Genomic DNA, 57,671 nt, shown 5'->3' with positions numbered 1-57,671 from the left:
ACTTTCGCGTCCGTGGTCAACACCGACAGCATGGTTGCCAACGATGGCGCAAGCATGCCTGCGCCCTTGGCCATGCCGCCGACATTCCAGCCGTCGGCGTGATGGAACGCAGATTGCTTCGGCACGGTGTCGGTGGTCATGATCGCGTGCGCGGCATCGGTCCCACCGGAGATGCCACCGCCCATCTCGTGTACCACCTCGGTCACGCCTGCCAGCACCTTGTCCATGGGCAACCGGTCACCGATCAGACCGGTCGAGCAGACGGCGACCTCGATGGCGCCGGTCTCGGTACCCCAGCCACTGATGGCTTCTGCCACGGCTTCCGCAGTGGTGTGCGCGTCTTGGAACCCCCCTGGCCCCGTGCAGGCGTTCGCACCGCCGGAGTTGAGGATCACGGCCCGCAGCCTGCCCGTGGACAAGACCTGCCGGCTCCACAACACCGGCGCGGCCTTGACCTTGTTCTCCGTGAACACACCAGCGGCGTCGTACTCGGGGCCCTCGTTGAACACCAACGCCAGATCTTCTTTGCCGCTGGCCTTGATACCGGCAGCGATGCCCGCAGCCCGGAAACCTGAGGATGCCGTGACGCCCTGCAGTCGAGTCATCCGGTGCCCACCGGCCACCTCGCGCCAATTCTCCGGCGCGGCAACCGAATCCGACTCAAGGCCGTTGACAGTCGTATCACCGTTGCTCATGGCGCCACACCCACAGTGCTCAGACCCTCTGTTTCGTCCCAGCCCAGAGCCAGGTTCATGGATTGGACCGCACCGCCGCCGGTGCCTTTGGTGAGATTGTCGATCGCAGCGACTGCGACCAGCGTGCCCGCCCGCTCGTCGACGGCGACGCTGAGTTGCACGGCGTTCGACCCCATCACCGACCCCGTGGCCGGCAGCCGGCCTTCGGGCAACAACGCAACGAAAGGCTCATCCGCATATGCCTTCTCGTACACCGCACGCGCCTCGGCGGTGGTTGCGGTCGACGGAGCTGTGCACGTCGCAAGAATGCCTCGGGTCATCGGCACCAGTATCGGGGTGAAGGAGACACTGACCGGTGAGTTCCCCACGGCCGACAGGTTCTGGATGATCTCGGGGGTGTGCCTGTGTGACCCGCCGACCCCGTAGGCACGAGCGGAACCGATCACCTCCGAACCCAGCAGGTCCACCCGTGGCGAACGGCCGGCGCCCGAGGCACCGGTCACCGCAACGATCGTCAGTTGCGGACCGACGATTCCCGCCGCGACAGCGGGTAGCAACGCAAGTGTGCTCACTGTCGGATAGCAACCCGGCACGGAGATTCGCGAGGCACCGGACAAGATCTCGCGGTTCCCGGGAAGCTCAGGCAGGCCGTAGGGCCAACTGCCGGCATGGTTTCCGCCGTAGTACTTGTCCCATTCCGCCGAGTCCTGCAAGCGGAAGTCGGCACCGCAGTCGATGACCAGGGTGCTGGGCGGCAAAGCGTCGGCGACCGGCCCCGACGTGCCATGTGGAAGCGCCAGGAACACCACGTCGTGACCGGTCAGCGCTTCGGTGGTGGTCTCGCCGAGTTCGCGATCCGCAAGCGGCAGAAGGTGGGGATGATGGGCACCCAGCAGCGACCCCGCGTTCGAACCAGCGGTGAGGGAACCGATTCGCATCTCTCCCGAGGTGTACTTGGGATGGCCGAGCAACAGGCGAAGAATTTCCCCGCCCGCGTACCCGCTGGCTCCGGCGACAGCCACTGACACAGTCATGTGATTCATTATGCACGTTACCGCAAGATAATTCACACGCTCTTCCATTGACGCCCGTCATCGAGCGATCTATCTTTTTCATCAGGCAATGAATTCAACACAAAATGAATTGAGACCGCCATGGCACAGCCAGACCTCACGACCCACCCTGAACCCGCCGTCCGCATCGAGGACCTCATCGTCAAACGCGGTAGCGCTCGCGCGCTGAACGGCGTGACCCTGTCGGTACCCCGCGGATCGATCACTGGACTGCTCGGGCCATCAGGATGCGGGAAGACCACGCTCATGCGTTCTGTGGTGGGCACTCAACGCATCACCTCCGGCTCCGTCGACGTGCTGGGCCGACCCGCCGGCGCGAAAGAACTCCGCGGACGCGTTGGGTACGTGACGCAGGCGCCCTCGGTCTACACGGATCTCACCGTCGAAGAGAATGTCCGTTACTTCGCCGACCTCTACCGACGTCGCGACCTGATGAACGACTCGATTCGCGCCGTCGGACTCGATGATTTTCGTGGTCGCCGAACCGCCCAGTTGTCAGGTGGTCAGCGCAGCCGGGTGTCCATCGCCTGCGCCCTCGTCGGTAGTCCCGAGATCTTGATCCTCGACGAACCGACCGTGGGGCTCGACCCGGTTCTGCGGTCGGAGCTGTGGGAGCGGTTCCGTGCACTCGCCGACACCGGGACCACCCTGCTCGTGTCCAGCCACGTGATGGACGAGGCCGACCACTGCGACGCCCTCGTGTTGATGCGTGAAGGCGGAGTCATCGCAGAACTCACACCGGACGAACTACGCGCCCGGACGCATCAGACCAACCTCGAACAGGCCTTCCTCGCCCTGATCACCGAACGGACAGCATCATGAACGCCACCATCGCGCTCTCGACCACCGGCCGCGTTCTCCGGCAGCTCAAGGCCGACCCACGAACGATCGCCATGATCCTGCTCGTCCCGGTGATCCTGATGGCGTTGCTGTACTTCATGTTCGAGAACCAGGTCGGTCCTCCCGGCGGGCCCGAGCCGTTCGATCGGATCGCGCTCGTCCTGCTCGGAGTGCTCCCATTCGCGATCATGTTCTTGATCACCTCTATCGCAATGTTGCGTGAGAGATCGTCCGGCACGCTGGAACGACTGCTCACCACCCCCATGAGCAAGGCCGACCTGCTGGTCGGCTACGCCGCCGCGTTCTCCACGGCCGCGATGGCTCAAGCCGCACTCGCATGTGTCGTGTCGTTCTGGGTTCTCGGACTGCAGACGGCCGGAAGCATCGGATGGGTCCTCGTGATCGCGATCCTGGACGCCATCCTCGGTGTCGGCCTCGGATTGCTGTGCAGCGCTTTTGCCCAGACCGAGTTCCAGGCCGTTCAGTTCCTGCCGGTGGTGGTCATCCCCCAGTTGTTCCTGTGTGGACTCTTCGTTCCGCGAGCCGATCTGCCGCGGTGGCTCGAGGTGATCAGCAACGTGATGCCTCTGAGCTATGCCGTGGAGGCGCTGAATCAGGTGGGCCGATATACCGAGCCGACCGGCACGATGTGGCGGGACCTGCTGGTTGTACTGCTGTGCACCATCGCGGCATTGGCGTTGGCCGCTGCCTCGCTGCGTCGGCGGACCGAGTGATGGGCCGGCCCGTCCAGCGTCATCGGCGCCCTGAGAAGATGCCCGGGTGAGCGGTCCAAGGCGATCAGGACGGCGTCCCGGTGAACCTGACACCAAGGGACAGATCTTGGCGTCAGCCCGCACACTCTTCGCTCGCGACGGACTCGACCGCACATCCATCCGCGCGGTCGCCGCGGACGCGGGGGTGGATCCGGCACTTGTGCACCACTACTTCGGCACCAAACACAAGTTGTTCCTGGCCGCGATCGAATTGCCCATCGATCCGCTCGATGTGGTGGGGCCCCTGCGCGAGATCCCGATTGACGAACTGGGTCCCACCCTCGTCCGAACGGTGGTGGGGGTATGGGACGGCGAACTGCAAGAATCCGGAATCGCGTTGCTGCGCACGGTGATCAGTGGACCCGACCCGACGCTGATCCGAACCATGGTGCTCGAGGTGGTGCTCGCAGAGATCACCGAACGCGCCGACAATCCCGCCGGCACAGGGCGACTGCGGGCCAACCTCGTGGGCAGTGCGGTACTCGGCATGATCATGACGCGGTACCTGCTGCGTTTCGAACCCCTCGCTTCGCTGCCGGCCGACGACGTGGTCGCCAACCTCGGACCCACGATCCAGCGGTATCTCACCGGCCCGATCAGTCCGTAGAGCATCAGGGCATCCCTGATCTCGTCGCGGTGTCAGCACGCCATTCGAGCAGCCGGCCGCCCGGCGGCGCCCGGTCGATCAGCTCCGCATCTGTGCACCCACCGTCGCCGTCGCCTGTGCGAGCGCGGCGTCGCGGGCTGCAGTGGCCTCGTCTTCGGTGAGGGTGCGGTCGGATGCCCGGAAACGCAGGGAGAAGGTCAGCGACTTGCGGCCGTCTCCCACCTGCTCACCGGTGAACACATCGAACAGTGCAATAGTCTCGAGCAGCTCACCGGCGCCGGCGGTCAGCGCGGCCTGCACATCGGCAGCCGCGACATCGGCGTCGACGACCACTGCGAGATCTTGCAGCACGGGAGGATACGGCGAGATACGCGGCGACACCAGGCGCTCGCTGAGCGGTACGGCGTCGATGTTGATCTCGAGCGCCAAGGAGCGTGCCGGAAGGTGCATCTTCTCGAGCACCGCCGGATGTAGTTCACCCGCCCAGCCGACCACGGAGTCATCGACCAGAATTTCGGCGCAGCGGCCCGGATGCCAGGGAACCTCGGAGCCCGCGCGCAGCGTCAACTCGACACCGGCGGCCTGGCCGATGATGCGAACTGCATCGAAGACATCGGCGGGGTCGGCCTGACGCCCCTTGCCCCACGGCCCGGCGGGCTCTCGCAGACCGGTCAGAACGGCGGCGACGTGCAGCGGCTGCGCGGGCAACGAACCGATCAGCTCGGCGACCTCGTCGTCGGTGGGTCGATGATCAACCGGTAGCGCAGGCACCGGGTGCACGCCGGCTCCGGCCAGCACCACCTGCCCGATCGCGAACATCGACAGATCACGTTGTCCTCGAGCAAGGTTGCGCCCCACCATCTCCAACAATCCGGGCAGCAGGGTGGAGTTCAACTCCGGACGGTCGGCTTCCAGCGGGTTGAGCACCTTGACGGTGTTGCGGCGCGGATCGTCGGCCGGGAGGTTCCACACGTCGAACACACCGGCAGGCATGAACGGGTAAGGCAGCACCTCGACATAGCCCGACAACGCCAGGCTGCGTCCGATGCTGCGTCGACGACGCTGGGCCGGGGTCAGGCCAGTGCCTCCGGGAGCCGTCGGAACGGCCACCGGGATGTTCTCGTAGCCCTCGAGGCGTAGCACCTCTTCCACGAGATCGGCGCTCTGGCGTAGATCGGGACGCCAACTCGGCGGGACCACTGTGAGGTTGTCGCCGGACGCGGCGACCTCACAGCCGACTTGCTCGAGGCGCCGCACCGCGGTGCCATCGGGATAGGCGATACCGGCGGTGGCCGATGGCGCTGACAACGCCATCGTGACCGGAGCCTGGGGAGCCACTTCACCGACATCTGTGTAAACGGGATCAATTGTGCCACCGCAGATCTCGATGAGTAGCTGGGCAGCCCTGAGCAATGCGACGTCGGTGATACGAGGGTCGACCACCCGCTCGAACCGCTTGCTCGCCTCACTGGTGAGGCGATGCCGTTTTGCCGTCCGGAAGACCGCAACCGGATCGAAGGTGGCGGCTTCGAGCAGCACGTCGCTGCTCTCGAGGTTGATCTCGGTGGTCGCCCCGCCCATCACACCCGCCAACGCGATGGGTCCCGACTCGTCGGTGATCACAACGTCTTCGGGGTCGAGAACGCGGACGACATCGTCGAGTGTGGTCAGCTTTTCTCCGGCGAGAGCACGACGCACCACGATATCGCCCGACAGCTTCGCAGCGTCGAAAGCGTGCAGCGGTTGACCCAGTTCGAGCATCACGTAGTTGGTGATGTCGACAGCGGCCGAGATCGGACGCACACCGGCCAACATCAGCCGTTTGACGAGCCACCACGGCGACGGAGCTGTCGGGTCGATGCCACGGACGACAGCTGCGCTGTACCGCGTGGCCCCCGACGCCGGGTCGATACGCACGGGCCAGCCGGAATCGCCTGCGCTCGTGGACAGGTCGGGTTTATCCGCGGGATCGGTGAACTCCAGATCGAAGCTGCAGGCGAGCTCCCGGGACAACCCCCGGACCGAGAACGCGTAGCCACGGTCGGGAGTCACATTGACGTCGATGACGGTGTCGTCCAGGCCCAGGACCAAGCGGGCGTCGGACCCCGGGGCGGCGATGTTCGGGGGCAACACCAGAATCCCGCTGTGATCGTTGCCGATGCCCATCTCCGACACCGAGCAGATCATCCCGTCGGACACCCTGCCGTAGGTCTTGCGTGCCGCGATGGCGAAGTCGCCTGGCAAGACGCTGCCCGGCAGAGCTGCGACGATCAGGTCACCCTCGGCGAAATTCTGTGCACCACAGACGATTCCGCGGTCAGCTGCTTCACCGACGTCGACCTGGCAGTACCGGATCGGCTTCTTGAATTCGGTGAGCTGCTCGATGTGGTTGACCCGGCCGACCACCAGCGGACCGGTGATCACGGGCAACGAGCGGATCTCTTCGATCTCGAAGCCGACCCGCACGAATCCTTCATCGATCTGGGCAGACGATGCGCTCCATCCGGGCGCGCCACGTTGCAGGACTTCGGTCAGCCACGATTGCGCTACTTGCACTGGGACTCAGCTCTTTCGTTCGGAAGGAAATCAGGCGCCGGGGCCGAAGGGCACCGTGAATCGAATGTCACCCTCGACCATGTCGCGCATGTCGGGCAGATCGTTGCGGAACTGCAGCGTGCGTTCGAGACCCATGCCGAAAGCGAATCCCGAATAGACGTCTGGGTCGATCCCGCTGGCGCGCAACACATTCGGATTGACCATGCCGCACCCGCCCCACTCCACCCAGCCTGCGCCGCCCTTCTTACCGGTGAACCAGACGTCCACCTCGGCCGACGGTTCGGTGAACGGGAAATAGCTGGGCCGCATCCGGGTCACGGTCTCGGGTCCGAACAGCGCCTTCGCAAACAGGTCGAGCGTGCCGCGTAGATGCGCCATGGTCAGCCCCTTGTCCACGGCCAGACCCTCGACCTGGTGGAACACCGGGGTATGGGTGCTGTCGAGTTCGTCGGTGCGGAACGTGCGGCCCGGGCAGGCGACGTAGATCGGGAGGTCACGCGAGAGCATCGCGCGCACCTGGACGGGTGAGGTGTGCGTGCGCAGCACCTGCCGTGAATCGGGCGGAGCGATGTAGAAGGTGTCCTGCATCGAACGCGCCGGGTGGTCGGGCAGGAAGTTAAGCGCATCGAAATTGAAGTGCTCGGTCTCGACCTCGGGTCCTTCGGCGATCTCCCAGCCCATCCCGACGAACACGTCGGCGACCTGATCGGCGATCACCGTGATCGGGTGCCGCGCTCCCGACGGACGACGCGCACTGGGCAAGGTGACATCGATGGTCTCGGCGACCAGGACGGCCGCGTCGCGTTCGACGGTCAAAACCGCCAGTCGTTCCTCGTAGGCGCGCTGGACCTGGCCGCGGGCGACGTTGACTCGTTTGCCCGCTTCGGCCTTCTGCTCTTTGGGCAGCGCGCCGAGCTCGCGGCGGGCCAGAGCGATCGCCGACTTGTCCCCCATGTGTTCGGTCTTGGCGACCGCGAGCGCGGGCAGGTCGACCGCGTCGGAGAACGCTGCCACAGCGGCGTCAACTGCGGTCGCGAGTGACTTGTCCGCCTCGCTGATTGGGATCGACTCGTCGGCCACGGCTGCGGTAACTCCTGCTCGTCAGATGTTGGGGAGAAGGTTCAGGGGGTCGGGCTGGACCCCGTACGAGGGTAGTCGACACCCGAATGCGCATCTGCGCTGGCATACAGGCAGATCGCGGCCGCAGCAGCCAAGTTGAGGCTCTCTGCCCGGCCCCTGATCGGGATCGAGATGCGATGGTCGGCGCGGCCGAGGATGTCGTCGGACAGACCGTGCGCCTCATTGCCGAAGAGCCACGCAGTGGGACCCGACAACACGTGGCCGGCCTCGGGCAGACTCAGCTCGGCATTCCCGGATGTCGCGCAGATCGCGACCCCGCCGGCACGCAGTTCTGCCAGGACCGCGTCGATGTCACGCTCACGAGCAATGGGGACATGGAAAACGCTCCCGGCGGTGGAACGCACACACTTCCCGTTGTGGGGGTCCACACTGTCGCCTGCCAGCACCACGGCGTCGGCGCCCATTGCATCTGCAGTCCGGATGAGCGTGCCGGCATTGCCAGGGTCGGTCATCTCGACAGGAACCGCAAGCAGGCGAGGCGATGCCGCCAGCACGCCTGCGAGGGGTACGTCAACCAGGTCGGCAATCACGAACAGACCAGTACTGGTGACCGTGTCGGCAAGCTTGGACGCGGCGCCCTCGGTGATCGCGCAGATCTCGATGCCCGAGCGCCGCGCGTCGTCGATCAGGTCGGCGTGCCGGAAGTGCGCGTCGTCCGTCGCAAGCAAGACACGGGCGCGACGACTGTGTAGTGCAGCCGCGACCGAGTTGGCGCCCTCGGCCAGGAATGCGGCCGCTTTGCGTCGGCCGGCGGAACGGTGCAGTTTGGCGTACGAAACAATCCGCGCCGAACGTTCGGTGAGAACGTCCGGCGCGGACATGTTGTTGGCGGGCTCGATCAGGCGGCCGGCGCGTTGACGTCCGACGGCAGCGCCTTCTTGGCGACAGCAACCAGACCGGTGAAGGCCTCGGGATCGCTGACGGCGATCTCGGCGAGGATCTTCCGGTCGACCTCGACACCAGCGATCTTCAGACCCTGGATGAAGCGGTTGTAGGTGATGTCGTTGGCCCGGGCTGCGGCGTTGATCCGCGAGATCCAGAGCTTGCGGAACTCGCCCTTGCGCGCCCGGCGGTCCCGGTACGCGTAGGTGAGCGAGTGCAGCTGCTGCTCTTTGGCCTTGCGGTAGAGCAGCGAACGCTGTCCGCGGTAGCCCTTGGAAGCCTCCAGGGTTGTACGACGCTTCTTCTGGGCGTTTACCGCCCTTTTTACGCGTGCCATCGTTGATTTACCTCTTAGTAGTGCGGCTGCCGGGAACCGGCCAGCGGGTGGTCTGTGGGGAGCGTCAGATCTTCAGCAGGCGCTTGATGCGGGGAGCATCGTTCTCGGAGACGACGACGGTGCCGTCGAGACGACGCGTGCGCTTGGTGGGCTTGTGCTCCATCAAGTGGCGACGGTTTGCGCGCTGGCGGACGATCTTGCCACTGCCGGTCACCTTGAATCGCTTCGCGGTTCCCTTGTGGGTCTTTGTCTTGGGCATGGTTATGCCTTTCTTCTCGATCAGCCTCGAAGGCGGTCAGCCTTCAGGATTTGCGGCCGGAGCCGGTCCTGAATCTGCCGCAGGCTTACTGGGTGCACTTTGCGCTGGTTGCGCTTTCGGTGCCTGAGCTTGTGCTTGAGCTTGTGCTTTGGTCTTGGCGCCCTTGTGCGGGGCCAGAACCATCGTCATGTTGCGGCCATCTTGCTTGGCGGAGGTCTCGACGAACCCGTACTCGCCGACGTCGTTGCCCAAGCGCTGCAGCAATCGGTAACCGAGCTCGGGTCGCGACTGCTCGCGTCCGCGGAACATGATCGTCACCTTGACCTTGGACCCGGCTTCGAGGAAGCGGATGACGTGACCTTTTTTGGTCTCGTAATCGTGGTCGTCGATCTTGGGGCGGAGCTTCTGCTCCTTGATGACGGTCATCTGCTGGTTGCGACGCGATTCGCGCTGCTTCTGTGCCGCCTCGTATTTGAACTTGCCGTAGTCCATGATCTTGCAGACCGGCGGGCGCGCGTTCGGGGCCACCTCGACCAGATCAAGATCGGCCTCGATAGCCAAGCGCAGGGCATCTTCCACGCGGACGATGCCGACCTGCTCCGAGTTCGGTCCGACCAAACGGACCTCAGGAACTCGGATGCGCTCATTGATACGAGTCTCAGTGCTGATGGGGCCTCCTCATTTGTGTCCGCGTACGTAGGTGGTTCCTCGTGGCAGACGTTTTCTGTCGGGTTGGACCGCGGGAGCAACTGGTGAAGACAGATCCTCAGCGAAAAGGCCCCGATTCGATGAAGTTTCATCGACGGGGCCCACACCGACCGGTTCATGTCACCTATCGCATCCCAGCGATCACAGCCTCCAACTCAGAGGCCACCGGAAATATTCCGCTGACGCGGATACCTCCGGCGACAAAACCGGACCGTTCAACTGTGAGGGCTTCTTGCGAAGACACCGACGTCGAGCGGTGGGAGTGTGAACTCCACTTGCAACCCCGGCGTACGCCAGGGCGGTCGTAGGTGGAAGTCTAACAGCCATGACGGAAAACGTGAATTCCGAGCCCGAGGTGCGCGACCTGGCCGAGGTTCCGGCCATCGAGGTGATCACGCGTGCTGCGGTGATGTTGATGAGTTCGGCGGCGGAGAAGTTGGGGTTGTCCGAGAGCGACCCGTCGACGAGCCCGCACTTCGACCTCGACGAGGCTCGAAAACTGATCGGTGCGCTGGCCGGACTCGTACAGTCGTCGGTGACCGACCTCGGTATCCACGCCGCTCCCCTGCGCGACGGCCTCAAGAGTCTGCAGCTCGCGTTCCGCGAGGCAAGTGCCCATCCCGATGAGCCAGGAAAAGGCCCGGGCGAGAAGCAGACCGGTCCCGTCACCGACTAGCCCGGAAGTGTGCCCTTCTGGCGGAGGCGACCTGGGTATTCATTCGCCATAAGGGCACACTTTCGGGGTTCGGCGGGGTCAGTGGGTGACGGCTCCGACAGACGCCGAACGGACCAGCTTGGCGTACTTGGACAGCACACCCCGCTGGTACTTGTGGTCGAGAGGCTGCCAGTCCTGTTTGCGTGACTCCAGTTCGTCGTCGTCGACGAGGAGGTCCAATGTCCGCGCAGCGATGTCCACGCGAATGCGGTCGCCGTCGCGGATGAAGGCCACCGGTCCCCCGTCGGATGCCTCAGGCGCAAGGTGCCCGATGCACAGGCCTGTGGTGCCGCCGGAGAATCGGCCGTCGGTCAGCAGCAACACGTCTTTCCCGAGACCGGCCCCCTTGATGGCGCCGGTGATCGCAAGCATCTCACGCATGCCCGGTCCGCCCTTGGGACCTTCATATCGGATGACCACAACGTCGCCGGCTTTGATGACGCCGTCCGCGAGAGCGGCCAGCGCACCCTGCTCGCGCTCGAACACTCGCGCCGGACCCTCGAAGGTGTCGGCGTCAAATCCTGCGGACTTCACCACCGCGCCTTCGGGGGCCAGTGAGCCGTGAAGCACCGTGATCCCGCCGGTCTTGTGGATGGGATTGCTCAGCGTGCGGATGACGTCGCCGTCGAGTGGCGCGATGTCCATCGCAGCGAGGTTCTCCGACAACGTCTTTCCGGTGACGGTCAGTGCATCCCCGTTGAGGAGACCGGCGTCGAGCAGAGCCTTCATGACCACCGGGATACCGCCGTGACGATCGAAGTCGTTCATCACGAACCGGCCGAAGGGTTTGAGGTCGCCCAGGTGGGGGGTGCGGTCACCGATGCGGTTGAAGTCGTCGAGATCGAGATCGACATCCGCTTCACTGGCGATGGCCAGCAGGTGCAGGACGGCATTGGTGGAACCGCCGAGGGCCATGGTGACCGTGATGGCGTTCTCCAGCGCGGGCTTGGTGATGATGTCGCGGGCGGTGATGCCGAGACGGATCAGATTGACAACTGCCTCGCCGGAGCGGTGCGCGAAGGCGTCACGCCTGCGGTCCGCCGCGGGCGGTGACGCCGATCCCGGGAGGCTCATACCCATCGCCTCGGCGATCGAGGCCATCGTGTTCGCGGTGTACATACCGCCGCAGGCACCCTCACCGGGACAGATGGCGCGCTCGATGCGGCCCAGATCCTCCTCGGACATCGAACCGACCCGGCACGCCCCTACGGCTTCGAAAGCGTCGATCAGCGTGACATCCCGTTCGGTGCCGTCACTCAGCTTGACCCAACCGGGGGCGATGGTGCCGGCATAGAGGAACACCGAGGCGAGGTCGAGGCGAGCGGCGGCCATCAGCATCCCGGGCAGAGACTTGTCGCAACCGGCGAGCAGAACCGACCCGTCGAGCCGTTCGGCCTGCATCACGGTTTCCACCGAGTCGGCGATGACTTCGCGCGACACCAGGGAGAAGTGCATGCCCTCGTGGCCCATCGAGATGCCGTCCGACACCGAGATGGTGCCGAACTGCAGTGGATAACCACCGCCGGCGTGCACGCCCTCCTTGGCCGCCTGCGCGAGCCGATCGAGCGAGAGGTTGCATGGGGTGATCTCGTTCCACGAGCTCCCGATGCCGATCTGGGCCTTACCCCAGTCCTCGTCGCCCATTCCGACCGCCCGCAACATCCCGCGGCTGGGTGCCGCCGAGATCCCGTCGGTGACGGTGCGACTGCGCGGCTTCATGTCAACCATGGTGCTGGCTCCTACTCGATGGATGGGACAGCCGGTCGGCCGCGATCAACTCGCTGCGACCTCTTGCTTACGACCAGTCTGCTTCGCCGCAGCTTTGCGTGCGGGCGTTTTGCGCTTGGGCTTGGCCGGGACGGATGCGACCGTCTGCGGTTTGAGCATCTCCGCGAGGAACTTCCCGGTGTGGCTTTCCGGCACCGCTGCGACATCTTCGGGCGTACCTTCCGCCACGACCGTGCCGCCACCGGATCCACCTTCTGGCCCCATGTCGATGACCCAGTCCGCGGTCTTGATGACGTCGAGGTTGTGTTCGATGACGATCACGGAGTTGCCCTTGTCGACGAGCCCGTTGATCACCTTGAGCAGCTTGCGGATGTCCTCGAAGTGCAGGCCGGTGGTCGGCTCGTCCAGCACGTATGCCGTGCGCCCGGTCGACCGCTTCTGGAGCTCTGCGGCCAGCTTCACGCGCTGCGCCTCGCCACCGGACAGCGTCGGGGCCGGCTGTCCGAGCCGGACGTAGCCCAAGCCGACGTCGTTGAGCGTCTTGAGGTATCGGTGGATCGAGGTGATGGCCTCAAAGAAGTCGACGGCCTCCTCGATCGGCATGTCCAAGACCTCGGAGATGGTCTTCCCCTTGTAGTGGACCTCCAGCGTTTCGCGGTTGTACCGCGCACCGTGGCACACCTCGCAGGGGACGTACACGTCGGGCAGGAAGTTCATCTCGATCTTGATGGTGCCCTCGCCGGTACACGCCTCGCAGCGACCGCCCTTGACGTTGAAGGAGAACCGTCCCGGCTGGTAGCCACGAACCTTCGCTTCGGTGGTCGCCGCGAAGAGCGTACGGATCTTGTCGAACACACCGGTGTAGGTGGCCGGATTCGACCGAGGGGTCCGACCGATCGGCGACTGGTCGACGCGCACGAGCTTGTCGAGATTGTCCATGCCGTTGATCCGCGTGTGCCTGCCCGGCACCTGACGCGCACCGTTGAGCTTGTTGGCCATCACGGTGGCCAGGATGTCGTTGACGAGAGTGGACTTGCCCGAACCCGAGACGCCGGTCACCGCGGTGAGCACACCGAGCGGGAACACCACGTCGACGTTGTCCAAGTTGTGCTCACGTGCGCCGACAACGGTCAGCTGTCGCTTGCGGTCGATCGGACGCCGGATCTCGGGGACCTCGAGGAACTCTCGACCGGACAGATATGCACCAGTGAGGGACTCGGTGTTTGTCAGCAGATCCTTGTAGCTACCGCTGTGCACCACACGCCCACCGTGCTCGCCGGCATACGGTCCGATGTCGACGATCCAGTCGGCCGAGCGGATGGTGTCTTCGTCGTGCTCGACGACGATGAGGGTGTTGCCCAGGTTGCGCAGCCGGGTGAGGGTGTCGATGAGACGACGGTTGTCGCGCTGGTGCAGGCCGATCGATGGTTCGTCGAGCACGTAGAGCACGCCGGCCAGACCGGAGCCGATCTGGGTGGCCAGGCGGATACGTTGCGCCTCGCCGCCGGAGAGCGATCCGGCCGCCCGCGACAACGACAGGTACTCGAGCCCGACGTCGAGCAAGAATGTGATGCGGGATTGCACCTCTTTGAGCACGCGTCCGGCAATGGCCTGCTCGCGCGAGCCCAGCTTGAGGTCGGACAGGTAGTCGGCGCACTCGGCGACCGACAACGCACACACGTCCGCGATCGATTTCTCGCCGAAACGCTGGTGGTCGAGGGTGACGGCGAGGATCTCTGGGCGCAGGCGGGCACCACCGCACTCGGGGCAAGGGATGTCACGCATGTATCCCTCGTACCGGTCCTTCATCTGCTCGGACTCGGTCTGCTCCATGCGCCGGTGCAAGAACGACATCACACCTTCGAACTCGGTGTAGTACGAGCGCGTACGGCCATACCGGTTGCGAAAACGGACGTGCACCTGGTGGTCACTGCCGTTCAGGATCGCCTTACGCGCCTTGAGCGGGAGCTTCTTCCACGGCGTCTTGGTGTCGAATCCCATCTCGTCGCCGAGGCCTGAGAGCAAGCGGAGGAAGTAGTCGGCGTTGTGGCCGCCCGACCACGGCGCTATCGCACCGTCGGCAAGCGACAGGTCCGGGTCGGGCACGACGAGTTCCTCGTCCACCTCTTTGCGGATACCGAGCCCGTCACACTCCGGGCACGCACCGTACGGCGAGTTGAACGAGAAGGACCGCGGTTCGAGGTCGTCGATGGCGATCGGGTGGCCGTTGGGGCAAGCCATCCGCTCGGAGAAGCGCCGTTCGCGGTGGGGGTCGTTCTCCTCCAGGTCGACGAAGTCGAGCACCACCACACCGTCGGCCAGCCCCAGAGCGGTCTCGACCGAGTCGGTGAGTCGCTGTTTGGCCGAGGACTTGACGGACAACCGGTCCACCACGACCTCGATGTCGTGCTTTTCCTGCTTCTTGAGCTTTGGCGGATCCGTGAGAGGGTACACCACGCCATCGATCCGGGCACGCGAAAAGCCTTGTGTCTGAAGAGTTCCGAACAGGTCGACGAACTCACCCTTGCGGGTGCGGACCACCGGCGCCAGCACCTGGAAACGGATGCCCTGTTCCATCTCGAGCACTTGGTCGACGATCTGCTGAGGGGTCTGTTTCTCGATGGCCGAACCGCACTCGGGGCAATGCGCCTTGCCCGCACGCGCGTAGAGCAGACGGAGGTAGTCGTAGACCTCGGTGATGGTGCCGACGGTGGAACGCGGGTTCCGGTTGGTCGACTTCTGGTCGATCGAGACCGCAGGTGACAGCCCCTCGATGAAGTCGACGTCGGGCTTGTCCATCTGACCGAGGAACTGGCGCGCGTATGCCGACAACGACTCGACGTAGCGGCGCTGCCCCTCGGCGAAGATCGTGTCGAACGCGAGGCTCGATTTTCCCGAGCCGGACAGCCCCGTGAAGACGATCAAGCTGTCACGCGGGAGGTCGACGTCGATGCCGCGCAGGTTGTGTTCGCGGGCTCCGCGCACGATGAGGCGATCAGCCACAGTGGTCCTTTTCGGTGTCGAATCGGGGGGTACCGACCGCATGCAGGTCGGAAGGTCGGTGTCAGCCAGGGGCGTACCCGGCAATGCTAGAGGCACCCACTGACAAGATACCGGCCCCAGCAAATCGCGCCCCCGCCGAGCCGACTCTCGGCCACTCATTTCACCCGGCTGATCAGCACTTATCGTGCGCGAGCCGGTTCGATGACACCGGCCGTTGTGTGTTAGCGACCGCAGCCCTGCGAACGCCCAGGGACAGCAGCGCAGCAACGACGCAGAGACCGGACGCGACGTAGAACGCCATGTCGTAGCTACCGTGCTGGTCGCGCAGATGGCCCGCGCCGAACGCCGCCACCGCAGCCCCCAGTTGATGCGCGGCGAACACCCAGCCGAACACCACCGGTGTGCGGTCCGCGAAATGGGTTCGACACAGCGCGATGGTGGGCGGGACCGTCGCCACCCAGTCGAGACCGTAGAAGATGATGAACACCCATGTGCTCGGTTCGGCATGGGGAGACAGCAGCACGGGCAGGGCGAGCAGTGACACTCCCCTGCCCAGGTAATAGACGGCAAGCAGGATCCGAGCGTCCACACGGTCGGTGAGCCAGCCGGAGAAGATCGTGCCTGCGACGTCGAACACCCCGATGGTGGCGAGTAGACCTGCGGCGACCGTTGTCGGCATTCCATGGTCGTGTGCAGCCGGGATGAAGTGGGTGCCGATCAGTCCGTTCGTCGTCGCCCCACAGATCGCGAAACTCGCCGCGAGCAACCAGAACACCCGTGTACGCGCACCTATCACCAGCCCGTCCAGAGCCATGCGAAAACTGCCCGAGCGCGCGACGGGCGGTTGCGACGGTTGCTGCTCGATCGGCGCACCGTATGCGCTGATCCCTTTGTCGCTCGGATGGTTTCGCATGAAGACCACGATCAGCGGAACCACCGCCAAGGCAGCTGCCGCGACGATGAGGGCCGCAAACCGCCACCCGTATCGAGTGGTGACCAGGGCCACCAGCGGGAGGAAGATCAGCTGCCCCGTGGCGCTCGCAGCCGTCAGGACCCCGGTGACCAATCCGCGGCGTTCGACGAACCAGCGGGTGGCGACCGTCGCCACGAACCCCATCGAGATCGACCCGGTGCCGATACCCACCAGAACTCCCCAGAGCAGCAGCAGCTGCCACCCGGCGGTCATGAAGACGCTGAGAGCCGTGCCCAGTGCGATCAGGGTGAGTGCGCCGGCGAGGATCGGACGCACTCCGAAACGGTCCATCAGTGCCGCCGAGAACGGCGCGGTCAGACCGAACAATGTCATGTTGATCGACATCGCCAGACCCACCGTGCCGTGGGACCAGCCGAACTCCTGGTGCAACGGGTCCATCATCACGCTGGGAACCGACCGGAAACCGGCCGCCGCAAGAAGAGCCACGAAGCTGACGGCGGCCACTGTCCACGCCCAGTGCAGACGGGGGCCGGAGCGGACGCGCGGGGTCTCGGCGATGGTCACCGGACAACTCTCGCTGTCGCCGACCGGCGCCGCCATTGGCATAGATGACAACATCTGTAAAAATGCTGCCATGGCTTCTCGCATCCCGACCCCTCATCGAATCGCTGTGCTGATGCTCGAGCCGGTGATCGGGTTCGATGCGACGATTCCGCCGATGGTGTTCGGGCAGGCCGCCGACGATGCGGGAAATCCGCTGTACGACGTCGAGTTGATCGGCCTGTCGACCGAGCCCGTGCGGACCCTGTCCGGGTTCGCGATGGTGCCCACCCGTGGTCCTGAAGCTCTCGACTCGGCGGACACGGTCGTGATCCCCGGGACCAGGCTGCACGAGGTCCGCTTCGACGGCACCTGCCCCGCCGAACTGCGTCAAGCGCTGGAGCGCGTACGGACGGGCACCCGCATCGTGTCGATCTGTACCGGCGCCTTCGCGCTCGCGGCAGCAGGGCTTCTCGACGGCCGACCAGCGACCACCCACTGGGACAAGGCCGACGACCTGCGCCGGCTCTACCCGGCGGTGCACCTCGACGAGGACGTTCTGTTCGTCGACGACGGGGACGTTCTCACCTCGGCGGGCCTGGCGGCAGGAATCGACCTCTGCTTGCACATGATTCGCCGCGACCACGGTGCGCGGGTCGCGAACCGGGTGGCCAAGTACTGCGTGGTGCCACCATGGCGCGATGGCGGCCAGGCCCAATACATCGACGCTGCAGTACCCGACGTCGGCGACGCTTCTACATCGGCGGTGCGGGAATGGGCTCGCCACAACCTGACCGAGCCACTCACCGTTGCCCAGCTCGCCCGTCAGTCCAACATGAGTGTGCGTACCTTCAACCGGCGGTTCCGCGAAGAAACCGGTGACACGCCTGCGGTCTGGGTCCGTAAACAGCGTGTGCACCACGCCCGAGAACTACTCGAGTCCCGCGACCTTCCGGTCGACGAGGTGGCCAGACTGTCGGGTCTGGCCAACGGGGCCAATCTCCGTCACCACCTCCGCAACCATCTGGGGACGTCCCCGACCCGTTATCGCCGGACCTTCCAGGGCCAGTGACCAAGTAAGGTCATGAGCCATGAGTGCAGCGGCCCCGATTTCCGACACATACACCGGTGACTTCAGTGAATCCGACGTCCCTCAACGCAAATCGACGCCTCGGGCGACCATCGTCAAATTGTCGGTCGGTCCGATGGACAACAACGTCTACGTGATCACCTGCAAGCAGACCGGCAAGGCGCTGCTGATCGATGCTGCGAATGACGCGGACACGCTCGTCGAGCTGATCAGGAATCACGGCAACATCGAGCTGATCTTCACCACCCATTGGCACCCGGACCATTGGATCGCACTCGAAGAGGTGGTCAAGGCGACCGGTCTTCCCACCGCGGCAGGCCGAATCGACGCCGAGCCGATTCAGGTGAAGACAGACCGGTTGATCGACGAAGGCGACGTCATCGAGGTGGGCGAACTCCGCCTGGAGGCCATCCACCTGAAGGGTCACACCGACGGCTCCATCGCGCTGGTCCTCGACGACGACGTCACCCACCTGTTCACCGGCGATTCGCTCTTCCCGGGTGGTGTCGGAAAGACACACCGCGACGGCGACTTCGAGATCCTGCTGAACGACGTGACGACCAAACTCTTCGACCGCTTCGATGACAGCTCTGTGGTCTATCCCGGGCACGGCCTCGACACCACGCTGGGGGCCGAGCGGCCTCACCTCGATGAGTGGCGCGAACGCGGCTGGTGATCAGGTGAGCAGCGTGTTCCACCGGGCCGCTGCCACGACATCCTCGGACACCCTGGCCGCGACGAGACGAGCAAGCACCCTGGCTTCGTCGACTGTCAGATAACTGGGATTGGACATCATCGGCGCCCGCAGCTGCTCGCACCGGTCCAGACCCGGGGTGGCCTGGATCAACCCGCGCGGCACATGGTTGTCCGCACCGAGCCGTAAGCCCATGTAGTAGACCTTTCGTGGTTCGGGGACGCCGATCGAGTTCGACGGGTCCTCGCGGTTCTCGACCACCCAGCCCACTTCATAGACTCCGGGGTTCTTCGGACCGGTCACCCACAGGGCTATGAGGTCGCCGGGCGAGACCATCCGGCTCCTGCCGGACCGCGGACTCAAGCACCAGCTGTCTGCATGAAGGTTCGGGACAGGTCCCCGGGCCTCATCATCTGCAGCGATGGCCGCGAAGTAGTCGGTCCCGGTCACCGGGTTGCACTTCACCACCCAACAGCCGACATCCCCGTGTTCGATGGGCACCACTCACCTCCGTTCGGTCGGCAGATGTCTACCCAATGCGAGGGACCATCACACGGGCCCTGGTTGATCTATAGGGTCAACAGAGTCCATCCGTTAAGCAGGTTCTGTCGGACCACCTGGCGAGAGGAAGGTTTCACGCATGACTTTCCCGGGGACAGGTCCATGTAACAAGTGTCTTGAGGAGGCCCTTCTATGCTCATCCGCCGCATTGCCCGTCCCATGCTCGCGACCGCGTTCATCGCAACTGGGATCGACGCGATCCGACGCCCGGAACAGCTAGCCGAAACCGCGCAGCCGTTCGTCGACAAAGCAAAAACCCAGCTCCCGCCGCAGGCCGCCGACCTGATCCCGGCTGACGCGCAGGTGGTTGTCCGTATCAACGGCGCCATCCACATCATCGGTGGCCTGGCACTGGCGACCGGCAAGTTCCCGCGGCTCGCCTCGCTGACCCTTGCCGGCGTCGTCATCCCCACCACGCTGGCCGGAAACGACTTCTGGAACGAGACCGACCCGCACGAGCGGGCCGAGCAGCAAGCGCATTTCATCAAGAACGTGGGACTGCTCGGCGGGCTGCTGATCGCAACCGTCGACACCGAAGGCAAGCCGTCGCTGGCATGGCGCGGACGCAAGGCCGCGGCGATCGCCAGTGACAAGGTCAGTGCAGTACTGCCTACCGCCGCTGCGAGCGCTTCGACCGCAGGTGTCCTGGCCGATCGTGCGTCGCACATCGCCGAGGTCGTCGGCGAGCGAACCGGCGATCTGGCCGAGGTGGCCTCCGACCGCGGCGGCAAGTTCGCCGAGGTCGCGTCGGAGCGGGCTGCCGAACTGGCACAGAAGGCGTCGCAACGGGCGGCCGTCCTGGCCGATGTCGCAGGCGAACGCGGCAGCGAGATCGTCGACGTCGCGTCCAAGCGTGGCGCAGTTCTCGCCGGAGTCGCTTCCGAGCGGGCCGGAGAGCTCGCCGCCAAGGCCACCACACAGAGCGCGAAGCTCGCCGAGGTCGCCACCGAGCGCACAGCGTCGCTCAGCAAGGCCGCTGCGAAGAAGCAGGCCAAGCTGAGCAAGCAGGCCGGCAAGAAGCAGGCGAAATTGGGTAAGACCGCCGCCAAGCAGCAGGCCAAGCTGACCAAGCAGCAGACCAAGTTCGCCAAGCAGGCCCTCACCAACGGAGCCAAGGCGAAGAGCGCTGCTGCCGACCGTCGCGCCGAGCTCGCCGCGTCTGCATCACAGACGTTGGCTGCCACCAATGGATACGCAGAGAAGACGCTCGCGACCGCTCGTGACCGGGCACCCGAGCTGGCCGAATCGGCCCGCGTCTACGCGGCGCAGCTCGCCGAGCGTGCAGCCGACGAAGGCGTCAAGCTGTCAGCTCAGGCACGCAAGCAGGCAAAGAAAGCGCAGTAGGTTCGTCCGTTCGACCGTTTGATTCCTGAGTACGCGGGCAGCAGCCCACAAACGCCGTCAGTCCAGAAGACTGCGAGCTGCTGCCCGCGCACTCATCGGATCCGCCGTTTGCGATACCGCGTCTGCTGCTCGACGGCACTGATCCAAAGTCACCGTCGCCAGCTTGGCACCGACGCCCGCAACTGCCGACGCTGCCGCCGACAGCGATGTGATCCCGAAACCGACCAGCACGCAGGCGAGCAGCGGATCGGCCGCCGCTTCCCCGCACACCCCCACCGGCTTGTTCACGGCGGCGCCGGCGACTGCCGTGCGCGCCAACAGTGACAGGACTGCAGGCTGCCAAGGATCGGTGAGCTCGGCGAGGTCGGCCGACATCCGGTCGGCTGCCATCGTGTACTGCGCGAGATCGTTGGTTCCCACCGACAGGAAGTCGACGTGGTCGAGGATCCGTTCGGCGAGCAACGCCGCTGCCGGGACCTCGATCATCACTCCGGGGACAAGCCCGCGTTCACGGACTTTCGCGGCGAACGACTCAGCTTCGGCAGCCGTCGAGATCATCGGCGCCATCACCCACGGGCGTGAAACCCCTTCGGCCGCAGCAGCAATCGCGTCCAGTTGCCGATCGAGAATGCCACTGTCACGGGCTGCGATCCGGATGCCACGCACCCCCAGAGCCGGATTGGCCTCATGTGGGTGTTCGGCGAAACGCAAAGGCTTGTCCGACCCGGCATCGAGTGTGCGAACGACGACCTTTGCGTCCGGGAAGGCATCGAGCACTTCGCGGTAGATGGCGGATTGCTCGGCGACCGTCGGTTCGGTCTCTCGGTCGAGGAAGCACAGTTCGGTCCGGAACAACCCGATCCCACCTGCTGAGGTCTCCGCGGCCACCCGCGCCCCGGCGCCGTCTTGTACGTTCGCGAGGACGTCGACTCGATGACCGTCGGCTGTCGCACCGGGTCCGGTCCACGCGGCTGTGCGCTCGGCAATCAACCGGTACTGGGCCACTGCTTCGGATGCCGCGGCCGCATCAGGTGACACGGTGATCTCGCCTTCGGCGCCGTCGAGCAGGACCGAACTCCCTGCTGCGACCTCGTCGAGGCCGGTGACCGCCACGACGCAAGGGATGCCCAGCTGGCGCGCGATGATCGCGGTATGGCTGGTCGGGCCACCGAGCGAGGTCGCCAGCCCGATGACCATTGCCGGGTCGAGGCCCGCCGTATCTGCGGGCGCCAGGTCCTCCGCGAAAAGGATCGACGGAACGTCCGGTTCCGGAACCCCCGGTTCGGGAGCCCCGATCAGCTCGGCGAGCACGCGGTCACGGACATCGCGGAGATCGGTCACGCGCTCGGCCATCAGGCCGCCGAGTTTGGTGAACAGGGCCACGAACTGTTCTGTGGCGGCGGCTGTCGCCGCAGTGGCGGAGTTGCCGGCCGCGATGAGCTTCTCGGCTGCACCCAGCCAGCCCCGGTCCGTTGCCATGGCCGCGTTGGCGGCGAGCACTTCGGAGGCCGCTCCGCTCGACACCGCGGCCCGTGCCTGAAGTCGCGATGCAACAGCTTTGGTGCCCTCGCGGAACGCCTGCAGCTCGCGGTCGCGGTCCGCCGGGTCGATCACGGTGTCGTCGAGCGGCGGCGCGACGCGTGGACCCGGAACGATCACCGGACCCGCCACCACGCCTGGCACCACCGGCGTTCCGTGCAACACCCTTCGTGGGCTTCCGATCAGCGTTGACTTCGTCATCCGTCCTCCTCTGACAAGTCTGCGGGCTTTTGTGTCTACGTCACCAACCCGACTCGATGTGATTCAGATTACTCAAAATCCTTGACAAAGCAATACGATCGGGCATAAAACAACATAAAGCAACACCGACTAGCAACGTAACCCACATGGAGGGCAGATGTACGCAGAGGAGCGGCAGCAGGCCATGGCCGCGCTGATCGCGCAGAAAGGCCGCATGTCGGTCGCTGATCTGTCCGATCTGTACGGCGTGACGACCGAGACGGTGCGTCGCGACCTGGCGGCCCTCGACAGGCTCGGGGTGATCCGACGGGTCCATGGTGGCGCAGTACCCGCATCCGCGCTCACAGCCATCGAGGTCGGCACCGCCGAACGCGAGCACAGTCGATCCGGAGAGAAGGACCGAATCGGCAAGGCGGCCGTGGACCAGCTACCCCCGGTCGGCGGCAGCATCCTGCTCGACGCCGGGACGACCACGGCCCGAGTTGCTGCTCACCTCCCCGCCGACATGGACCTCGTCATCGTCACCAACTCCATCCCGGTCGCGGCCCGCGTCGGAGGCCTCGGTGGGTCACGCCTGCATCTGCTCGGTGGACGTGTCCGCGGGATCACCCAGGCAGTGGTCGGCGACGACGCGCTGCGAACCCTGGCGTCGATGCGGATCGACGTCGCCTTCGTCGGGACCAACGGACTCAGTCTGCGCCACGGTCTGTCCACTCCCGACAGCGATGAGGCCGCGATCAAACGGGCGATGGTCACCAGCGCGCACCGTGTCGTGGTGGTTGCTGATTCGTCAAAGGTCGGCCGAGAAGACCTGATCAGTTTCGCCCCCATCGACAGGGTCGACGTCCTCATCACCGACAGCGCCCTGCGCGAGTCGGATCGCGCCGAACTGCTTGCACACGACGTCGAGGTGGTGACGGCATGATCGTCACTCTCACCGCAAATCCGAGCATCGACCGCACGATCAATCTGACCGGGCCACTCCAGCGCGGCGCAGTACATCGCGCATCGGCAGCGACCTCCCATCCCGGAGGCAAGGGCGTCAATGTCTCCCGCGTCGTCACGGCTGCAGGCAAGCGTTCGATCGCGGTGTTGCCCGGCAACCCCGGAGAGCCGATCCTGCTGGCATTGGACGAGGCAGAAATCGACCACCGCGGTATCGCGCACCCAGGAACAGCCCGGGTCAACCTCACGGTCACCGAACCCGACGGCACGACAACAAAGATCAACGAGCCAGGGGCAGCCCTGCCACCGGAAACGCTGGCAGCCCTGACGGCGTGCCTGCAGGACCTGGCCGGCTCGGCCGTGTGGGTCGTGTTGTCCGGGTCGCTACCCCCTGGTGTTTCGGCCGATTGGTACGCCGACCTGATCACAGCGCTCCGCGTCGGGCCGACCCAGATCGCAGTGGACACCTCCGATGAACCGCTACTCGCCCTCGCGGCCCGGTTCCCCTCGGCCGCACCGGATCTCATCAAACCGAACGCAACAGAACTCGGTCAGCTCACCGGGCTGGACGGCGCCGAGCTCGAACTCGCCGCCGAGCACGGGGACCCGGTGCCGACCGCCCGGGCCGCGAGATCGTTGATCGAGGCCGGCGGCCCCCGTGCCGTGCTGGCAACTCTGGGCGCCGCAGGAGCCGTTCTCGTCAACGACGAAGGCGCTTGGCACGCAACAACTCCCCCGATCGCGCCGCGCAGCACGGTCGGAGCCGGCGATTCGTCGCTGGCCGGATATCTACTCGCCGATCTGCAAAACGCCGGACCGGCCGACCGCCTCGCATGGGCGGTCTCGTATGGCAGCGCCGCAGCAGCGCTACCGGGAACGGCTTTGCCGAGTCCTCACCACACCCAGCCCGGCGCCGTGACCGTCACCGCGCTCAACCCGGTCATCGGCAACCACTGATCCCGGCTCCACCACCCCCTAAGGAAAAGCCATGTCCCACCCGACGATCCGAGCCGGTTCAGCACCGGCGATCATCAGCCCGGAACTGATCGCGCTCGACGCCGATCTGGGCACCACCAAAGATGCTGTCATCGACGCGCTGGCCCATCGGCTCGCAGCAGATGGCCGCACGTCCGACGTCGATGCGCTCAAAGCCGCTGCCCTGGCACGTGAGTCCCAGTCGGCAACCGGCCTGCCGGGCGGCATCGCCATCCCACATTGCCGGGATGCGTCGATCGCCACCGCATCTCTCGGTTTCGCCCGCCTGTCGCCGAAAGTCGATTTCGGCGCGCCGGACGGCCCCGCCGACCTCGTGTTCCTGATCGCCGCACCCGAAGGCGCCGGTTCCGAACACATGAAGCTGCTGTCCAGTCTTGCGCGCGCATTGGTCAAGCCGGCATTCGTGGCGTCGCTGCGAGCAGCGGCCACTCCCATCGACGTGGTCGCCCTTGTGGAGGAGGTACTCGCGCCCGCCACGCCGGCGGGTCCGCCGGCGTCAGCCGCCTCGACCCTAGCCGCTCCGGCGGCCACCACCGACCCTGCCGACACGACGCCGACCGGCACCGACGGCTCCGACGTCCCGAACAAGACCCTCGTCGCGGTGACGGCGTGCCCGACAGGCATCGCACACACCTACATGGCAGCGGACTCCCTGGTCGCCGCGGGCGAGCGGGCCGGCGTGACCGTGCATGTCGAAACGCAGGGTTCGAGTGGCAGCACTCCCCTTGCGGCCCAGATCATCGCCGATGCGGGGGCTGTCATCTTCGCCACGGACGTCGGCGTGAAAGGCCGTGAGCGATTCGCGGGCAAACCGGTGGTGGCGTCCGGCGTCAAGCGGGCGATTAATGAGCCGGACGCCATGGTCACCGAGGCGTTGCGCGCCAGCCTCGACCCCTCCGCGGCCAAGGTCGCAGGTGACGCGGCCACCGGCGGCGACAGCGCGGCAGCGAGCACCGGTGTCGGCTGGGGTACACGTCTACGGCAGATCCTGCTGACCGGCGTGAGCTACATGATCCCGTTCGTCGCCGCCGGAGGTCTGCTCATCGCCCTGGGGTTCTTGCTCGCGGGCTACGAGATCACCGACACCGCCGAGAAGATCACTCTCGACAACTCTCTGACACAACTGCCCGACGGTGGGCTGAAGACCTACCTCGGTGCAGTGCTCTTCCAACTCGGGTCACTCGCCTTCAGCTTCCTTGTCCCGGCGCTCGCCGGGTACATCGCCTTCGCGATAGCCGACAGGCCCGGACTGGCACCCGGCTTCACCGCCGGTGCGGTCGCAGTGTTCGTCGGTGCGGGATTCATCGGTGGCCTCGTCGGTGGCCTGATCGCGGGCTTCGCCGCTCTGTGGATCGGCCGGATCGGGGTACCCCAGTGGGCTCGCGGATTGATGCCTGTGGTGGTCATCCCGCTCTTCGCCTCCCTGATCGTGGGTGTCCTGATGTTCGTGGTGCTCGGCAAGCCCCTCGCCGCGATCACCGACGGACTGACCGACTGGCTCAACGGGCTCTCCGGTTCCTCGGCCATCCTGCTCGGGATCATCCTGGGTCTGATGATGTGCTTCGACCTCGGCGGCCCCGTCAACAAGGCCGCGTACGCGTTCGCCGTCGCAGGCCTGTCGGTCACAGATGATGCGTCGCTCAAGATCATGGCCGCAGTGATGGCTGCCGGCATGGTTCCCCCGCTGGCGATGGCACTGGCATCGACGGTTCGACCCGGCTTGTTCACCGAAGCAGAACGGGAGAACGGCAAGGCAGCATGGCTCTTGGGTGCCTCGTTCATCTCCGAGGGCGCAATCCCGTTTGCGGCCGCCGACCCGCTGCGTGTCATCCCCTCGATGATGGCCGGCGGTGCAGTCACCGGCGGATTGATCATGGCCACCGGTGCCACGTTGAGCGCGCCGCACGGCGGCATCTTCGTGTCGTTCGCGATCGGTGGAATCGGATGGTTTTTCCTGTCGCTGGCCATCGGCACCGCGGTCTCGGCCGCATGTGTCGTCGGAGCCAAGCAGCTGATCAAGCCCCGTAAGCCACAGGCAGCGAAGTCGAAGGTTCTCGCCACCGCCTGACCCACCAGATGTCAGAACTCACGAAACCAATTGTCAACAAAGGAGAAATCATGCCCAGCACCAACGTCGCCGTCGGTTCGTCAGTCGGCCTGCACGCCCGCCCCGCCGCTGTCATCGCCGAAGCAGTCGCCGAAGCCGGTGTCCCGGTAACTCTTTCGGTCGCGGGCGGCGAACCGGTAGATGCCGGGTCGGCCCTTCTCATCATGACCCTCGGCGCCACCGCCGGCACCGAGGTCACTGTCGAGAGCGAAGACCAAGCGGCACTGGACACCATTGTCAAACTGGTGGCGTCAGACCTCGACGCCTGACCGGCGGGCGGTGCACTCGACTCTCGATTCGACGCCCGAACGCCCGCCCCGGTTGTGACAGCCGGTGCGGCCCCCTCGATGATGGACAACTCACGACGCGGTGGTCCGGGAACGATCTCCCGGGCCACCGCGTTATCCTTTGGCACTATTTTTGCTCCACCACAACGAGGAGGATCGTGTTCGAGGCTGAACAGCGTCATCTCGACCGGGTGTACGGCCGATTGGACCGGATGCGCCGCAACACCCAGTCGCGGTTGGCGTCTGCCCTCCGCGACACCGGCGGAACGCCGCAGGCCCGGTCCGAGCGTGAGTCCTACGAGCGCCTCTACACCGACGATCTGACAAAGTTCGATGCCGCCGAACACAACCTCTATTTCGGTCGTCTCGATCTCGAGACCGGGGAGGTTCGCCGTATCGGCCGTATCGGCATCCTGGACGACGACGAGCAGGACAGCACCCTGCTGCTCGACTGGCGCGCACCGATGAGCCGGCCGTTCTATCTGGCCACCCCAGCCTCTCCAGAGGGCGTGCAAGTCCGTCGCCACATCCGAACCCGCAACCGCAAGATCACCGCCGTCAACGACGAGCGGCTCGACATGACCGAACTCGAGGATGCCGACACCACCGGTCACGGCGACGTCGTGAACGAATCCGCGCTGATCAACGCCTTGAATGCCGCCCGCACCGGGCACATGACCGACATCGTCGAGACCATCCAGCGTGAGCAGGACGAGATCATCCGTGCCTCGCACCGCGGCGTCCTGGTGGTGCAGGGCGGACCGGGAACCGGGAAGACGGCGGTGGCCCTGCACCGTGCGGCGTATCTGCTTTACACCTACCGCGACACCCTCGCGCGCAGCGGTGTCCTCATCGTGGGCCCCAACACCACCTTTTTGAACTACATCGGCCAGGTGCTCCCCTCCCTCGGCGAGAGCGGCGTATTGCTGTCCACCGTCGGCGACCTCTACCCGGGCGTACGGGCATCGTTGACCGACAACCCCGTCGCCACCACTCTCAAAGGCGACCTCGCGATCGTCGATGTACTGCGGCAGGCCGTACGTGATCGGCAGGAACTGCCGAAGTCGCCCATCGAGCTGAGGTTCGACGGCTACCCACTCACGATCAGCAGCAAGGTGATCCAGCGCGCCAGGGGTCGGGCACGATCGTCTCGGCGCCCACACAATCACGCTCGATCGGTCTTCCTGCGGTCGGCGTTCGATTCGCTGGCGCAGCAGCACGCCGAGCGGATCGGCGCAAGCCTGATCGACGGATCGCAGTTGCTGAGCAACATGGACATCGCCGACATCCGCGACGAGATGCGGGCCGACCCCGACATCAATGCCGCCCTGGCACACTTCTGGCCGCAGCTCTCCCCACAGGTGGTCCTGGCGGACCTGTTGACCTCACCCGAACGGATTGCCTCCGCGACCCCGACATGGTCCGACAAGGAGCGTCAGTCCATCCTGCGTACGCAGCGCGGCGGATTCAGCGCAGCCGACGCGCCGTTGCTCGACGAGCTCGCGGAGATCATCGGCGTCGACGACGACGGTGACGAAGAACGTGAGCGAGCCCAGTGGCGACAGAAGCTGTCCGAGGCACAGGACGCCCTCGACATCCTGACCGGTTCGGCACCGCAAGACCTCGAAGACGAGCTGGACCCCGAGATCTTGATGGCCTACGACCTCATCGACGCCGAGCAGCTCGCTGCGCGACAGACCACCAGAGTTGCCCTGACAACCGCCGAGCGCGCCTACAACGACCGCACGTGGGCCTTCGGTCACGTGATCGTCGACGAAGCCCAGGAGTTGTCGGCAATGGCCTGGCGAATGATCATGCGCCGCATACCGAACCGCTGGATGACGGTCATCGGCGACACTGCGCAGACCGGAGATCCGGCGGGCACCACGTCATGGGACGAAGTTCTCAGCCCCTACGTGGCACGGCGCTGGCGTAAGTACGACCTGACGGTGAACTACCGGACGCCCAGCGAGATCATGGCCGTGGCTGCCCCGATTCTCGAACGCATCGACCCCGACATGGCCGCCCCGAACTCGATCCGATCGAGCGGCAAGGCCCCGACGTTCGAGCGGACGTCGGTCGACGACCTTCCGGCCACCGCGGCCAAACTGGCCACGGCATCACTCGACGGCATTGCAGCGATCATTGCGCCGGACGGACTGGTGGACCAGATCCGGGCGGTGACCGGAGAGATCGAGAACTCACCCGAACTGTCGGTACTGACCGTGGCGCAGTGCAAGGGATTGGAGTTCGACCGCACAGTCGTGGTCGAACCGGCCATGATCGTCGGCCAGTCGGCACGCGGGTGGGGCGACCTCTACGTGGCGCTGACCCGGGCAACTCAGCAGTTGGCGATTGTGCACAACGCCGAGTTGCCCGAACCGCTCCGGGCGCCTGCTCAGACCGTGTGAACGATCAGGACGTCACACTTCGACTTGCGCGCAACATCGGCGGGCACCGAACCCAGCAGCCGTCCTGCAATCGAGTTCAGACCCTTGTTACCGACGACAAGCAGATCGGCCTTGCTGTCGGCGACGAGGTTCAGCAGTGCGTCGACAGGTGATCCGACCACGGGCCGGGTGGAGATGTTGCCACCCCCGGCGTTGGCCGCACGCTCGCGCGCCGTTCGCAGGATCTCTTCGGTGGGCGCAGATCCGTGGACCTGGTACGCCTCTTCCTTGAGCACATCCGAGACTGCGGAAACGTCACGATCGTCAGTCGGAAAGTAGGCGCAAGCGATGATCAGTTGCGCTTTGTCACCACTGATCGCGCCTGCCCGCTCAACCGCCTTCATCGACGATTCAGAACCATCGGTTCCCACAACGACGGTCTGGTATGCGCTCATCCATCCTCCATCAATGTTCTGTGTAGATCACGGGCGCCGACGATTGTCCGTGCCCCTGCCACCCCGGGCGGCATCTTCCGTGGAGAGGGTATCCCGTAACGGCCGTTCGATTACGTGGTATTGGCCGACGGGACCGTCAGACGTACCGCTGACCAGGCAGAACAGCCCATCGTCATGACGATCACAGTCGGCCGGGTTCAGCGGATTCCGGCTGCATCCATGCCACGCAGCTCCTTCTTGAGGTCCGCGATCTCGTCTCGCAATCGGCCGGCGAGCTCGAACTGCAGATCCCGCGCCGCATTCATCATCTGGTCGGTGAGTGCAGCGATGAGGTCGGCGAGCTCGGCACGAGGCATGGCCGAGACGTCGCGCGAGTCGATGACACCCGAGGACGACGACGACCGGCCGGGCTCGCCCTGGGCCCGGCGGCCGCGACTCGAGTTGCGCCCCGACCCGCCGATCGCGACGGCGTTGTCCTCGGCTTCCTCGTACACCTGGTCGAGGATGTCGGCGATCTTCTTTCGCAGCGGCTGCGGGTCGACGCCCATCTTTTTGTTGTAGGCGATCTGCTTCTCGCGACGGCGGTCGGTCTCGTCGATGGCGTTGCGCATCGAATCGGTGATCTTGTCGGCGTACATGTGCACTTCACCGGACACGTTTCGCGCCGCACGACCGATCGTCTGGATGAGGCTGGTGGTGCTGCGCAAGAACCCTTCCTTGTCGGCGTCGAGGATGGCCACGAGCGACACCTCGGGAAGGTCGAGCCCCTCGCGGAGCAGGTTGATTCCGACCAGGACGTCGTACTCACCGGTACGCAGCTGCCGGAGGAGTTCCACGCGGCGCAGAGTGTCGACCTCAGAGTGGAGATATCGCACCCTGATGCCCAGCTCCAACAGATAGTCGGTGAGGTCCTCGGACATCTTCTTGGTCAGGGTGGTCACCAAAACGCGTTCGTCCTTGTCGGTGCGCAGCTTGATCTCGTGCACCAGGTCGTCGATCTGCCCCTTGGTGGGTTTGACCACCACCTGCGGATCGACCAGACCGGTCGGCCGGATCACCTGTTCGACGAACTCACCGTTGGCCTGACCCAACTCATAAGGACCTGGAGTTGCCGACAGATACACCGTCTGCCCGATCCGATCGACGAACTCACTCCACGTCAGTGGCCGGTTGTCCACGGCCGAGGGCAGACGGAAGCCGAAGTCCACCAGGTTTCGTTTACGCGACATGTCGCCCTCGTACATGGCACCGATCTGCGGAACCGTGACATGCGACTCGTCGATGACAAGCAGGAAGTCCTCGGGGAAATAGTCGATGAGCGTTGCCGGCGCGGTACCCGGACCGCGACCGTCGATGTGCCGCGAGTAGTTCTCGATGCCCGAGCAGAACCCGACCTGCCGCATCATCTCGACGTCATAGTTGGTGCGCATCCGCAGGCGCTGCGCCTCGAGCAACTTGCCCTTGCCTTCGAGTTCGGCGAGCCGCTCCTCGAGTTCGGCCTCGATAGAGGCGATGGCCCGCTCCATCCGGTCGGGCCCCGCGACGTAGTGCGTCGCTGGGAAGATGCGAAGGTTCTCCACCTGACGCACCACGTCACCGGTCAGGGGGTGCAGGTAGTACAACGCCTCGATCTCGTCGCCGAAGAACTCGATCCTGACGGCCAGTTCCTCGTACGACGGGATGATCTCGACGGTGTCGCCGCGGACCCGGAAGCTGCCGCGGGTGAAACTCACGTCGTTGCGGGTGTACTGCACGTCGACGAGCAGTCGCAGCAACGCATCCCGGTCGACCTCTTGGCCGACGTCCAGATGAACCGAACGGTCGAGATACGACTGCGGGGTACCGAGACCGTAGATGCACGACACCGAGGCCACCACCACCACGTCCCGCCGCGACAGCAAGTTGAACGTGGCCGAGTGCCGGAGGCGCTCGACATCGTCGTTGATCGAGGAGTCCTTCTCGATGTAGGTGTCGGTCTGAGCGATGTACGCCTCGGGCTGGTAGTAGTCGTAATACGAGACGAAGTACTCGACTGCGTTGTGCGGCAACATGTCCCGCAGTTCGTTGGCGAGCTGCGCGGCGAGCGTCTTGTTCGGTGCCATCACCAGGGTCGGGCGTTGCACCTTCTCGATCAGCCATGCCGTGGTCGCGGACTTACCGGTGCCGGTGGCACCGAGGAGTACCACGTCCTTCTCCCCGGCACGCAGACGCTGCTCGAGTTCCTTGATCGCTGTCGGCTGGTCACCGGCCGGCTTGTGGTCACTGACCACCTGAAAAGGTGCGTGTGACCGCTCGATCTCCCCGACCGGCCGGAATTCCGAGTGCGCAACGACCGGATGTTCTGCTGCAAAAGCCATGTATCCAGAGTAAACGCGACGTCCGACAAGCGGCGCCCTCCGAATGCGCCGTGCGCGAACACAGGAGACGCACCGGCTCGGCGTCGATCTCGTCGCGCCGCGGTGGGTTAGCGTGCTGCATGGCCGCGTTGCATCCACCCAAACACGAGGTCTTCGACGTCGCGGCGGGCACGAACACCGATCCGAAAGGATTCCGGCGACAGGTGGACACCTACCGGACCACCGACTTCGGGCTCTACATGGACCGCCCTGCCGACCACGCCGAGTTTCACCGCCTGCAGTCCTGGTTGCTCCCGGGCTTCGGTCTACGCGTCAGCATCTTCCATTACCGAGCCGGCTTCGAGCGTGACCAGCGGCTCTACATCGACGTCGGGATGTTCACCGGTCCCGACGCACACGGCCGCTGGCATTCCGAGGACTGGTACCTCGACCTGATCGACCGCCCCGGACGGCCGCTCGAGCTCGAGGACGTCGACGAGCTCTTCGACGCACACGCGGCGTGGCTGCTGCCCCACGACCGGGCCGAGGCGGCAGTGCGCATCGCTGCACGCACGATGGCGGGTGCCGCCGAGCACAACCACGACGTCGAATCCTGGCTGGCAGCGCAAGGCGCCGAACTGAACTGGGACTGAATGCGTTCAGCTCGGGGTGGTCAAACGGATGGTGACCGCGCGGCCGGGATCGGCGTTGGCGTGCAGTCCAGGTGTCAGCGCCGGGAAACCCCCGTCGGCGAGGGCATCGTCGAGATCGGCCGGATCACACTCCGGAGCGAGCTGCACTTCGAAGTCGAGAACGTCGGCGGCCCTTTCCCCGGCGGATGCCGTTGGCCCGACATGGGTCACGCCCACGATCTTCTCCGCACCTAGAAGACGCAACCGATTGCTCAGCCGGGTGGCCTGGAGCGACCACTCCGGGCGGTGATCCACCACGTTCTCCGGACGCCGGGCGCACGTCCGGGTGCGCACGTTGCGTTCGTAGGGAACAAGTCGCTCGTCCCACAGGTGGTGGGCCAGGGCCGCCAGATCGTCGGGACCACCACTGTTGTCGAGCCAGACGTCGGCGACGGCTCGGCGGTCCGCCTCGGAGGCCTGCGCCTTGATCCGCGCCCGGGCATCGGCTTCGGGCATACCGCGCTGGCCGGTCAACCGCGCCACCCTGTCCTCTTCGGCAGCGTGGACGATGACCACGAGATGGAAGAAAGGAGCGCTGCCGTTCTCGACCAGCAGGGGTATGTCCTGGACCACCACGGCGTCATCCGGAGCGGCCTCGAGGAGCTCGAACGCGCGGGCACCGACCAATGGATGCGTGATGGCGTTGAGCTTCTTGCGTTGCTCGTCATCGACAAAGGCCTTGGCGGCCAAGGCTGCCCGGTCAAGACTCCCGTCCGCCGCCAAGATGTCGTCTCCGAAGGCGGCGACCAGTTGAGACAGTCCGTCGGTGCCCGGAGCCACCACCTCGCGGGCGATCACGTCGGCGTCGATGATGTATGCACCGCGATCGACGAGAGTGCGCGCCACCGTTGACTTGCCGGCTCCGATACCGCCGGTCAGACCTACTCGAATCACGTGGTCAGTGTCACAGATCGGCGAGTGCGCATGCGCAGCAGGGTTGCGATCTGTGGCGCCTGCCGATCGTGGTCGAGTCCGTCGGGTCCTTGTTCGACGAGCGTGTCACGTATCGGAGCCGAAGCATCAAGCGGTGGCGGTCACGTCGTTTCAGCCACTGACACCCGACAGCTCATTCGGGGTGTTGTCCAGCTGGGTCTCGGCGATCTTGGTTCCGTTGGTGAGGTCGACCGCCACCAGCTTGTTGGCACTCGGATCGGTCACGTAGGCCACCGAATCCATGACAAAGAGTGTCGGGCGCGGGTCTTGCCACTCGACAGGTTCGGTCCAGTCCCCCACTGCTTCGATCTTGCGCGTGACCGCGGCGGTCTGCGGGTCGATCACGTGGATGTCGCCGTCGGTTCCGAGCACGAGCGCCTCCCCGTCGGGGCCGCGGCCAAGTGAACGGAAGCTGTAGCTGGTGCCGAGTTCTACCAATGCCAGCTCACCTGACTCGGTGTTGGTCAAGGTGACCCGAGTAGGCCGTTCGAGCTCTGCATCTTTGTCCACCTTGTAGTCACCCAGTACCACCGGTGAAGATTCCGACCCGGCCTGATTTCCGATACGGCCGTAGGGATCAGGGCTGGTGACCTTCCGAATGTCGTTGCCCCGCACGACAAGCAGGCCATCCTGGCATCCGAAAGCAAGTGTTCCGTCGGCGGCCATCGCCTCACCGTGGACGCCTGGGCACTGGTCGTTGGTGGCCAGCACCGCGTTGTCCGGCCCCAGGATCTGGATGCCGTTACGCGACTCCTCGGTGCCGACAGTGGTCACCAAGGTGCCGTCTTCACGTGCGACCGCAACACCGTGATGCGGAGGGACCTGATGCTTTTCAGACTCGGCGTTGCCGCGGGACAGTTCCGCGGGGGGTACGACATCGATCTCGCCGGTGCCGTCAGAGAACAAGGTGATCCGGCCATCGTGCGGGACCACGTGGCCCGGCTCTTCGCCGCCGAACCTCAGGTCCGTCATCGCCGGCGGGGCCGTGTAATAGTGGCCGTGGTCGCCGTGCTGGCGCGTCCACGTTCCCATGTCGAAGACGGTGAAACCGTCCGACTGCGAAACGAACAGGTGCCGTCCGTCGTCGGCCGGGTTGAGGCGAATGAACCCTTCGGTCTCCACCTCACCCACCGGCTCGAGCGACTCGGCATCGAGGACCTCGATGCCGGTCTCGTGTGTGTATGCCAACCGAGGTGTGGCCGATTGTTGTTCGACGGCAGACGAGGCCGCCGCCGAACTCTGGGTTGAAGTCGAATCACTGGAACCGCCATCACTTCCGCAGGCGGCTAGCAAGCCAACCGCCGAGAGGAGCGACACGATCCTTGGAGCACGAGTAGATTTCACGATTTGATGATCCTTGGTAATGATAATCATTGTCAAAACGCGATACGTGCATGTACAGACCACGAAAAACGCCCCCGGCCAGAAAGGCCGGGGGCGTTCTTGTCAGAGCTCTATCAGGCGTTGCCGGACAGCTTCTCGCGTAGAGCAGCGAGCTGCTCGTCGCTGGCAAGCGATCCACCACTCTTCGGCGCCGACGACGACGAGGACGTCGCGGATGCGGCGTCACCACCGGCCTTGTCAGCGGAATCCGACGAGTAGTCGGTCGGAGCGTTGGCAGCGGCCTCGGCGGCAGCGGCGAACTTCTCCATCTGAGCGGTGTGCATCTTGTGACGACGCTCGGCCTCGGCGTAGCGCGACTCCCACGCTTCCCGCTGCTTCTCGAAACCTTCGAGCCATTCGTTGGTCTCGGAGTCGAAGCCCTCGGGGAAGATGTAGTTGCCCTGCTCGTCGTAGCTGTCGGCCATGCCGTACTTCGACGGGTCGAACTCTTCGGTGTAGTCCTCGTTGGCCTGCTTAAGGCTCAACGAGATCCGGCGACGTTCGAGGTCGATGTCGATGACCTTGACCATCGCGTCGTCGCCGACCGCGACAACCTGGTCCGGCACCTCGACGTGGCGCTCGGCCAGCTCCGAGATGTGGACGAGGCCTTCGATGCCCTCTTCGACGCGCACGAACGCACCGAACGGAACCAGCTTGGTGACCTTACCCGGCACGATCTGCCCGATGGCATGCGTACGGGCGAACTGACGCCACGGATCTTCCTGAGTTGCCTTGAGCGACAACGAGACCCGCTCGCGGTCGAGATCGACGTCGAGAACCTCGACGGTGACCTCGTCGCCCACTGCGACAACCTCGGACGGATGATCGATGTGCTTCCAAGACAGCTCGGAGACGTGCACCAGGCCGTCGACGCCGCCGAGATCGACGAATGCGCCGAAGTTGACGATCGAGGACACGACGCCCTTGCGGACCTGGCCCTTCTGGAGCTGGTGCAGGAACTCGCTGCGCACCTCGGACTGCGTCTGCTCCAGCCACGCGCGGCGCGACAGGACGACGTTGTTCCGGTTCTTGTCCAGCTCGATGATCTTGGCTTCGATCTCCTTGCCGATGTACGGCTGCAGATCGCGCACGCGACGCATCTCCACCAGCGATGCGGGGAGGAATCCGCGCAGACCGATGTCCAGGATCAGGCCGCCCTTGACGACCTCGATGACGGTGCCCTTGACGGCCTCGTCCTTTTCCTTGAGCTCTTCGATGGTGCCCCACGCACGCTCGTACTGAGCGCGCTTCTTGGACAGGATCAACCGACCCTCTTTGTCCTCCTTGGTGAGGACGAGTGCTTCCACCTCATCGCCGACGCTGACAACCTCGCTGGGGTCGACGTCGTGCTTGATGGACAGTTCGCGGGACGGGATCACTCCCTCGGTCTTGTAACCGATGTCGAGCAGCACTTCGTCGCGGTCAACCTTGACGATGGTGCCCTCGACGATGTCGCCATCATTGAAGTACTTGATAGTGGCATCGATGGCGGCAAGAAAATCCTCAGCCGAGCCGATATCGTTAACGGCTACTTGTGGTGAGGTAATGGTCGTGGACGGCATATGTTAGATGGCTCCGGACAGGTTGGGTTGTAGGGACAGTAATGCGGGATCAACAGTGGCCACAGATGAGTGACCGGCATGAAGAACCACGCGGGCTCAGGCACGCGCGTGTCTGAGGATACGCCAGGCCCGCTGGGCTGGGCAAATACCCCGAAACCACAACCCCTGATGCGCACCAGAATCGACTCGCGAACCAGCGTATCTGCGAATCGCCGCTGGTGGGACGCCGATGCAGAGAATTACCACGAGGAGCACGGGGCTTTTCTCGGTGCCGAAAGCGCCGACGGAGACTTCGTGTGGTGTCCCGAAGGGCTACGCGAAGAGGACGTCCGACTGCTCGGGGAGGTCGCCGACCGCGTCGTTCTCGAGGTGGGTTGCGGTTCTGCACCGTGCAGTCGTTGGCTTGCCGCGCAGGGCGCGCGGGTGATCGGCCTGGACCTCTCCCGAGAGATGTTGCGGCGCGGGCAGGTGGCCATGGCCCCGGGCGGTCCACAGCCGGGGCTCGTCCAGGCCGGCGCCGAGCAATTGCCGTTTGCCGACAACGTCTTCGACATCGTCTGCTCGGCGTTCGGCGCCGTGCCGTTCGTGGCCGATTCGGCCGGGGTGATGGCGGAGGTGGCGCGGGTGCTCAAACCGGGTGGCCGGTGGGTGTTCTCGGTCAACCACCCGATGCGGTGGGCCTTTCCGGACGACCCAGGGCCTGCCGGCCTGACGGTCATGCTCCCCTACTTCGACCGGACGCCGTATGTCGAGACCGAGAGCGATGGCACCGTCAGTTACGTCGAGCACCATCGGACGCTGGGCGACCGCATCCGGGAGATCCGCGACGCCGGACTGCTTCTCGTCGATCTGATCGAGCCGGAGTGGCCCGAGGGTTTCGACCAGGAGTGGGGCCAGTGGAGTCCGCTGCGCGGTCACTACTTCCCGGGCACCGCGATCTTCTGTTGCACCAAACCCGCTTAGAACCGGTCCAGGACGGCGGCCGTGAACTCCTCGGTGGTGGCCGCCCCTCCGAGGTCGGGAGTGCTGAGACCACCGGCGATCACGGACTCGACCGCATCGCGAATCGCGTCTGCCGCGACGGCCGCTGCGCCGTCCCCGGTTCGCGCGGCCTGCCAGTCCAGCAGCAGCGCCGCCGAGCCGATGATGCCCACCGGGTTGGCCAGGCCTCGCCCGGCGATGTCGGGGGCAGCCCCGTGCGCGGCCTGCGCCATCGCCTTGTCGGCCGAGCTGTTCACCGACGCGGCGGTACCGAGTGAACCGGCCAGCTCCGCGGCGAGGTCGGACAGGATGTCGCCGAAGAGGTTCTCGGTGACCACCACATCGAACTCGTGTCCTCGACGGACGAGGTGCGCCGCCATGGCATCGACATGTTGCTCATCGACCTCGACCTCCGGGTACTGCCTGCCGACGTCGCGGCACACGTCCCGGAACAATCCGGTTGTCATCGTCAGCACATTCGCCTTGTGCACGATGGTCACCCGTTTTCGACGGGTCATCGCGAGCTCGAACGCGGACACCGCAATTCGTGTCGACGCCTCTCGGGTGACCACCCCGACCGCCAACGCCACATCCGGTGTCGGCATGAACTCCCCCGTGCCCCGCGCCATGTTTCGGTCTGCGTACAGCCCTTCGCTGTTTTCGCGCACGATGATCAGATCCATCCGCGGGTTCACCGCCGGTATGCCCGAATAGGCCTTTGCCGGACGGATGTTGGCGAACAGATCGAAGCGTTTGCGGATGAGCGCACCCGGGGTCAAGCCGGTGCGGTGCTCCGGCGGATACCCCGCCGAATCGTGCGGCCCGAGTATCCACATCTCCAATTCGTCCAGGGCAGCCAACGTTTTCTGCGGGATCGCATCCCCGTACGACTCGATGGCGGCGCATCCGATGTCGAGCGGTACCCACTCGACTGCGCGACCGGCGGCACCGACCGCCGCTTCCACGATCCGGGCCGCTGTGGGCACAACTTCCGGCCCGATTCCGTCGCCGTCGATCAGACCGATCCGATACGGGTGTGTCATGGCACCGATGCTTCCAGACCGGACTGCTGCGACACTTGGCCACATGCCGAACGAAGCACTGGGCAACAGCTCTCACTGGGGTTTGTTCACTGCATCCGTCGAATCCGACGGACTGCGTGTCATCCCGGACGCCGACGATCCCGACCCTTCGGCCCTGCTCGGCAACATCCCGGCATCACTCGATACCCGTGCACGCATTCTGCATCCCTACGTCCGCCGCGGATGGCTGGACGACGGACCGGGTGCAGGCGCACGGGGCGACGACGAGTTCGTGGAGGTGACCTGGGACCACGCGCTCGACCTGGCCGCGCGCGAATTGGAGCGTGTGCGTTCCACATTCGGCAACACCGCGATCTTCGGTGGCTCGTACGGCTGGGCCAGCGCGGGCCGCTTCCACCATGCACAGAGCCAACTGCATCGATTCCTCAACTGCCTCGGCGGATATACCCGGTCACGGCACACGTACAGCCACGGAGCGTCAGAGACGTTGCTCCCCCATGTGGTCGGCGGCCTGGAGCCGCTGTACGAGCCGACCACCTGGCAGGTGATGAGTGAACACACCGAGTTGTTCGTGTGTTTCGGCGGGTTCCCCGCCAAGAACTTCCAGATCAACGCCGGAGGGGTCAGCAAACACATCGTCCGAGGTGCCATCGACGTCGCCCGTGACAACGGTGCCGAGTTCGTCTTGATCAGCCCCCTGGCGGACGACTTCGAATTACAACCGCGGGACCGGTGGATACCCATCACCCCGGCGAGCGACACCGCCCTGATGCTGGCGCTGTGCTGGGTGCTTCTCGACGAGAAGCTGTGGGACAAAGAGTTTCTCGACGACCATTGCGCGGGTACCAACCGATTCGTCGACTACCTCTGCGGTCGGTCGGACGGCGTGGTCAAACACGCACGCTGGGCAGCGCAGATCTGCGGTATTGACGCCGGGACCATCACGGCACTGGCACGACGGATGGCGTCGTCGAGGACCATGGTGACCACGTCGTGGTCGCTGCAGCGGGCATCATTCGGCGAACAGCCCCTGTGGGCCTCCATCGCACTGGCCGCGTTCCTCGGTCAGATCGGGCTGCCCGGTGGGGGTTTCGGGCACGGTTACGGCTCGACGGGAGGGATGGGCGCCGCCAAACTCCCGTACGACCTGCCCACGTTTCGTCAGGGCTACAACCCGGTGCGTGAGTTCATCCCGGTCGCCCGCATCGCAGACATGCTGTTGCACCCCGGTGAGAGCTACGAATTCAACGGCACGACCATGAACTACCCGGACACCCGCCTGATCTATTGGGCCGGCGGCAACCCCTTCCACCATCACCAAGATCTCGGGCGCCTCCGACACGCGTTCGGGCGACCCGAGACCGTCATCGTGCACGAACCGTTCTGGACGGCGACCGCACGCCACGCCGACATCGTGTTCCCGGTGACCACCACACTCGAACGCAACGACATCGGCTGCGGACGTTTCGACGAGGCGATGGTTGCCATGCGACAGATCACCTCTCCCGTCGGTGAGTCGATGAACGACTACGACGTATTCTCGCACCTGAGCAAACGACTCGGAATCCACGAAGAGTTCACCGAGAACCTGGACGAACTCGCCTGGCTGGAGAAGATGTACGAGCAGTGGCGTGCGGTGACTCCCGACCCGTACCGGCCCCGAGAAGACTTCGCGCAGTTCTGGGAAAAGGGGCGGCTCGATCTTCACGGCGCGATGGCAGATCACGTGATGTACCAGGACTTCCGCAACGACCCCATCGCCCACCCGTTGGCGACCCCGAGCGGCCTGATCGAGATTGTTTCGGACACAATCGACGGTTTCGGGTACGACGACTGTCCGGCGCATCCGGCGTGGCTTGCGCCGCCAGAGGTGGCCGGGCTCGGCTCGGGTACCTACCCACTGTGCCTTATCGCCAACAACCCAAAGACGAGGTTGCACAGCCAGCTCGACCACGGCGCGTACAGCGCGGCCTCGAAAGTGCAGGGGCGAGAACCGATTCGCCTCCACCCCGACGATGCCGCAGCGCGCTCGATCAACGAAGGCGATGTTGTGCTGGTCCGCAGCGAGACTGCGCAGATGCTGGCCGGAGCGGTGCTCGATGAGCACGTTGCGCGGCATGTCGCACAGATTTCTACGGGAGCCTGGTACGACTACAGCGCACCGAACGTCGCCGACTGTGTGCACGGCAATCCGAACGTGCTCGCTCCTGACGTGGGCACCTCACGGCTCGCGCAGGGCTCGACCGGACAATTGGTGAGGGTCGAGATCGAGAGATACGACGGCGACCGTGCACCTGTTGTCGTCCACGACCATCACGCGTGGTCGAGGCAACAATGACGCGGCGCCAATCCAACCGTCGGGCCGTTCCTGCTGCGCCGCTCAGCTTTTCGACACAAACCGGACGAGGTGAGCGCTGATGGCGCATTCGATAGAGCTGATCTTCGACGAGAACACCGACACCGTCATCGGTGAACAGTGGGCCGCGCTGACCGAAGCAGGTCTCCCCAGTCAGGGCAACATCCGGTCGACGTCCAATCGGCCTCACGTCACCCTTGTCGCCGCGGACGCGATCGACCCCGCCATCGACTCGACCCTCGTGGCGATGACGGACGTGGTGGGGATGTCCGTAAACATCGGCGCCCTGCTGATCTTCAGGGGGCGACGCGCCACTGCGGCGCGTCTCGTGGTGCCGTCACTGCCGTTGTTGCACCTGCATGCGGCCGTCTATCGCACGGCCGCCTTGCACATGACGGGTGAACCTCTGCAGCATGTGACGCCGGGGAGTTGGACCCCACACGTGACGCTCGCGCGACGGCTCGAGCCTGGGCACATCGCCGAGGTCGCTGCGGCGCTCAACAATTCGCCCGATACCTTCACCGCCACCGTAGCCGGGTTGCGACGGTGGAACGGTGACAGCCGCGAAGAGTTCCACCTACTACCCAGAGCTTGAGTGGTGGCCGTCGCGCACGCAGGTCAGTGCGCGACGAGCCTGGCGATCGCACTCAGTGGCAACGGCAGCCACGACGGCCGGTGTCGCGCCTCGTACACCGCTTCGTACACGGCCTTGTCCAGTTCGTACGCCCGCAACAGCGCTGACGATGCGCGCGGATCTGTCCCGGTGACCGCTGCGTAGCCGTCACAGAATGCCGACGAGTTCCGTTCGACCCACTCACTGGCACGGAACTCGCGCTGGTGGGTTCGATTGGGCGACTTCTCCCCCAGCAGATGGTGTCCGGCGTAGTCGAACGACCGCAGCATTCCCGCAACATCTCGTAGCGGGCTGTCGGGTTTACGACGATCCGCAACCGACTTCACCGGCTCGCCCTCGAAGTCGATGAGCAGCCATTTCCAGGGCGTCCGCAGGACCTGGCCGAGATGGAGGTCACCGTGCACCCGCTGGATCATGGTCGGGCCGGCCTGTGCGGCCTCGTCGTACACGCGGAGCACGCCATCGCGGTACTCGGCGATGTCAGGGATGGCTTCGGCGGCCGCATCGAGCCGAGCGCGCATCTCATCGATCGCGAGGTCGGAAGCCTGGCGCTCTTCCGTGCCGAGGCCTGCTGCGAGGTCGGCATGTACGTGAGCGACCGCGGCACCGAGACGTTCTGCGTCGCCCGCGAAGTCGCTGCCGAGTTCTGCTGCGTGCAGATCGGCTTCGGCGAAGAGATCTCGCACACTGACCAACGCCATGCTCCAGCCGTCGGCGGCGTTCTCGACGAATTCTTGAGCCATGCCCAACGTCGTGGTCTCACCGTCAATCTCGGTCTCGACCCAGCCACGCAGAGCGGCGACGTGCTCACACCCCACCTCGCTGAGCGCCCGATGGAGTTCCACATCAGGATTGATGCCGACTTCGACCTGACGAAAAGCTTTGAACAGCAGCGACTCTCCGTACACCACCGACGTATTCGACTGTTCCACACCCAGACTTCGGCCCGTATCGGCGAGGTCGATGGTGACGTCGGGCAGCGTCCGGAACGCCAGCGGGCCGAGGTCTTCCTGACCGGCCAGCGCGGTGAGGTACCGGCCGAGGATCTCCGGGTCGTGCAGTCCGTCGTATCCCGCAGCGACTTCCGACGGTGGTTCGGGCAGTGACCAGGTCAGCAGTGGGTCGGACAAATGTGTCCGGAACCCGAGCGGGATCTGATAACGCTGCTGCGGACCCGCATCGAAATCTACTTCGACCAGTACGTGTTCGGCGGCGAACCCCTCCTCGTCGAGGAGTGGAACGCGCAACACCACCCGAACCTCGGCGATCGTTCGGTCCTTGCCGGAAAACCAGCGCTGACTCGGCAGCCAGCTCCGGAGATCAACGGCGAGCTGTTCGTCGCTGGGTACGGGAGTGGTCATGGCTGCACCGCCGCCTCTGCTTCACTGCTCAGCGGATAACCCGGGGCAACATTGGCGTCAGCCGGATCGGGTTGCAAAGCAAACCAATAGAACCCGTGACCCGGCAGGGTGACCATGTAGTCGTGACCCTCGATCTTCGGGAACGGGATCGATCCCGTCAGTTCCACCGGTATCCGGCCGTCGAACGGCGAGAGGTCGAGGATGACCGCTTGCGGGAAACGCGACAGGTTGTTCACGCACAGAATTACGTCGCTGGAACGACGTTCCTCGTTCGACGGGGCGAGTTCACGCAGATATGTCAGCACAGACGGGTTGTTGTTGCCAAGCTCCGTGAACGTCCCGAGGCCGAATGCCGGGTGCTGCTTGCGTACCTCGATCATCCGCCTGGTCCAGTGCAGCAAGGTATTCGTGGAATTCATCTGCGCCTCCACGTTCACCGACTGGAAGCCGTAGGTGGGATCCATGATCACCGGCAGATACATCCGGGCCGGATCGGTACGGGAGAACCCGGCGTTGCGGTCCGGCGTCCACTGCATGGGGGTACGAACCGAATCCCGGTCGCCGAGCCAGATGTTGTCGCCCATGCCGATCTCGTCGCCGTAGTACAGCATCGGCGAACCCGGCAGACTCAGCAGCAGCGCGGTGAACAGTTCGAGCTGATTTCGGTCGTTGTCGAGCAACGGTGCGAGGCGGCGGCGAATACCGATGTTCGCCTTCATCCGAGGGTCTTTCGCATACTCGGAGTACATGTAGTCACGTTCCTCGTCGGTGACCATCTCGAGGGTCAACTCGTCGTGATTACGCAGGAAGATCGCCCACTGAGCGGATTTCGGGATCGCGGGTGTCTGAGCCAGGATCTCCGAGATGGGGAACCTGTTCTGTCGCCGAACGGCCATGAATATGCGCGGCATCAGCGGGAAGTGGAATGCCATGTGGCATTCGTCGCCCTCCTCGGGTTCACCGAAGTAATCCACCACATCTGCGGGCCACTGGTTGGCTTCGGCCAGCAACACTCGGCCGGGGTACTCGTCGTCGACGACCTTGCGGCAACGCCGCAAGAACTCGTGCGTCTCCGAGAGGTTCTCGCAGTTGGTGTCCTCGCGCTCGAACAGGTACGGCACGGCGTCGAGGCGGAAGCCGTCGATGCCCAGGTCGAGCCAGAACCGCATCACGTCGATCATCGCGGTCGCGACTTCGGGGTTGTCGTAGTTGAGATCGGGCTGATGGGAGAAGAATCGATGCCAATAGTATTGGCCGCGAACAGGATCCCACGTCCAGTTGGAGATCTCGGTGTCGACGAAGATGATCCGGGCGTCGGAGTAGCCCGAGTCGTCGTCGGCCCACACGTAGTAGTCGCCGTACGGACCGTCAGGGTCGGTCCGTGATTCCTGGAACCACTGATGGGTGTCCGACGTGTGATTCATGACCAGGTCGGTGATGATCCGGATCCCCCGGCGATGAGCCTGCTCGAGGAGCTCTACGAAGTCGTCCACCGTGCCGAACTCGGGCAGCACCGTACGGAAATCCCGGATGTCGTACCCGCCGTCGCGCAGCGGCGAGTCGTAGAACGGCGGCAACCACAGGCAATCGACGCCCAACCACGACAGGTAGTCGAGTTGCTCGATCAGGCCGCGGAGATCACCGACGCCGTCGTTGTTGGAGTCGTTGAATGCTCGAACCAGCACCTCATAGAACACCGCTTTCTTGAACCAGTCGTTGTCGACGCGCAACGGCTTCGCATGAGCGAAGTCGTCTGACTGCGCTTCGACCAGATGGCCGTCCGCAGTGTGCTCGGCGTCGCCCGTGTCCGGTGGCGGCACCGGCGGTTCGAGCGGGTTCAGGGGGTTCTCCAGCGGCATGCACACCTCGTCGATCGGCTCGGCGGTTGACGTGACCAACCCTACGTGCTGAACGCAGCGTTGGTTCGGGTCGCACATACCCGGATTCCGCCGAAGCCACACATCCGCTACCGCAAAGCCGATATCCGCCGGCCGATGGCCGCTCCGGACGGCTTCTCACCCGGCAATTGCCGACCAGGAGCCGAACACCGAGGGTTCAGCGCCGAAACAGCTTGTTACCCAACCAGACCAGTGGATCGTACTTGCGATCCACAACACGTTCCTTCATCGGGATCAGCGCATTGTCGGTGATCTTGATGTGCTCGGGGCATACTTCTGAACAACACTTGGTGATGTTGCACAGCCCCAGGCCGTGCTCTGCCTGCGCCGAATCGCGACGTTCGGCGACGTCGAGCGGGTGCATGTCCAGTTCGGCGATCCTCATCAGATAGCGGGGGCCGGCGAACTGCTCCTTGTTCTCCTCGTGATCGCGGACGACGTGGCAGGTGTCCTGGCAGAGGAAACACTCGATGCACTTGCGGAACTCCTGAGAGCGCTGGACGTCCACCTGCTTCATCCGGTACTCCCCCGCCTTGAGGCCCGGCGGCGGCGTGAACGACGGGATCTCACGGGCCTTCTGGTAGTTGAACGACACGTCGGTGACGAGGTCCCGGATCACCGGGAACGTGCGCAGTGGGGTCACGGTGATGACGTCTGCCTCGGTGAAGGTCGACATCCTGGTCATGCACAACAGCTTTGGCCGGCCGTTCACCTCAGCCGAGCACGAGCCACACTTGCCTGCCTTGCAGTTCCAGCGCACCGCCAGATCGGGCGTCTGGGTGGCCTGGAGCCGGTGGATGATGTCGAGTACCACCTCGCCCTCGTTCACGTTGACGGTGAAGTCCTGCAGTTCACCACCCTCTATGTCCCCGCGCCAGATCCGGAAGTTGGCGTCATACCCCATGTCGAATCTCCTGCCTCGTCGGCGCTGAGCGCACGGTCATGCCCCGGCGCCGGCATTCGGATGCCCCGAGATCTCGTCGGCCGTGTAGTACTTCTCGATCTCGTCGAAGTCGAAGAGCTCGAGGAGCTCCGGCCGTATCTGAACCTGTTCCTTCTTCTCGATCGAGACCTCCGGAACGGGATCGTCGCCTGACCCGTCGGCCGTACAGACCAGCAGTGTGTTGCGCCAGGCCGAGTCCATCCCCGGGTAGTCGTCGCGCGTGTGACCCCCGCGACTCTCGGTGCGCATCAGCGCTGCCTTGGCCACGCACTCGCAGACGATCAGCATGTTGCGCAGGTCGACAGCAAGGTGCCAACCCGGGTTGAACTGGCGGTGGCCTTCCACCTGCATCCCGGAGAGCCGACCGCGGATCTCGGCGAGGACTTCGATGGCTTCCTCGACCTCGTCAGCTTTGCGAATGATGCCGACCAGATCGTTCATGGCCTGCTGGAGGTCTATCTGCAGCGTGTACGGATTCTCGGGCTTGCCCTCGGCGGGTGGATCAAAAGGCGCGAGCGCGAACTTGGCTGCCCGGTCGATGTCGTCGTCGGACACCGTCGGGTGCGACTCGAGCGATTCCACGTACGCCGCTGCCCCGAGTCCGGCCCGACGGCCGAACACCAGCAGATCGGACAACGAGTTGCCGCCGAGTCGATTCGACCCGTGCATCCCGCCAGAGCACTCCCCTGCCGCGAACAGACCCGGAACCGCGGCCGCACCGGTATCCGGGTCCACCTCGATACCGCCCATCACGTAGTGGCACGTGGGACCCACTTCCATCGGTTCGGCGGTGATGTCCACGTCGGCCAGTTCTTTGAACTGATGATGCATCGACGGCAGCCGACGGATGATCTCGTCTGCCGGCATCCGCGATGCGATGTCGAGGAACACCCCTCCGTGCGGCGTACCGCGTCCGGCCTTGACCTCCTCGTTGATGGCCCGGGCCACTTCGTCTCGTGGCAAGAGGTCGGGAGTCCTCCGGGCACTGTCGTTGTCGGCCAGCCATTCGTCGGCCTCTTCTTCGGTCTCGGCGTACTGGCCCTTGAACACCGGTGGGATGTAATCGAACATGAAGCGCTTGCCGTCGGTGTTCTTCAGAACTCCGCCATCGCCGCGCACACCCTCGGTCACCAGGATTCCCTTGACGCTGGGAGGCCACACCATCCCGGTTGGGTGGAACTGGATGAACTCCATGTTGATCAAGCTGGCGCCGGCCCGCAGTGCCAGGGCATGCCCGTCGCCGGTGTACTCCCATGAGTTGGAGGTGACCTTGAACGACTTACCGATCCCGCCGGTTGCCAGCACCACCGCCGGCGACTCGAACAGGACGAACCTGCCCGACTCCCGCCAATACCCGAAGGCACCTGAAATCGCGTCGCCGTCCTTGAGCAGCTCGGTGATCGTGCATTCGGCGAACACCTTGATACGCGACTCGTAATCCCCGGTGGCAGCGAAGTCTTCTTGCTGCAGAGACACGATCTTCTGCTGCATGGTGCGGATCAGCTCCAGACCCGTCCGGTCGCCGACATGTGCCAAGCGAGGATAGGTGTGCCCGCCGAAGTTCCGCTGCGAGATCCGGCCGTCCTCGGTTCGGTCGAACAATGCACCGTAGGTCTCCAGTTCCCAGACCCGGTCCGGTGCCTCTTTGGCGTGCAACTCGGCCATCCGCCAGTTGTTGAGGAACTTGCCCCCGCGCATGGTGTCCTTGAAGTGCGTCTGCCAGTTGTCCTTCGAGTTGGCGTTACCCATCGACGCCGCGCAACCGCCTTCGGCCATCACGGTGTGCGCCTTGCCGAACAGCGATTTGCAGACCACCGCCACCGAATGGCCTCGTTCTCGGGCCTCGATGACCGCACGCAGGCCTGCGCCACCGGCGCCGATGACCACGACGTCGTACTGATGCCGTTCTGTTTCGGTCATCTACAGTTGACTCCTCTGGGGTGAGAGTGGGATGACTGGGGATCCATCACTCGAAATATGCTGTGAGGCAAGAGATCAACCCACAAATCGCAGATCCGAGATCGTGTCGCTGGCAACGAGCATCACGTAGAAATCGGTGAGGACAAGCGTGCCCAGCGTGATCCAGGCGAACTGCATGTGCCGGGTGTTGAGCTTGGACACCTGCGTCCACACCCGGTATCGGATGGGATGAGCGGAAAAGTGTTTGAGGCGGCCGCCGGTGACATGCCGACAGGAATGGCACGAGATCGTGTAGATCCAGAGCAACACCACGTTGGCGATCAGGATCACGTTGCCAAGACCGAAACCGAAGCCCCCACCTTTGCCGTGGAATGCCGTGAGAGCGTCGTAGGTGTTGATCACCGACACGATGACCGCCGCATAAAAGAAGTACCGATGCGCGTTCTGGATGATCAGCGGTAGCCGCGTCTCCCCCGTATAGCGACTGTGTGGCTCGGCGACCGCGCACGCCGGCGGCGAGAACCAGATCGAGCGATAGTAGGCCTTGCGGTAGTAATAGCAGGTCAATCGGAAACCGAGCAGGAACGGCAACACCACGAACCCGAGCGGAATCCAGATGGGCAGTTCCGGGAACGGAGTGCCGAAGTGACTCGAGCCGGGCACGCACGACTCGCTGAGACAGGGTGAATAGAACGGCGTGAGGTAGTGATAGTCCTCGACCCAGTACGCGCTGCGGACAAACGAGCGCACCGTGGCGTAGATGATGAACGCGGAGAGTCCCAACACCGTCAGCAAGGGCGGAACCCACCACCGGTCTTCGCGGAGGGTGCGCACCAAGATGCGTGCCCGACCCGGCGAAAAGACTCCCGTTGTGCCCCGCTCAGTCGCGGGGGCGCTCACATCGTCCGCTTACGCGAGTGGAAACCCAGCCCTTCGTCTTGTGCGCCCAGCCATGCCGACTCGTCGGACTTGCTGTCGGGTACGTACACCACGTCGGACTTGTTGACCGGTGGCCGCAGCATGCGCGGTGGCGACTGCTCGAAATCGTGCAGGTCGATCTCGAGCCGGTCGAGATCATTGGTCAGACGGCGCACCGAGTCGGCGTCCCCGTACTGCAATTTCAGCGCGACGATGTGGTGCCGCAGAGCTCCGATGCTGTGATGGAGTTCGTTCATACCGGCTGATGCCATGTCCATACCTCCAAGCGATGTGTGACTTCAACCACACTACTGGGGGTGCCGCTGGATTCTCGTCTTTTTACCAATGTGTCCTGTCACGCGTCGAATGCGCGGGCTTTCCCGAGGAGAACGTCTCGCTCCCTTTGGTTTCCGGTCATCTCCGCTGCAGCCAGCAATTCGGTACGTGCCTCCTCAACCCGCCCGAGCTGCCCCAAGAGCTCGCCGCGGACCGCCGGGAGCAGGTGTGAGCGCGCCAGCGCACCGTCTGCGACGAGTCCGTCGACGATGTCGAGTGCTGCCGCCGGGCCAGAGGCCTTCGAGACCGCGACAGCACGATTGAGTTCGACAACCGGAGACGGGGACAGGCGGCCGAGCGCCTCGTAGAGCAGGACGATGCGTGACCAGTCGGTGTCCTCGGCGGCCGGCGCGCTCGCATGGCATTCGGCCAGCGCCGCCTGCAGACCGTAGGGACCGCGTCCGCGACCGCATGCGTCGGCGCGAGCCAGCGCCGCGACGCCCCGGCGGATCTGGATACGGTCCCATCGACTGCGGTCTTGGTCGGCCAGCAGGATCGGCGAACCGTCTCGTGCTGTGCGTGCGGCGAAACGTGATGCCTGGAACTCCATCAACGCCACCAGCGAGTGCACTTCGGGTTCGTCGGGGACGAGTCCTGCCAGGATCCGCCCGAGCCGCAACGCCTCGTCGCACAACTCGGTGCGGATCCACCGCTCGCCTGATGACGCGGCGTAACCCTCGTTGAACACCAGGTAGATCACACTCAGCACGGCGGAGAGCCGGCGCGGATAGTCCTCGCGGGTCGGCACCTCGAACGGCACCCGAGCTGCGCTGAGCGTTTTCTTCGCGCGCACGATTCGCTGTTGAACGGTCGCCGTGGACACGAGGAACGCCTTGGCGATCTCTTCGGCGGTGAGACCACCGACGACTCTCAACGTCAGAGCGATCTGTCCCTCCCGCGACAACACCGGGTGGGCGGAGACGAAGACCAGCCGCAACACGTCGTCGTCGATGTGGTCGGGGTCCCAGCCGAGGTCGGCATCCGGCCTGGAATCGAGGTCGCGGGCCATCTCCGCATACTTGGCGTCGAGACGTTCCTGCCGACGCCAGCCATCGACTGCCCTTCGCTTGGCCACCGAGGTGAGCCAGGCGCCCGGATTCCGCGGGACACCCGACTCCGACCACTGCGTCAGCGCCTGGACCAGCGCCTCCTGGGCCAGGTCCTCGGCGACACCGACATCACCGACCATCCGTGTCAGGGTGGCGATGATCTTGGCCGCCTCCATCCGCCACACCGCGTCGACGGTGCGGCGGATGGGGTCGCTGGAACTCACCTGCGCTCAGATCAGCTGGTGCGCTGATCGAGCTTCTCGCGCCACTGCTCTTCCTTCTGAATCCACTCGTTGTCGGCCGGGAAGTCCTCGACCTCGGTGACGCGGCGCACCTCGAGCTTCACGCCCGGACCCAACGGGCAACGCGAAGCCCATTGCGCCGCTTCCTCTTTGCTCGCGACCTGCAGGATCCAGAAGCCGCTGAAGAGTTCCTTCGCCTCGGCGTACGGGCCGTCGGTGACCACCGGCGGGTCGGAGTCGAAGTCCACCACGAAACCTTCTTCTGCGCCCGAGAGGCCTTCACCGGCGAGCAGTACACCCGCCTTCATCAGCGACTCGTTGTACGCGCCCATGGCAGCGATGATCTCCTCGAAGGCCATCGACTTACTCGCTTCGATGGCTTCTTCACTGGTTCGCATGATCAGCATGTAGCGCATTGCGTTCTCCCTGTTCCGTGTGATCGCAGGTGTCCCTGCGAGAGTTCCGTTCGAGGTTCTCAGTCATACGTCGAACGACGATCCGTCAGATCGACACGGATCCGAAAGAAACTTCGGGCGGTCCACTGATCGTCAGTGCGCGGCCTCGTCCCAGGACCGGCCGTAGCCGATCGATACGTCCAACGGCACCGACAACTCGATCGCCCCACCCATCTTTGCGCGGACGAGGGACTCCAGTTGCTCTTTCTCACCCGGCGCGACCTCGAACACCAGCTCGTCGTGCACCTGCAGCAACATGCGCGACGTCAGGTTCTGTTCTGCGAGCGCGCGTTGGACATCGATCATGGCGACCTTGATGATGTCGGCAGCGGTGCCCTGGATGGGCGCGTTGAGCGCCGCCCGCTCGGCGACGTCGCGCCGTTGCCTGTTGTCGCTGTTGAGGTCGGGCAGGTAGCGACGGCGCCCGAACAGGGTGGACGTGTACTCGTTACGGCGGGCCTCTTCGACGGTTTCGTGCAGGTAGTCGCGCACCCCGCCGAACCGGGTGAAGTAGGCCTCCATCTGTTCTTTGGCTTCGCTCGTGCTGATCTTGAGCTGCGCCGACAAACCGAAGGCACTCAGGCCGTACGCGAGCCCGTAGCTCATCGCCTTGACCCGACGGCGCATATCGGGGGTCACCTCGTCGATCGGCACGCCGAAAGCACGAGATCCCACGAAGCTGTGCAGATCCTCACCGGTGTTGAAGGCCTCGATCAATCCGGCGTCGCCGGACAGATGTGCCATGATCCGCATCTCGATCTGGCTGTAGTCGGCCGTCATCAACGTCTCGAAACCCGAACCCACGACAAACCCCTGACGGATCTGTCGGCCGGCATCGGTACGGACCGGGATGTTCTGGAGGTTCGGCTCGGTGGACGACAACCTACCGGTCGCCGCGATGGTCTGGTTGAAGGTGGTGTGCACCCGTCCGTCGTCCGAGACGGACTTCAGCAGTCCGTCCACCGTGACCTTGAGCCGTGTGGCGTCGCGGTGCGCCAGAAGATGTTCCAGGAACGGGTGCCCCGTCTTCTCGAACATCGCAAGCAGCGCATCGGCGTCGGTGGTGTACCCGGTCTTGGTCTTCTTGGTCTTGGGCATCTCGAGTTTGTCGAATAGTACGACCTGCAATTGCTTGGGCGATCCCAGGTTGATCTGCTCGCCGATCACCTCGTAGGCCGCTTCCGCGGATTGGCGCACCCGCGCAGCGAATCCTGACTCGAGATCCTCGAGATGTGCTGAATCGATGGCGATGCCGGCTGCTTCGAGTTCGGCCAGGACAAAAAGCAGTGGCAGCTCCATGTCCGTCAGGAGCGAGGCCGAGTCGATCTTCGCCAACTCCTCGTCGAAGCGGTCGGCCAGCTCGCCGACGGCTTGGGCCTGCAGCATCGCCTGGTCGGCCGCGGCCTGTGCGCCGGAGTCCTCGTCGAGCAACGAGAGCTGACCGTCGTTGGGGGCGGCGTCCGCGCGCAGTTCACGCCGGAGGTACCGCAGGGCGAGGTCATCGAGGTTGAACGATCGTTGCCCGGGACGAACCAGATAGGCAGCGAGCGACGTGTCACTGGTGACCCCGCCGAGACGCCAGCCGCGGCCGCGAAGTGCGTGGAACGCCCACTTGGCCTCGTGGATGGCTTTGGCAGCGTTGGTATCGGCCAGCCAGTCGGAGATCGCCTCCTCGTCTGCCGGCCCGATCTCGGAGGGATCGAGGTAAGCCGACTCGCCATCGGCCGCAGCGATCGCGATGCCTGTGACGTCCGACCCGTAGACCTGCCGGGGCCCGACAATCGTGAGGCCTGCCCGCCCGGTGCCGGGCGCCGCGTGCGCGGCAAGCCAATCCGCAACCTGGCCCGCGCCGAGCTGACTGCCCCGTAGATCGAAGCCCGACTCGGCTTCTGGCTCGGCGGAGGTGAGGGTGGTGAACAACCGGTCCCGCAGCACCCGGAACTCGAGGTCGTCGAACAGCTGGTGGATCTGGTTGCGGTCCCAGGGCGCCAGCTGCAGGTCGTCCGGACCGATCGGCAGGTCCATGTCGCGCACCAGCTCGGTGAGCTGACGGTTCATCTGGACACTGGCCACGTGGGCGCGAAAGGCGTCGCCCACTTTGCCTTTTACCTTGTCTGCGTTCTCCACCAGACCAGACAGCGACCCGTACTCCCTGATCCACTTCGACGCGGTCTTCTCCCCCACGCCGGGAATGCCGGGCAGGTTGTCCGACGGGTCACCGCGCAGCGCGGCGAAGTCCGGGTACTGCGAAGGCGTCAGTCCGTACTTCTTCTCCACTTCGTCCGGGGTGAACCGCGTCAACTCCGAGACGCCACGTTTGGGGTAGAGAACCGTGACGTTGTCGGTCACCAGTTGCAGCGCGTCGCGGTCACCGGTGACCACCAGAACGCGAAAACCCTGCTCCGCTGCCTGGGTGGTCAACGTGGCGATGATGTCGTCGGCTTCGTAACCCTCCCGGGCCAGAACCGGGATGCCCATCGCCCCCAGGACGTCCTTGGTGAGGTCGATCTGGCCACGGAATTCGTCAGGCGCCGAGCTGCGCTGCGCCTTGTATTCGGGGAACACCTCTGCACGGAACGTCTGCCGCGACACGTCGAAGGCGGCCGCGATGTGGCTCGGGTTCTCGTCGCGCAGCAGGTTGATCAACATCGAGGTGAACCCGTACACGGCGTTGGTGGTCTGACCTGATGCGGTCTTGAAGTTCTCGGCGGGTAACGCGAAAAATGCGCGGAACGCCAACGAGTGACCATCGAGCAGCATCAAGGTCGGCTGCTGCGCCTTGGACGCTGATTTCGCCGATGTACGGCCGGGTTTGCTGATCTGGGCAGGACTCACGACGCAAGTGTATGGAGCTTCGCCGACAGTCCCGGCAAGACGCCTCACCAAAACCAATTTTCTCGGCGTCGAACCAGCTCACAAAGGCGAGTTACTCAACAGTAACTCGGGGGAAACATAGAAACCCTGCCGCGAGTCCTCGGTGGTTATAGGGTCGCCAAACGAGATGTTCGCGCGGCAAAAGTGCCGCGCGCCGACCACCTTCGGGAGGATTCACGCGTGATGCCCCGTCATGCTCAGCGAGCACGGGTCTTGGGAGCCAAGTTAGGGGCAGGCGCTCTCCTGGCCTTGCTGGCATCGCTTCTACTTGCCGGGATAGTCGGCACCGGAAGCGCTGTGGCCACCCCAGCTCCATCCTCAGACGACACCGTCCGGGTGTTCGGAACGCTGCGAAATGGCTCCGAACCCGTCGCAGAAGTGAAAGTCGACGCCAAAGACCAGGCCGGCGCCGTGGTCCAGTCGTCCACCTCCTCCGATACCGGGGCATGGACGATGAACCTGCCGCCCGGCACCTATTCGGTGGTGATCGACAAGTCGACCATCCCGAGTGGGGTCGAGGTACAGAAAGACACCGTCGCGGTCACGGTCACCGCAGGCTCTCCGCGGCCGGTGATCTTCCTCTTCGGTGAGGAGCGCACCGCCACCGAGATCGGCGCCGCCGAGGAACTCACGCGGCTGGCGATCGACGGTCTGAGATTCGGTCTCATCATCGCGATCACCGGTGTTGGTCTGAGCCTCATCTTCGGTACCACCGGTCTGACCAACTTCGCCCATGGAGAGCTGGTGACCCTGGGTGCTGTGGTGGCTTGGGCAATCAACGTCAAGCTCGGTGTCCAGCTGATACCGGCGACCATCCTGGCGATCATCGTCGGCATAGGTGTCGGCATCCTGAACGAACTCGCCATCTGGCGACCGCTGCGGCGACGCCGATCCGGACTCATCGCGATGCTGGTGGTTTCGATCGGATTGGCGCTCATCATGCGCTACGGAATCTTGATCTTCTTCTCCGACCGCGCCGAACCGTTCGACGACTACCAGGTGCAGACGCAGATCGGTTCCGGCGCTTTCGCGATCACCCCGGTCAACCTGTGGTGCATCATCATCAGCCTCGTCGTGCTGCTGCTGGTGGCGCTGATGCTGCAGAAGACGCGGATCGGCAAGGCCATGCGAGCCGTTGCCGACAACCGCGACCTCGCCGCATCGTCCGGCATCAACGTGGACCGCGTCATCTTGTTCGTCTGGGCCTTGTCAGGCGGCCTCGCGACCCTCGGCGGCGTTCTCTTCGCGATGTCCGAACTCGGCGGCCGTGTCCAATGGGAGATGGGTTTCAAATTGCTTCTGCTCATGTTCGCCGGCATCACCCTCGGCGGACTCGGAACGGCCTACGGCGCGCTGCTGGGCTGTGTGATCGTGGGTCTTCTGGTCCAGGTCTCCACCTACTGGATCAACCCCGACCTCAAGTACATCGGCGGCCTGCTCGTTCTCATCGTCATTCTCACCATCAGACCCCAGGGCATCCTCGGGTCCAGAGCGAGGATCGGCTGACTCATGGATCTCATCTCTGCACTTCAGACCTCGTTTGCCCAATTGATCGGCCCCTCAGCGGTTTTCTATGCGCTGTTGGCGATCGGGCTGAACCTGCACTTCGGCTACGCCGGACTGCTCAACTTCGGTCAGATCGGTTTCGCCCTGCTCGGCGCCTACGGCGTCGGCATCATGGCCGACAACTACGACCAGCCACTGTGGGTGGGTGCGATCGTCGGCATCGTCGCCGCCGCGATCTTGGCCCTTGTGCTCGGTTTGCCCACGCTTCGATTACGGGCCGACTATCTGGCCATCGTCACGATTGCGGCGTCGGAGATCTTGCGACTGGTCTTCCGGTCCACCGCCTCCGACGACCTGACGCACTCGACCAACGGCATCTTCGGATACGCGGACGGGTTCTTCGACTACAGCCCGTTCGACAACGGCAAGCAGTACTCGTTCTTCGGCGTCAAGTTCCAGGGCACCGACCTCTGGGCGATGGTGGTCGGCTGGGCGATCGTGCTGTTGCTCTGTCTCCTGGTGTGGCTGCTCGTGCGTAGTCCCTGGGGTCGCGTCCTCAAGGCTGTTCGTGAGGACGAGGATGCCGCCCGGTCGCTGGGTAAGAACGCCTACTTCTACAAGATGCAGGCCCTGGTTCTCGGTGGTTGCATCGGTGGCGTGGCGGGTGTGTACAACGCGCTGCAGACCCAGTCGATCAACCCCGACTTCTACTCCACGGCGCAGACCTTCTTCGCCTACGGAGCGCTGATTCTCGGCGGTGCCGCCACGGTGTTCGGGCCGGTTGTCGGCGCGATGCTGTTCTGGTTCCTGCTGGCCATCCCCGACGCCTTGCTGCGGCAGGTCACGTCCGGCCCCGACCCCTGGTTCGAGATGACGCAGCAGCAGGTGGGCGCCACCCGTTACGTCTTGTTGGGATTGGCGATAGCCCTGATGATGGTCTTCAGACCGCAAGGAATCCTCGGTAACAAGCGAGAGGTCCAGCTCGATGCCTGACGGACGTCACACACAGCCTCCCGGTCCAGACGGCACCGGATCGGCCTCCGAACCCGGCATCGGGGTGGATGCCTCGACGCTGGTCACCGAGGCGGCCCCGGCCACTCTTGCCGAGTTGAAGGCGTTCAGCGCGGCCGAACGCGCCGAGCTCTTCGCCGGTGTCACCGCCGAACCGGGTTCGGCCAAACCCGACCCGATCATCTCGGTGGACAACATCACCCGGACATTCGGTGGCCTCAAAGCCGTCGATGTGAAGCATCTGGAGATCCAACGCGGATGCATCACGGGATTGATCGGCCCCAACGGGGCCGGCAAGACCACGTTCTTCAACTTGATCACCGGGTTCGACAAGCCCGACACAGGTAGCTGGTCGCTCAACGGCAAGCACATGGGAAGGGTTGTGCCGCACCGGGTTGCCCGCAACGGCATGGTGCGTACCTTCCAGCTCACCAAAGCGCTGTCGAAGTTGTCGGTACTCGACAATGTGCGGCTCGGTGCTCGTCACCAGAGCGGGGAGCACATGCTGCAGGCGTTGGCGCCGTGGACGTGGCGCAAGCAGGAGGCCGAAACCACCGAGCGTGCATACGAATTGCTCAAGCGGTTCAAGCTCGATGCCAAGGCGGACGACTACGCCGGTTCACTGTCGGGTGGTCAGCGCAAGTTGCTGGAGATGGCACGCGCGTTGATGACCAATCCCGAGGTCGTCATGCTCGACGAGCCGATGGCTGGGGTGAACCCGGCGTTGACCCAGAGCCTGCTCGAACACATCAAGGCGTTGCGCGACGAGGGTATGACCGTGGTGTTCGTCGAACACGACATGGACGTCATCCGCGACATCAGCGACTGGGTGGTGGTGATGGCACAGGGCAAGGTGATCGCCGAGTCACTCCCCGGCCGCCTCGGCGACAACCCCGCGGTGGTCGATGCGTATCTCGGCGGCCACCACGATCAAGCTCTTGAGTTCGACGAGGACGGTAACCCGGTCGGCGAAACCGCCGTGCTGGCAGAGCAGGTCGAGGCCGCGATCGAAGAGACCCTCCAAGCCGGCGGGGACCTGTCACAGCCCGACCCGATCACTCCGTCCACCTCGCACGGAAAAAAGGACAAACCATGAGTGGACCGGACCTCTCGAAATCATCCACCTCATCGGGTGCAACCGCGGCGCCAGGCGGGCTCAGCCACGCTGAATTGGCCGCCACGCCTGAGGAACACCGCAAGCTGGCAGCCAACGCGCTGCTGCGCGCCGATGACATCACCGCCGGCTATCTACCGGGTATCAACATCCTCGAGGAGTGCAACTTCTACCTCGACGACGGTGAGATCGTGGGGATCATCGGGCCCAACGGCGCCGGTAAATCGACGTTGCTCAAGACCCTGTTCGGGCTGATCCCTGTGCGGGTCGGAGCGGTGACACTCCGCGGAGACAACATCACCTCGGCCAAGGCGCACGTGCTGGTCACCAAGGGTGTGGGCTACGTCCCGCAGACCCAGAACGTCTTCCCTGCCCTCACCATCGAAGAGAACCTCGAGATGGGAATCTATCTGCGTCCCAAGAAGTTCAACGAGCGCTTCGCCTTCGTGTCCGAACTGTTCCCCTTGCTCTCCGAACGCCGCAAGGTGAAGGCCGGAGCGCTGTCCGGTGGCGAGCGTCAGATGGTGGCCATGGGCCGGGCTCTGATGATGGAGCCTTCGGTACTGCTGCTCGACGAGCCGTCGGCCGGGTTGTCCCCGATGTTCCAGGACGAGGTGTTCATCCGGATCAAGAAGATCAACGCCACCGGCGTCTCGGTGATCCTCGTGGAGCAGAACGCCCGACGTTGCCTGCAGATCTGCGATCGTGGCTACGTGCTCGATCAG

At 64.6% G+C, this 57,671-nt stretch carries 48 protein-coding genes (2 of these 48 cut by a window edge); 20 read left to right on the top strand and 28 right to left on the bottom strand.

The window, feature by feature from the left end; all coding sequences use genetic code 11:
* Both argJ and argC read right to left on the bottom strand, forming a co-directional pair.
* Positions 1–605, bottom strand: the 5' portion of a protein-coding gene (gene argJ, locus CSW57_RS00515) for a bifunctional glutamate N-acetyltransferase/amino-acid acetyltransferase ArgJ (RefSeq protein ID WP_223248963.1). 583 nt of this gene lie to the left of the window's left edge; 605 of the gene's 1,188 nt are visible here — the first part of the coding sequence; it begins with the start codon at positions 603–605; its stop codon lies off the left edge, out of view.
* An 86-nt stretch (positions 606–691) separates the two neighbouring features.
* Positions 692–1,729, bottom strand: coding sequence for an N-acetyl-gamma-glutamyl-phosphate reductase (argC, locus tag CSW57_RS00510; protein WP_099380993.1), 1,038 nt, complete (start codon positions 1,727–1,729; stop codon positions 692–694).
* A gap of 120 nt (positions 1,730–1,849) precedes the next feature.
* Here argC and CSW57_RS00505 point away from each other — a divergent pair, with 120 nt between their 5' ends.
* The 3 genes from CSW57_RS00505 to CSW57_RS00495 are packed head-to-tail and all read left to right on the top strand — an operon-like array spanning position 1,850 to position 3,988.
* Positions 1,850–2,590: an ABC transporter ATP-binding protein gene (locus tag CSW57_RS00505; protein WP_099380992.1), complete on the top strand. Its 741-nt coding sequence runs from the start codon at positions 1,850–1,852 to the stop codon at positions 2,588–2,590.
* Positions 2,587–3,342: an ABC transporter permease gene (locus CSW57_RS00500; protein ID WP_099380991.1), complete on the top strand. Its 756-nt coding sequence runs from the start codon at positions 2,587–2,589 to the stop codon at positions 3,340–3,342. The genes CSW57_RS00505 and CSW57_RS00500 overlap by 4 nt, the downstream gene beginning before the upstream one ends.
* Positions 3,343–3,388: 46 nt before the next feature.
* Entirely contained in the window at positions 3,389–3,988 is a 600-nt protein-coding gene (locus tag CSW57_RS00495; protein ID WP_099380990.1) for a TetR/AcrR family transcriptional regulator, read from the top strand.
* A gap of 78 nt (positions 3,989–4,066) precedes the next feature.
* On the opposite strand, the gene pheT is transcribed toward CSW57_RS00495, so the two are convergent.
* The 6 genes from pheT to infC all read right to left on the bottom strand — a co-directional run bounded on the left by pheT (position 4,067) and on the right by infC (position 9,831).
* Complete coding sequence (pheT, locus tag CSW57_RS00490) at positions 4,067–6,544, bottom strand: phenylalanine--tRNA ligase subunit beta (protein WP_099380989.1); 2,478 nt, start codon at positions 6,542–6,544, stop codon at positions 4,067–4,069.
* A 30-nt stretch (positions 6,545–6,574) separates the two neighbouring features.
* Positions 6,575–7,624, bottom strand: coding sequence for a phenylalanine--tRNA ligase subunit alpha (gene pheS / locus CSW57_RS00485; protein WP_223248957.1), 1,050 nt, complete (start codon positions 7,622–7,624; stop codon positions 6,575–6,577).
* 41 nt (positions 7,625–7,665) lie between these two features.
* On the bottom strand, positions 7,666–8,505 hold the full coding sequence (locus tag CSW57_RS00480; protein WP_099380988.1) for a TrmH family RNA methyltransferase: 840 nt from the start codon (positions 8,503–8,505) through the stop codon (positions 7,666–7,668).
* Positions 8,506–8,522: 17 nt separating this feature from the next.
* Entirely contained in the window at positions 8,523–8,903 is a 381-nt protein-coding gene (gene rplT / locus CSW57_RS00475) for a 50S ribosomal protein L20 (RefSeq protein ID WP_099380987.1), read from the bottom strand.
* 64 nt (positions 8,904–8,967) lie between these two features.
* Positions 8,968–9,162: a 50S ribosomal protein L35 gene (gene rpmI / locus CSW57_RS00470; RefSeq protein ID WP_023960686.1), complete on the bottom strand. Its 195-nt coding sequence runs from the start codon at positions 9,160–9,162 to the stop codon at positions 8,968–8,970.
* Between the two features lie 36 nt (positions 9,163–9,198).
* Positions 9,199–9,831 carry a translation initiation factor IF-3 gene (infC, locus tag CSW57_RS00465; protein ID WP_051721925.1) on the bottom strand — a complete coding sequence of 211 codons (633 nt, stop codon included), beginning with the start codon at positions 9,829–9,831 and terminating at the stop codon, positions 9,199–9,201.
* 364 nt (positions 9,832–10,195) lie between these two features.
* On the opposite strand from infC, the gene CSW57_RS00460 reads away from it, so the two are divergent.
* On the top strand, positions 10,196–10,546 hold the full coding sequence (locus CSW57_RS00460) for a DUF1844 domain-containing protein (protein WP_099380986.1): 351 nt from the start codon (positions 10,196–10,198) through the stop codon (positions 10,544–10,546).
* A gap of 78 nt (positions 10,547–10,624) precedes the next feature.
* Here CSW57_RS00460 and ilvD read toward each other — a convergent pair whose 3' ends face one another.
* From ilvD to CSW57_RS00445, 3 genes are all read right to left on the bottom strand, one after another.
* Positions 10,625–12,313 carry a dihydroxy-acid dehydratase gene (gene ilvD / locus CSW57_RS00455; protein WP_062799301.1) on the bottom strand — a complete coding sequence of 563 codons (1,689 nt, stop codon included), beginning with the start codon at positions 12,311–12,313 and terminating at the stop codon, positions 10,625–10,627.
* 45 nt (positions 12,314–12,358) lie between these two features.
* On the bottom strand, positions 12,359–15,316 hold the full coding sequence (uvrA, locus tag CSW57_RS00450; protein ID WP_099380985.1) for an excinuclease ABC subunit UvrA: 2,958 nt from the start codon (positions 15,314–15,316) through the stop codon (positions 12,359–12,361).
* A gap of 172 nt (positions 15,317–15,488) precedes the next feature.
* Complete coding sequence (locus tag CSW57_RS00445) at positions 15,489–16,856, bottom strand: MFS transporter (RefSeq protein ID WP_099380984.1); 1,368 nt, start codon at positions 16,854–16,856, stop codon at positions 15,489–15,491.
* A 28-nt stretch (positions 16,857–16,884) separates the two neighbouring features.
* On the opposite strand from CSW57_RS00445, the gene CSW57_RS00440 reads away from it, so the two are divergent.
* Positions 16,885–17,862, top strand: coding sequence for a GlxA family transcriptional regulator (locus CSW57_RS00440; RefSeq protein WP_099381019.1), 978 nt, complete (start codon positions 16,885–16,887; stop codon positions 17,860–17,862).
* Positions 17,863–17,881: 19 nt separating this feature from the next.
* Complete coding sequence (locus CSW57_RS00435) at positions 17,882–18,556, top strand: MBL fold metallo-hydrolase (protein ID WP_099380983.1); 675 nt, start codon at positions 17,882–17,884, stop codon at positions 18,554–18,556.
* Here the strand turns inward: CSW57_RS00435 and CSW57_RS00430 are convergent, their stop codons facing one another.
* Positions 18,557–19,075, bottom strand: a complete 519-nt coding sequence (locus tag CSW57_RS00430) for a hypothetical protein (RefSeq protein WP_099380982.1) — start codon at positions 19,073–19,075, stop codon at positions 18,557–18,559.
* 192 nt (positions 19,076–19,267) lie between these two features.
* Between CSW57_RS00430 and CSW57_RS24600 the strand changes: the two genes are divergently transcribed.
* Positions 19,268–20,479: a DoxX family protein gene (locus CSW57_RS24600; RefSeq protein WP_223248955.1), complete on the top strand. Its 1,212-nt coding sequence runs from the start codon at positions 19,268–19,270 to the stop codon at positions 20,477–20,479.
* Between the two features lie 57 nt (positions 20,480–20,536).
* Here the strand turns inward: CSW57_RS24600 and CSW57_RS00420 are convergent, their stop codons facing one another.
* Complete coding sequence (locus tag CSW57_RS00420) at positions 20,537–22,219, bottom strand: phosphoenolpyruvate--protein phosphotransferase (RefSeq protein ID WP_099380981.1); 1,683 nt, start codon at positions 22,217–22,219, stop codon at positions 20,537–20,539.
* A gap of 157 nt (positions 22,220–22,376) precedes the next feature.
* Here CSW57_RS00420 and CSW57_RS00415 point away from each other — a divergent pair, with 157 nt between their 5' ends.
* From CSW57_RS00415 to CSW57_RS00395, 5 genes are all read left to right on the top strand, one after another.
* A complete protein-coding gene (locus CSW57_RS00415) occupies positions 22,377–23,144 on the top strand; it encodes a DeoR/GlpR family DNA-binding transcription regulator (protein ID WP_030173170.1) in 768 nt (255 codons plus the stop codon).
* On the top strand, positions 23,141–24,121 hold the full coding sequence (locus CSW57_RS00410) for a 1-phosphofructokinase family hexose kinase (protein ID WP_099380980.1): 981 nt from the start codon (positions 23,141–23,143) through the stop codon (positions 24,119–24,121). Before CSW57_RS00415 ends, CSW57_RS00410 begins: the two co-directional genes overlap by 4 nt.
* Before the next feature lie 31 nt (positions 24,122–24,152).
* Positions 24,153–26,228: a PTS fructose transporter subunit IIABC gene (locus tag CSW57_RS00405; protein ID WP_099380979.1), complete on the top strand. Its 2,076-nt coding sequence runs from the start codon at positions 24,153–24,155 to the stop codon at positions 26,226–26,228.
* 50 nt (positions 26,229–26,278) lie between these two features.
* A complete protein-coding gene (locus CSW57_RS00400) occupies positions 26,279–26,536 on the top strand; it encodes an HPr family phosphocarrier protein (RefSeq protein ID WP_099381018.1) in 258 nt (85 codons plus the stop codon).
* A gap of 230 nt (positions 26,537–26,766) precedes the next feature.
* Entirely contained in the window at positions 26,767–28,965 is a 2,199-nt protein-coding gene (locus tag CSW57_RS00395; protein ID WP_099381017.1) for a HelD family protein, read from the top strand.
* Here CSW57_RS00395 and CSW57_RS00390 read toward each other — a convergent pair.
* Together CSW57_RS00390 and uvrB are read right to left on the bottom strand one after the other, a co-directional pair.
* Positions 28,953–29,399 carry a universal stress protein gene (locus tag CSW57_RS00390; protein ID WP_023960716.1) on the bottom strand — a complete coding sequence of 149 codons (447 nt, stop codon included), beginning with the start codon at positions 29,397–29,399 and terminating at the stop codon, positions 28,953–28,955. The two genes, CSW57_RS00395 and CSW57_RS00390, sit on opposite strands and share 13 nt — an antisense overlap.
* A gap of 197 nt (positions 29,400–29,596) precedes the next feature.
* The gene (gene uvrB / locus CSW57_RS00385) at positions 29,597–31,756 is read right to left on the bottom strand and encodes an excinuclease ABC subunit UvrB (RefSeq protein ID WP_099380978.1); all 2,160 of its coding nucleotides are present in this window, start codon (positions 31,754–31,756) and stop codon (positions 29,597–29,599) included.
* A 119-nt stretch (positions 31,757–31,875) separates the two neighbouring features.
* Here uvrB and CSW57_RS00380 point away from each other — a divergent pair, with 119 nt between their 5' ends.
* Positions 31,876–32,388 carry a DUF402 domain-containing protein gene (locus CSW57_RS00380; RefSeq protein ID WP_099380977.1) on the top strand — a complete coding sequence of 171 codons (513 nt, stop codon included), beginning with the start codon at positions 31,876–31,878 and terminating at the stop codon, positions 32,386–32,388.
* A 6-nt stretch (positions 32,389–32,394) separates the two neighbouring features.
* Here the strand turns inward: CSW57_RS00380 and coaE are convergent, their stop codons facing one another.
* The 3 genes from coaE to rpsA all read right to left on the bottom strand — a co-directional run bounded on the left by coaE (position 32,395) and on the right by rpsA (position 36,305).
* Entirely contained in the window at positions 32,395–33,321 is a 927-nt protein-coding gene (coaE, locus tag CSW57_RS00375) for a dephospho-CoA kinase (RefSeq protein WP_099380976.1), read from the bottom strand.
* A gap of 150 nt (positions 33,322–33,471) precedes the next feature.
* Entirely contained in the window at positions 33,472–34,734 is a 1,263-nt protein-coding gene (gene aztD / locus CSW57_RS00370; protein WP_223248954.1) for a zinc metallochaperone AztD, read from the bottom strand.
* Positions 34,735–34,817: 83 nt separating this feature from the next.
* On the bottom strand, positions 34,818–36,305 hold the full coding sequence (rpsA, locus tag CSW57_RS00365) for a 30S ribosomal protein S1 (protein ID WP_099380975.1): 1,488 nt from the start codon (positions 36,303–36,305) through the stop codon (positions 34,818–34,820).
* 168 nt (positions 36,306–36,473) lie between these two features.
* Between rpsA and CSW57_RS00360 the strand changes: the two genes are divergently transcribed.
* Positions 36,474–37,268 carry a class I SAM-dependent methyltransferase gene (locus CSW57_RS00360; protein WP_099380974.1) on the top strand — a complete coding sequence of 265 codons (795 nt, stop codon included), beginning with the start codon at positions 36,474–36,476 and terminating at the stop codon, positions 37,266–37,268.
* On the opposite strand, the gene CSW57_RS00355 is transcribed toward CSW57_RS00360, so the two are convergent.
* Positions 37,265–38,329, bottom strand: a complete 1,065-nt coding sequence (locus CSW57_RS00355; RefSeq protein ID WP_099380973.1) for an isocitrate/isopropylmalate dehydrogenase family protein — start codon at positions 38,327–38,329, stop codon at positions 37,265–37,267. The two genes, CSW57_RS00360 and CSW57_RS00355, sit on opposite strands and share 4 nt — an antisense overlap.
* A 43-nt stretch (positions 38,330–38,372) precedes the next feature.
* Between CSW57_RS00355 and CSW57_RS00350 the strand changes: the two genes are divergently transcribed.
* Both CSW57_RS00350 and CSW57_RS00345 read left to right on the top strand, forming a co-directional pair.
* Complete coding sequence (locus CSW57_RS00350; protein WP_099380972.1) at positions 38,373–40,667, top strand: molybdopterin-dependent oxidoreductase; 2,295 nt, start codon at positions 38,373–38,375, stop codon at positions 40,665–40,667.
* A 79-nt stretch (positions 40,668–40,746) separates the two neighbouring features.
* A complete protein-coding gene (locus tag CSW57_RS00345) occupies positions 40,747–41,280 on the top strand; it encodes a 2'-5' RNA ligase family protein (RefSeq protein ID WP_099380971.1) in 534 nt (177 codons plus the stop codon).
* A gap of 23 nt (positions 41,281–41,303) precedes the next feature.
* Here the strand turns inward: CSW57_RS00345 and CSW57_RS00340 are convergent, their stop codons facing one another.
* From CSW57_RS00340 to polA, 9 genes are all read right to left on the bottom strand, one after another.
* Entirely contained in the window at positions 41,304–42,680 is a 1,377-nt protein-coding gene (locus tag CSW57_RS00340; RefSeq protein WP_099380970.1) for a maltokinase N-terminal cap-like domain-containing protein, read from the bottom strand.
* On the bottom strand, positions 42,677–44,539 hold the full coding sequence (treS, locus tag CSW57_RS00335) for a maltose alpha-D-glucosyltransferase (protein WP_189339089.1): 1,863 nt from the start codon (positions 44,537–44,539) through the stop codon (positions 42,677–42,679). The genes CSW57_RS00340 and treS overlap by 4 nt, the downstream gene beginning before the upstream one ends.
* A gap of 196 nt (positions 44,540–44,735) precedes the next feature.
* A complete protein-coding gene (locus tag CSW57_RS00330; protein ID WP_030173125.1) occupies positions 44,736–45,482 on the bottom strand; it encodes a succinate dehydrogenase/fumarate reductase iron-sulfur subunit in 747 nt (248 codons plus the stop codon).
* A gap of 36 nt (positions 45,483–45,518) precedes the next feature.
* A complete protein-coding gene (locus CSW57_RS00325; protein WP_099380969.1) occupies positions 45,519–47,441 on the bottom strand; it encodes a fumarate reductase/succinate dehydrogenase flavoprotein subunit in 1,923 nt (640 codons plus the stop codon).
* Between the two features lie 75 nt (positions 47,442–47,516).
* On the bottom strand, positions 47,517–48,341 hold the full coding sequence (locus CSW57_RS00320) for a hypothetical protein (RefSeq protein ID WP_099380968.1): 825 nt from the start codon (positions 48,339–48,341) through the stop codon (positions 47,517–47,519).
* Positions 48,338–48,631, bottom strand: coding sequence for a hypothetical protein (locus tag CSW57_RS00315; RefSeq protein WP_099381014.1), 294 nt, complete (start codon positions 48,629–48,631; stop codon positions 48,338–48,340). The genes CSW57_RS00320 and CSW57_RS00315 overlap by 4 nt, the downstream gene beginning before the upstream one ends.
* Before the next feature lie 83 nt (positions 48,632–48,714).
* Complete coding sequence (locus tag CSW57_RS00310) at positions 48,715–49,920, bottom strand: RNA polymerase sigma factor (protein ID WP_099381013.1); 1,206 nt, start codon at positions 49,918–49,920, stop codon at positions 48,715–48,717.
* A 59-nt stretch (positions 49,921–49,979) separates the two neighbouring features.
* Positions 49,980–50,402 carry a YciI family protein gene (locus CSW57_RS00305; protein WP_099380967.1) on the bottom strand — a complete coding sequence of 141 codons (423 nt, stop codon included), beginning with the start codon at positions 50,400–50,402 and terminating at the stop codon, positions 49,980–49,982.
* A 132-nt stretch (positions 50,403–50,534) separates the two neighbouring features.
* Entirely contained in the window at positions 50,535–53,276 is a 2,742-nt protein-coding gene (gene polA, locus CSW57_RS00300) for a DNA polymerase I (protein ID WP_099380966.1), read from the bottom strand.
* Between the two features lie 222 nt (positions 53,277–53,498).
* Between polA and CSW57_RS00295 the strand changes: the two genes are divergently transcribed.
* The 4 genes in view from CSW57_RS00295 to CSW57_RS00280 are tightly spaced (at most 3 nt apart) and all read left to right on the top strand, a layout consistent with a single transcriptional unit that may run on beyond the window.
* Positions 53,499–54,821, top strand: coding sequence for a branched-chain amino acid ABC transporter permease (locus CSW57_RS00295; RefSeq protein WP_099380965.1), 1,323 nt, complete (start codon positions 53,499–53,501; stop codon positions 54,819–54,821).
* 3 nt (positions 54,822–54,824) lie between these two features.
* Positions 54,825–55,814, top strand: a complete 990-nt coding sequence (locus CSW57_RS00290; RefSeq protein WP_023960754.1) for a branched-chain amino acid ABC transporter permease — start codon at positions 54,825–54,827, stop codon at positions 55,812–55,814.
* Positions 55,807–56,928 carry an ABC transporter ATP-binding protein gene (locus CSW57_RS00285; RefSeq protein WP_023960756.1) on the top strand — a complete coding sequence of 374 codons (1,122 nt, stop codon included), beginning with the start codon at positions 55,807–55,809 and terminating at the stop codon, positions 56,926–56,928. Before CSW57_RS00290 ends, CSW57_RS00285 begins: the two co-directional genes overlap by 8 nt.
* Positions 56,925–57,671, top strand: the 5' portion of a protein-coding gene (locus tag CSW57_RS00280; protein ID WP_223248952.1) for an ABC transporter ATP-binding protein. 102 nt of this gene lie beyond the right edge of the window; 747 of the gene's 849 nt are visible here — the first part of the coding sequence; the start codon lies at positions 56,925–56,927; its stop codon lies off the right edge, out of view. Before CSW57_RS00285 ends, CSW57_RS00280 begins: the two co-directional genes overlap by 4 nt.

This window comes from Williamsia muralis (genome assembly GCF_002735905.1).
GTDB lineage: Bacteria > Actinomycetota > Actinomycetes > Mycobacteriales > Mycobacteriaceae > Williamsia > Williamsia muralis_A.
This window is presented reverse-complemented; position numbering and strand designations above follow the sequence as displayed.

What these genes read in the sequence shown, in the direction of transcription:
- CSW57_RS00480 (WP_099380988.1), bottom strand. Translation starts at nt 8,505, where the DNA reads ATGTCCGCGCCGGACGTTCTCACCGAACGTTCGGCGCGGATTGTTTCG.
- CSW57_RS00420 (WP_099380981.1), bottom strand. Translation starts at nt 22,219, where the DNA reads ATGACGAAGTCAACGCTGATCGGAAGCCCACGAAGGGTGTTGCACGGA.
- CSW57_RS00395 (WP_099381017.1), top strand. Translation starts at nt 26,767, where the DNA reads ATGCGCCGCAACACCCAGTCGCGGTTGGCGTCTGCCCTCCGCGACACC.
- CSW57_RS00340 (WP_099380970.1), bottom strand. Translation starts at nt 42,680, where the DNA reads ATGACCACTCCCGTACCCAGCGACGAACAGCTCGCCGTTGATCTCCGG.
- CSW57_RS00410 (WP_099380980.1), top strand. Translation starts at nt 23,141, where the DNA reads ATGATCGTCACTCTCACCGCAAATCCGAGCATCGACCGCACGATCAAT.
- ilvD (WP_062799301.1), bottom strand. Translation starts at nt 12,313, where the DNA reads ATGGTTGACATGAAGCCGCGCAGTCGCACCGTCACCGACGGGATCTCG.
- CSW57_RS24600 (WP_223248955.1), top strand. Translation starts at nt 19,268, where the DNA reads ATGCTCATCCGCCGCATTGCCCGTCCCATGCTCGCGACCGCGTTCATC.
- aztD (WP_223248954.1), bottom strand. Translation starts at nt 34,734, where the DNA reads ATGATTATCATTACCAAGGATCATCAAATCGTGAAATCTACTCGTGCT.
- CSW57_RS00350 (WP_099380972.1), top strand. Translation starts at nt 38,373, where the DNA reads ATGCCGAACGAAGCACTGGGCAACAGCTCTCACTGGGGTTTGTTCACT.
- CSW57_RS00460 (WP_099380986.1), top strand. Translation starts at nt 10,196, where the DNA reads ATGACGGAAAACGTGAATTCCGAGCCCGAGGTGCGCGACCTGGCCGAG.
- CSW57_RS00415 (WP_030173170.1), top strand. Translation starts at nt 22,377, where the DNA reads ATGTACGCAGAGGAGCGGCAGCAGGCCATGGCCGCGCTGATCGCGCAG.
- treS (WP_189339089.1), bottom strand. Translation starts at nt 44,539, where the DNA reads ATGCCGCTGGAGAACCCCCTGAACCCGCTCGAACCGCCGGTGCCGCCA.
- CSW57_RS00285 (WP_023960756.1), top strand. Translation starts at nt 55,807, where the DNA reads ATGCCTGACGGACGTCACACACAGCCTCCCGGTCCAGACGGCACCGGA.
- CSW57_RS00405 (WP_099380979.1), top strand. Translation starts at nt 24,153, where the DNA reads ATGTCCCACCCGACGATCCGAGCCGGTTCAGCACCGGCGATCATCAGC.
- uvrB (WP_099380978.1), bottom strand. Translation starts at nt 31,756, where the DNA reads ATGGCTTTTGCAGCAGAACATCCGGTCGTTGCGCACTCGGAATTCCGG.
- CSW57_RS00305 (WP_099380967.1), bottom strand. Translation starts at nt 50,402, where the DNA reads ATGCGCTACATGCTGATCATGCGAACCAGTGAAGAAGCCATCGAAGCG.
- CSW57_RS00290 (WP_023960754.1), top strand. Translation starts at nt 54,825, where the DNA reads ATGGATCTCATCTCTGCACTTCAGACCTCGTTTGCCCAATTGATCGGC.
- CSW57_RS00315 (WP_099381014.1), bottom strand. Translation starts at nt 48,631, where the DNA reads ATGGCATCAGCCGGTATGAACGAACTCCATCACAGCATCGGAGCTCTG.
- CSW57_RS00380 (WP_099380977.1), top strand. Translation starts at nt 31,876, where the DNA reads ATGGCCGCGTTGCATCCACCCAAACACGAGGTCTTCGACGTCGCGGCG.
- CSW57_RS00325 (WP_099380969.1), bottom strand. Translation starts at nt 47,441, where the DNA reads ATGACCGAAACAGAACGGCATCAGTACGACGTCGTGGTCATCGGCGCC.
- CSW57_RS00435 (WP_099380983.1), top strand. Translation starts at nt 17,882, where the DNA reads ATGAGTGCAGCGGCCCCGATTTCCGACACATACACCGGTGACTTCAGT.
- CSW57_RS00440 (WP_099381019.1), top strand. Translation starts at nt 16,885, where the DNA reads ATGGCTTCTCGCATCCCGACCCCTCATCGAATCGCTGTGCTGATGCTC.
- CSW57_RS00500 (WP_099380991.1), top strand. Translation starts at nt 2,587, where the DNA reads ATGAACGCCACCATCGCGCTCTCGACCACCGGCCGCGTTCTCCGGCAG.
- argC (WP_099380993.1), bottom strand. Translation starts at nt 1,729, where the DNA reads ATGACTGTGTCAGTGGCTGTCGCCGGAGCCAGCGGGTACGCGGGCGGG.
- CSW57_RS00390 (WP_023960716.1), bottom strand. Translation starts at nt 29,399, where the DNA reads ATGAGCGCATACCAGACCGTCGTTGTGGGAACCGATGGTTCTGAATCG.
- CSW57_RS00355 (WP_099380973.1), bottom strand. Translation starts at nt 38,329, where the DNA reads ATGACACACCCGTATCGGATCGGTCTGATCGACGGCGACGGAATCGGG.
- rplT (WP_099380987.1), bottom strand. Translation starts at nt 8,903, where the DNA reads ATGGCACGCGTAAAAAGGGCGGTAAACGCCCAGAAGAAGCGTCGTACA.
- rpmI (WP_023960686.1), bottom strand. Translation starts at nt 9,162, where the DNA reads ATGCCCAAGACAAAGACCCACAAGGGAACCGCGAAGCGATTCAAGGTG.
- CSW57_RS00345 (WP_099380971.1), top strand. Translation starts at nt 40,747, where the DNA reads ATGGCGCATTCGATAGAGCTGATCTTCGACGAGAACACCGACACCGTC.
- CSW57_RS00295 (WP_099380965.1), top strand. Translation starts at nt 53,499, where the DNA reads ATGCCCCGTCATGCTCAGCGAGCACGGGTCTTGGGAGCCAAGTTAGGG.
- CSW57_RS00505 (WP_099380992.1), top strand. Translation starts at nt 1,850, where the DNA reads ATGGCACAGCCAGACCTCACGACCCACCCTGAACCCGCCGTCCGCATC.
- CSW57_RS00360 (WP_099380974.1), top strand. Translation starts at nt 36,474, where the DNA reads ATGCGCACCAGAATCGACTCGCGAACCAGCGTATCTGCGAATCGCCGC.
- CSW57_RS00330 (WP_030173125.1), bottom strand. Translation starts at nt 45,482, where the DNA reads ATGGGGTATGACGCCAACTTCCGGATCTGGCGCGGGGACATAGAGGGT.
- CSW57_RS00400 (WP_099381018.1), top strand. Translation starts at nt 26,279, where the DNA reads ATGCCCAGCACCAACGTCGCCGTCGGTTCGTCAGTCGGCCTGCACGCC.
- CSW57_RS00445 (WP_099380984.1), bottom strand. Translation starts at nt 16,856, where the DNA reads ATGCCAATGGCGGCGCCGGTCGGCGACAGCGAGAGTTGTCCGGTGACC.
- CSW57_RS00310 (WP_099381013.1), bottom strand. Translation starts at nt 49,920, where the DNA reads ATGGAGGCGGCCAAGATCATCGCCACCCTGACACGGATGGTCGGTGAT.
- rpsA (WP_099380975.1), bottom strand. Translation starts at nt 36,305, where the DNA reads ATGCCGTCCACGACCATTACCTCACCACAAGTAGCCGTTAACGATATC.